The sequence below is a fragment of the Burkholderia stabilis genome (assembly GCF_001742165.1).
In the GTDB taxonomy this organism is placed as follows: domain Bacteria; phylum Pseudomonadota; class Gammaproteobacteria; order Burkholderiales; family Burkholderiaceae; genus Burkholderia; species Burkholderia stabilis.
Genome location: NZ_CP016442.1, coordinates 1,523,200 through 1,578,388, shown reverse-complemented (window position 1 = coordinate 1,578,388; position 55,189 = coordinate 1,523,200). Strand labels below are relative to the sequence as shown.

53 protein-coding genes and 6 tRNA genes (2 of these 59 running past the window's edge) are annotated in these 55,189 nt (G+C 66.4%); 29 read left to right on the top strand and 30 right to left on the bottom strand.

Going from position 1 to position 55,189, the window contains the following annotated elements:
- From BBJ41_RS07365 to BBJ41_RS07350, 4 genes are all read left to right on the top strand, one after another.
- Window positions 1-669 carry the 3' portion of an ABC transporter substrate-binding protein gene (locus BBJ41_RS07365; protein ID WP_069745955.1) on the top strand. Its footprint begins 579 nt before the window's first position, so the window shows 669 of its 1,248 coding nt (coding positions 580-1,248); the start codon falls outside the window, past its left edge; its stop codon occupies window positions 667-669.
- 138 nt (window positions 670-807) lie between these two features.
- On the top strand, window positions 808-1,746 hold the full coding sequence (locus BBJ41_RS07360) for a carbohydrate ABC transporter permease (protein ID WP_069745954.1): 939 nt from the start codon (window positions 808-810) through the stop codon (window positions 1,744-1,746).
- On the top strand, window positions 1,736-2,593 hold the full coding sequence (locus BBJ41_RS07355; protein WP_059685608.1) for a carbohydrate ABC transporter permease: 858 nt from the start codon (window positions 1,736-1,738) through the stop codon (window positions 2,591-2,593). The genes BBJ41_RS07360 and BBJ41_RS07355 overlap by 11 nt, the downstream gene beginning before the upstream one ends.
- A gap of 105 nt (window positions 2,594-2,698) precedes the next feature.
- Window positions 2,699-3,817 (top strand): ABC transporter ATP-binding protein, encoded by a 1,119-nt coding sequence (locus tag BBJ41_RS07350; protein ID WP_069745953.1) that lies wholly within the window; start codon window positions 2,699-2,701, stop codon window positions 3,815-3,817.
- 99 nt (window positions 3,818-3,916) lie between these two features.
- Here BBJ41_RS07350 and BBJ41_RS07345 read toward each other — a convergent pair whose 3' ends face one another.
- The 3 genes from BBJ41_RS07345 to trxB form a co-directional block, all read right to left on the bottom strand.
- Window positions 3,917-4,540, bottom strand: coding sequence for a trimeric intracellular cation channel family protein (locus tag BBJ41_RS07345; RefSeq protein ID WP_069745952.1), 624 nt, complete (start codon window positions 4,538-4,540; stop codon window positions 3,917-3,919).
- Window positions 4,527-5,306, bottom strand: coding sequence for a Smr/MutS family protein (locus BBJ41_RS07340; protein WP_069745951.1), 780 nt, complete (start codon window positions 5,304-5,306; stop codon window positions 4,527-4,529). The genes BBJ41_RS07345 and BBJ41_RS07340 overlap by 14 nt, the downstream gene beginning before the upstream one ends.
- A 128-nt stretch (window positions 5,307-5,434) precedes the next feature.
- Window positions 5,435-6,397 carry a thioredoxin-disulfide reductase gene (gene trxB / locus BBJ41_RS07335; RefSeq protein ID WP_069745950.1) on the bottom strand — a complete coding sequence of 321 codons (963 nt, stop codon included), beginning with the start codon at window positions 6,395-6,397 and terminating at the stop codon, window positions 5,435-5,437.
- 394 nt (window positions 6,398-6,791) lie between these two features.
- Between trxB and BBJ41_RS07330 the strand changes: the two genes are divergently transcribed.
- The 3 genes from BBJ41_RS07330 (at window position 6,792) to BBJ41_RS07320 (ending at window position 11,315) form a co-directional block, all read left to right on the top strand.
- On the top strand, window positions 6,792-9,101 hold the full coding sequence (locus BBJ41_RS07330) for a DNA translocase FtsK (RefSeq protein ID WP_069745949.1): 2,310 nt from the start codon (window positions 6,792-6,794) through the stop codon (window positions 9,099-9,101).
- A gap of 46 nt (window positions 9,102-9,147) precedes the next feature.
- On the top strand, window positions 9,148-9,837 hold the full coding sequence (lolA, locus tag BBJ41_RS07325; RefSeq protein WP_069745948.1) for an outer membrane lipoprotein chaperone LolA: 690 nt from the start codon (window positions 9,148-9,150) through the stop codon (window positions 9,835-9,837).
- Window positions 9,838-10,004: 167 nt separating this feature from the next.
- Window positions 10,005-11,315, top strand: coding sequence for a replication-associated recombination protein A (locus tag BBJ41_RS07320; protein ID WP_069745947.1), 1,311 nt, complete (start codon window positions 10,005-10,007; stop codon window positions 11,313-11,315).
- A 40-nt stretch (window positions 11,316-11,355) separates the two neighbouring features.
- Here BBJ41_RS07320 and BBJ41_RS07315 read toward each other — a convergent pair whose 3' ends face one another.
- Entirely contained in the window at window positions 11,356-11,622 is a 267-nt protein-coding gene (locus tag BBJ41_RS07315) for a DUF2164 domain-containing protein (protein WP_069745946.1), read from the bottom strand.
- 247 nt (window positions 11,623-11,869) lie between these two features.
- Here BBJ41_RS07315 and serS point away from each other — a divergent pair, with 247 nt between their 5' ends.
- From serS to BBJ41_RS07295, 4 genes are all read left to right on the top strand, one after another.
- Window positions 11,870-13,171 carry a serine--tRNA ligase gene (serS, locus tag BBJ41_RS07310; protein ID WP_069745945.1) on the top strand — a complete coding sequence of 434 codons (1,302 nt, stop codon included), beginning with the start codon at window positions 11,870-11,872 and terminating at the stop codon, window positions 13,169-13,171.
- Between the two features lie 116 nt (window positions 13,172-13,287).
- Window positions 13,288-13,378, top strand: a tRNA-Ser gene (locus BBJ41_RS07305).
- Window positions 13,379-13,569: 191 nt separating this feature from the next.
- The gene (locus tag BBJ41_RS07300; protein ID WP_083281820.1) at window positions 13,570-14,526 is read left to right on the top strand and encodes a phosphatase PAP2 family protein; all 957 of its coding nucleotides are present in this window, start codon (window positions 13,570-13,572) and stop codon (window positions 14,524-14,526) included.
- 129 nt (window positions 14,527-14,655) lie between these two features.
- Entirely contained in the window at window positions 14,656-16,191 is a 1,536-nt protein-coding gene (locus BBJ41_RS07295) for a methyl-accepting chemotaxis protein (RefSeq protein WP_069745943.1), read from the top strand.
- 166 nt (window positions 16,192-16,357) lie between these two features.
- Here BBJ41_RS07295 and BBJ41_RS07290 read toward each other — a convergent pair whose 3' ends face one another.
- Window positions 16,358-17,518, bottom strand: a complete 1,161-nt coding sequence (locus tag BBJ41_RS07290) for an alkane 1-monooxygenase (protein WP_069745942.1) — start codon at window positions 17,516-17,518, stop codon at window positions 16,358-16,360.
- Between the two features lie 511 nt (window positions 17,519-18,029).
- On the opposite strand from BBJ41_RS07290, the gene BBJ41_RS07285 reads away from it, so the two are divergent.
- From BBJ41_RS07285 to BBJ41_RS07265, 5 genes are all read left to right on the top strand, one after another.
- Window positions 18,030-18,692 (top strand): GNAT family N-acetyltransferase, encoded by a 663-nt coding sequence (locus BBJ41_RS07285; RefSeq protein ID WP_236872061.1) that lies wholly within the window; start codon window positions 18,030-18,032, stop codon window positions 18,690-18,692.
- 169 nt (window positions 18,693-18,861) lie between these two features.
- Window positions 18,862-19,641 carry a septum site-determining protein MinC gene (minC, locus tag BBJ41_RS07280; protein ID WP_069745940.1) on the top strand — a complete coding sequence of 260 codons (780 nt, stop codon included), beginning with the start codon at window positions 18,862-18,864 and terminating at the stop codon, window positions 19,639-19,641.
- Between the two features lie 59 nt (window positions 19,642-19,700).
- The gene (gene minD / locus BBJ41_RS07275; RefSeq protein ID WP_069745939.1) at window positions 19,701-20,516 is read left to right on the top strand and encodes a septum site-determining protein MinD; all 816 of its coding nucleotides are present in this window, start codon (window positions 19,701-19,703) and stop codon (window positions 20,514-20,516) included.
- A gap of 12 nt (window positions 20,517-20,528) precedes the next feature.
- Window positions 20,529-20,783, top strand: a complete 255-nt coding sequence (minE, locus tag BBJ41_RS07270) for a cell division topological specificity factor MinE (protein WP_006486661.1) — start codon at window positions 20,529-20,531, stop codon at window positions 20,781-20,783.
- 159 nt (window positions 20,784-20,942) lie between these two features.
- Window positions 20,943-21,344, top strand: a complete 402-nt coding sequence (locus BBJ41_RS07265) for a YXWGXW repeat-containing protein (RefSeq protein ID WP_069747618.1) — start codon at window positions 20,943-20,945, stop codon at window positions 21,342-21,344.
- A 116-nt stretch (window positions 21,345-21,460) separates the two neighbouring features.
- Here BBJ41_RS07265 and BBJ41_RS07260 read toward each other — a convergent pair whose 3' ends face one another.
- On the bottom strand, window positions 21,461-22,984 hold the full coding sequence (locus BBJ41_RS07260; protein ID WP_069745938.1) for a chloride channel protein: 1,524 nt from the start codon (window positions 22,982-22,984) through the stop codon (window positions 21,461-21,463).
- A 170-nt stretch (window positions 22,985-23,154) separates the two neighbouring features.
- Here BBJ41_RS07260 and waaC point away from each other — a divergent pair, with 170 nt between their 5' ends.
- The gene (gene waaC / locus BBJ41_RS07255; RefSeq protein ID WP_069745937.1) at window positions 23,155-24,153 is read left to right on the top strand and encodes a lipopolysaccharide heptosyltransferase I; all 999 of its coding nucleotides are present in this window, start codon (window positions 23,155-23,157) and stop codon (window positions 24,151-24,153) included.
- Between the two features lie 19 nt (window positions 24,154-24,172).
- On the opposite strand, the gene BBJ41_RS07250 is transcribed toward waaC, so the two are convergent.
- From BBJ41_RS07250 to rph, 9 genes are all read right to left on the bottom strand, one after another.
- Window positions 24,173-24,352 (bottom strand): hypothetical protein, encoded by a 180-nt coding sequence (locus tag BBJ41_RS07250; protein ID WP_069745936.1) that lies wholly within the window; start codon window positions 24,350-24,352, stop codon window positions 24,173-24,175.
- A 104-nt stretch (window positions 24,353-24,456) separates the two neighbouring features.
- Entirely contained in the window at window positions 24,457-25,758 is a 1,302-nt protein-coding gene (locus BBJ41_RS07245; RefSeq protein ID WP_069747617.1) for an MFS transporter, read from the bottom strand.
- A gap of 302 nt (window positions 25,759-26,060) precedes the next feature.
- Window positions 26,061-26,552: an energy transducer TonB family protein gene (locus BBJ41_RS07240; protein WP_175972550.1), complete on the bottom strand. Its 492-nt coding sequence runs from the start codon at window positions 26,550-26,552 to the stop codon at window positions 26,061-26,063.
- Between the two features lie 334 nt (window positions 26,553-26,886).
- Entirely contained in the window at window positions 26,887-27,180 is a 294-nt protein-coding gene (locus BBJ41_RS07235) for a hypothetical protein (RefSeq protein WP_069745934.1), read from the bottom strand.
- A 212-nt stretch (window positions 27,181-27,392) separates the two neighbouring features.
- Window positions 27,393-27,785, bottom strand: coding sequence for a hypothetical protein (locus BBJ41_RS07230; RefSeq protein ID WP_069745933.1), 393 nt, complete (start codon window positions 27,783-27,785; stop codon window positions 27,393-27,395).
- A gap of 141 nt (window positions 27,786-27,926) precedes the next feature.
- Window positions 27,927-28,014 (bottom strand) — tRNA-Ser (locus BBJ41_RS07225).
- A gap of 155 nt (window positions 28,015-28,169) precedes the next feature.
- Window positions 28,170-29,384 (bottom strand): radical SAM family heme chaperone HemW, encoded by a 1,215-nt coding sequence (gene hemW / locus BBJ41_RS07220; protein ID WP_069745932.1) that lies wholly within the window; start codon window positions 29,382-29,384, stop codon window positions 28,170-28,172.
- A 34-nt stretch (window positions 29,385-29,418) separates the two neighbouring features.
- A complete protein-coding gene (gene rdgB, locus BBJ41_RS07215) occupies window positions 29,419-30,045 on the bottom strand; it encodes an RdgB/HAM1 family non-canonical purine NTP pyrophosphatase (RefSeq protein WP_069745931.1) in 627 nt (208 codons plus the stop codon).
- The gene (rph, locus tag BBJ41_RS07210; protein WP_069745930.1) at window positions 30,038-30,778 is read right to left on the bottom strand and encodes a ribonuclease PH; all 741 of its coding nucleotides are present in this window, start codon (window positions 30,776-30,778) and stop codon (window positions 30,038-30,040) included. Before rph ends, rdgB begins: the two co-directional genes overlap by 8 nt.
- A 173-nt stretch (window positions 30,779-30,951) precedes the next feature.
- Here rph and BBJ41_RS07205 point away from each other — a divergent pair, with 173 nt between their 5' ends.
- From BBJ41_RS07205 to BBJ41_RS07190, 4 genes are all read left to right on the top strand, one after another.
- A complete protein-coding gene (locus BBJ41_RS07205) occupies window positions 30,952-31,875 on the top strand; it encodes a YicC/YloC family endoribonuclease (protein ID WP_069745929.1) in 924 nt (307 codons plus the stop codon).
- 6 nt (window positions 31,876-31,881) lie between these two features.
- Window positions 31,882-32,556 carry a guanylate kinase gene (gene gmk, locus BBJ41_RS07200; RefSeq protein ID WP_069745928.1) on the top strand — a complete coding sequence of 225 codons (675 nt, stop codon included), beginning with the start codon at window positions 31,882-31,884 and terminating at the stop codon, window positions 32,554-32,556.
- Between the two features lie 58 nt (window positions 32,557-32,614).
- The gene (gene rpoZ / locus BBJ41_RS07195; protein ID WP_006025620.1) at window positions 32,615-32,818 is read left to right on the top strand and encodes a DNA-directed RNA polymerase subunit omega; all 204 of its coding nucleotides are present in this window, start codon (window positions 32,615-32,617) and stop codon (window positions 32,816-32,818) included.
- A 63-nt stretch (window positions 32,819-32,881) separates the two neighbouring features.
- Window positions 32,882-35,248: a RelA/SpoT family protein gene (locus BBJ41_RS07190; RefSeq protein WP_069745927.1), complete on the top strand. Its 2,367-nt coding sequence runs from the start codon at window positions 32,882-32,884 to the stop codon at window positions 35,246-35,248.
- Between the two features lie 194 nt (window positions 35,249-35,442).
- Here BBJ41_RS07190 and BBJ41_RS07185 read toward each other — a convergent pair.
- The 3 genes from BBJ41_RS07185 to BBJ41_RS07175 all read right to left on the bottom strand — a co-directional run bounded on the left by BBJ41_RS07185 (window position 35,443) and on the right by BBJ41_RS07175 (window position 35,802).
- Window positions 35,443-35,519: transfer RNA gene (locus BBJ41_RS07185), tRNA-Arg, on the bottom strand.
- A gap of 61 nt (window positions 35,520-35,580) precedes the next feature.
- Window positions 35,581-35,657: transfer RNA gene (locus BBJ41_RS07180), tRNA-Arg, on the bottom strand.
- Window positions 35,658-35,725: 68 nt separating this feature from the next.
- A tRNA-Arg gene (locus tag BBJ41_RS07175) sits at window positions 35,726-35,802 on the bottom strand.
- A 131-nt stretch (window positions 35,803-35,933) separates the two neighbouring features.
- Here BBJ41_RS07175 and greB point away from each other — a divergent pair.
- On the top strand, window positions 35,934-36,497 hold the full coding sequence (gene greB, locus BBJ41_RS07170; protein WP_069745926.1) for a transcription elongation factor GreB: 564 nt from the start codon (window positions 35,934-35,936) through the stop codon (window positions 36,495-36,497).
- Window positions 36,498-36,580: 83 nt separating this feature from the next.
- Here the strand turns inward: greB and BBJ41_RS07165 are convergent, their stop codons facing one another.
- Both BBJ41_RS07165 and BBJ41_RS07160 read right to left on the bottom strand, forming a co-directional pair.
- Window positions 36,581-37,726 carry a porin gene (locus BBJ41_RS07165; RefSeq protein WP_069745925.1) on the bottom strand — a complete coding sequence of 382 codons (1,146 nt, stop codon included), beginning with the start codon at window positions 37,724-37,726 and terminating at the stop codon, window positions 36,581-36,583.
- A gap of 501 nt (window positions 37,727-38,227) precedes the next feature.
- Window positions 38,228-38,494 carry a hypothetical protein gene (locus BBJ41_RS07160; protein WP_069745924.1) on the bottom strand — a complete coding sequence of 89 codons (267 nt, stop codon included), beginning with the start codon at window positions 38,492-38,494 and terminating at the stop codon, window positions 38,228-38,230.
- Between the two features lie 393 nt (window positions 38,495-38,887).
- Here BBJ41_RS07160 and BBJ41_RS07155 point away from each other — a divergent pair, with 393 nt between their 5' ends.
- A complete protein-coding gene (locus BBJ41_RS07155) occupies window positions 38,888-39,091 on the top strand; it encodes a cold-shock protein (RefSeq protein ID WP_011351289.1) in 204 nt (67 codons plus the stop codon).
- Window positions 39,092-39,230: 139 nt separating this feature from the next.
- Window positions 39,231-40,355 (top strand): exonuclease domain-containing protein, encoded by a 1,125-nt coding sequence (locus BBJ41_RS07150; RefSeq protein WP_069745923.1) that lies wholly within the window; start codon window positions 39,231-39,233, stop codon window positions 40,353-40,355.
- Window positions 40,356-40,382: 27 nt separating this feature from the next.
- Here the strand turns inward: BBJ41_RS07150 and BBJ41_RS07145 are convergent, their stop codons facing one another.
- Both BBJ41_RS07145 and BBJ41_RS41115 read right to left on the bottom strand, forming a co-directional pair.
- Window positions 40,383-40,976 carry a chorismate mutase gene (locus BBJ41_RS07145; protein ID WP_069745922.1) on the bottom strand — a complete coding sequence of 198 codons (594 nt, stop codon included), beginning with the start codon at window positions 40,974-40,976 and terminating at the stop codon, window positions 40,383-40,385.
- 223 nt (window positions 40,977-41,199) lie between these two features.
- Window positions 41,200-41,304 (bottom strand): chorismate mutase, encoded by a 105-nt coding sequence (locus BBJ41_RS41115; RefSeq protein WP_162484450.1) that lies wholly within the window; start codon window positions 41,302-41,304, stop codon window positions 41,200-41,202.
- Between the two features lie 239 nt (window positions 41,305-41,543).
- On the opposite strand from BBJ41_RS41115, the gene BBJ41_RS07140 reads away from it, so the two are divergent.
- The 4 genes from BBJ41_RS07140 (at window position 41,544) to BBJ41_RS07125 (ending at window position 46,147) form a co-directional block, all read left to right on the top strand.
- Entirely contained in the window at window positions 41,544-41,933 is a 390-nt protein-coding gene (locus BBJ41_RS07140) for a DUF2946 domain-containing protein (RefSeq protein WP_069745921.1), read from the top strand.
- 124 nt (window positions 41,934-42,057) lie between these two features.
- Entirely contained in the window at window positions 42,058-44,421 is a 2,364-nt protein-coding gene (locus BBJ41_RS07135) for a TonB-dependent receptor (protein WP_069745920.1), read from the top strand.
- Window positions 44,409-45,668, top strand: coding sequence for a sialidase family protein (locus BBJ41_RS07130; RefSeq protein WP_069745919.1), 1,260 nt, complete (start codon window positions 44,409-44,411; stop codon window positions 45,666-45,668). Before BBJ41_RS07135 ends, BBJ41_RS07130 begins: the two co-directional genes overlap by 13 nt.
- Window positions 45,665-46,147, top strand: coding sequence for a thioredoxin domain-containing protein (locus BBJ41_RS07125; RefSeq protein WP_069745918.1), 483 nt, complete (start codon window positions 45,665-45,667; stop codon window positions 46,145-46,147). The genes BBJ41_RS07130 and BBJ41_RS07125 overlap by 4 nt, the downstream gene beginning before the upstream one ends.
- Window positions 46,148-46,226: 79 nt before the next feature.
- Here BBJ41_RS07125 and BBJ41_RS07120 read toward each other — a convergent pair whose 3' ends face one another.
- The 7 genes from BBJ41_RS07120 to pepN form a co-directional block, all read right to left on the bottom strand.
- Window positions 46,227-46,481: a GlsB/YeaQ/YmgE family stress response membrane protein gene (locus BBJ41_RS07120; protein WP_027788093.1), complete on the bottom strand. Its 255-nt coding sequence runs from the start codon at window positions 46,479-46,481 to the stop codon at window positions 46,227-46,229.
- Between the two features lie 264 nt (window positions 46,482-46,745).
- Window positions 46,746-46,958 carry a hypothetical protein gene (locus BBJ41_RS07115; protein WP_069745917.1) on the bottom strand — a complete coding sequence of 71 codons (213 nt, stop codon included), beginning with the start codon at window positions 46,956-46,958 and terminating at the stop codon, window positions 46,746-46,748.
- Window positions 46,955-48,688 (bottom strand): FAD-dependent oxidoreductase, encoded by a 1,734-nt coding sequence (locus tag BBJ41_RS07110; RefSeq protein ID WP_069745916.1) that lies wholly within the window; start codon window positions 48,686-48,688, stop codon window positions 46,955-46,957. The genes BBJ41_RS07115 and BBJ41_RS07110 overlap by 4 nt, the downstream gene beginning before the upstream one ends.
- Before the next feature lie 165 nt (window positions 48,689-48,853).
- Window positions 48,854-49,663, bottom strand: a complete 810-nt coding sequence (locus tag BBJ41_RS07105) for a helix-turn-helix transcriptional regulator (RefSeq protein ID WP_069745915.1) — start codon at window positions 49,661-49,663, stop codon at window positions 48,854-48,856.
- 167 nt (window positions 49,664-49,830) lie between these two features.
- Window positions 49,831-49,906, bottom strand: a tRNA-Thr gene (locus tag BBJ41_RS07100).
- Window positions 49,907-50,116: 210 nt separating this feature from the next.
- On the bottom strand, window positions 50,117-51,130 hold the full coding sequence (locus BBJ41_RS07095) for a class 1 fructose-bisphosphatase (protein WP_069745914.1): 1,014 nt from the start codon (window positions 51,128-51,130) through the stop codon (window positions 50,117-50,119).
- A gap of 281 nt (window positions 51,131-51,411) precedes the next feature.
- Window positions 51,412-54,105 (bottom strand): aminopeptidase N, encoded by a 2,694-nt coding sequence (gene pepN, locus BBJ41_RS07090; protein ID WP_069745913.1) that lies wholly within the window; start codon window positions 54,103-54,105, stop codon window positions 51,412-51,414.
- A gap of 186 nt (window positions 54,106-54,291) precedes the next feature.
- Between pepN and BBJ41_RS07085 the strand changes: the two genes are divergently transcribed.
- Window positions 54,292-54,990 carry a DUF4136 domain-containing protein gene (locus BBJ41_RS07085; protein WP_069745912.1) on the top strand — a complete coding sequence of 233 codons (699 nt, stop codon included), beginning with the start codon at window positions 54,292-54,294 and terminating at the stop codon, window positions 54,988-54,990.
- A 52-nt stretch (window positions 54,991-55,042) separates the two neighbouring features.
- Here BBJ41_RS07085 and BBJ41_RS07080 read toward each other — a convergent pair whose 3' ends face one another.
- Window positions 55,043-55,189: the end of a TMEM165/GDT1 family protein gene (locus tag BBJ41_RS07080; protein ID WP_047900090.1), read on the bottom strand. 426 nt of this gene lie beyond the right edge of the window; only the last 147 of its 573 coding nucleotides appear in the window; the start codon falls outside the window, past its right edge; its stop codon occupies window positions 55,043-55,045.

Genomic DNA, 55,189 nt, shown 5'->3' with positions numbered 1-55,189 from the left:
GAAGACGTCGTGCTGTCGCAGGGCCCGGCGTTCTACCGGAAGGCGCTGGTCGACCTCGACCAGGCGACGCTCACGTCGCCGCAGATGCTGTCCGTGTTCGACACGGTGCGCAAGATCCAGGGCTACTTCGATACCGGCCGCAACGGCCGCGACTGGAACCTCGCGACCGCGATGGTGATCAACGGCAAGGCCGGCATGCAGTTCATGGGCGACTGGGCGAAGGGCGAGTTCGAGAACGCGGGCAAGAAGGCGGGCAAGGACTACATCTGCGCGGCGGTGCCGGGTACGGCGAATGCGTACACGTTCAACGTCGATTCGTTCGTGTTCTTCCAGCAGAAGGGCGAGAAGGCCGCGACGCCGGGCCAGCTCGCGCTCGCGAAGACCATCATGACGCCGGACTTCCAGGAGCAGTTCAGCCTGCTGAAGGGCTCGGTGCCGGTGCGCCTCGGCGTGAAGATGGACAAGTTCGACGACTGCGCGAAGAAGTCGTACGCCGACGAGCAGACCGCAATCAAGTCGGGCGGCTTCGTGCCGTCGCTCGCGCACGGGATGGCGCAAAGCGATGCGACCGCCGGCGCGATCACGGACGTCGTGACGAAGTTCATGAACTCGCAGCAGGATTCGAAGAGCGCGGTCGCCGCGCTCGCGAAGGCCGCGAAGGTCAAGTAACGCGCGACAGGCGCCCGGCCGGAAACGCTTCATCGGCCGGGCGTTTTTGCATGTGCAGCAAACGGGCTCGCCCGCGGGCCCGTGCCGTACCCGGCGCCGGCCCGGCCTGCGTCGCCCTCGTTCCAGGAGTCGAATCAAGTGGCTGCCCCTCTTAGCGGAAACGGATCCGGCGCTGCCGATGCACGGCGCACGTCGCCGATGTCGGCCTTCGCCGATCGCTGGATTCCGAAGCTCGTGCTTGCGCCGAGCGTCGCGATCGCCGTGGTGTTCATCTACGGCTTCATCCTGATTACCGGCTATCTGTCGCTGACCAACTCGCGGCTGTTGCCGAACTACGAATTCGACGGCTTCGGCCGTTACTCGGACCTGTTCCAGAACGACGTGTGGTGGACCTCCGCCGCGAACCTCGGCTGGTTCGGGATCCCGTTCATCGTGATCTGCGTCGCGCTCGGGCTGTTCCTCGCGATCCTGCTCGACCAGCGGATCCGCAACGAAGGCGCGCTGCGCGCGATCTTCCTGTACCCGATGGCGCTATCGTTCATCGTCACGGGCACCGCGTGGCAGTGGATCCTGAACCCGGGCCTCGGCCTCGAGAAGGTGATGCACGACTGGGGCTGGACGAGCTTCTCGTTCGGCTGGCTCGACGATCCGGACAAGGCGATCTTCTGCGTGGTGATCGCGGCCGTGTGGCAATCGACCGGCTTCGTGATGGCGCTGTTCCTCGCGGGGCTGCGCGGCGTCGACGCCGAGATCTTCAAGGCTGCGCAGGTGGACGGCGCGACGCTGCCGACCATCTACCGCAAGATCGTGATCCCGAGCATGCGTCCGGTGTTCTTCTCGGTGCTGCTGATTCTCTGCCACATCACGATCAAGACCTTCGACCTCGTCGTCGCGCTGACGGCGGGCGGCCCGGGCACGTCGTCGTCGCTGCCGGCGATGTTCATGTATACGTTTTCGTTCAACCGCGGCCAGCTGGGGCTCGGCGCGGCGTCGTCGGTGATGATGCTCGCGACCGTGGTCGCGGTGCTGGTGCCGCTGATGTATATGGAATCGAGGAGCACCCGCAATGCAGCCTAAGATGACGATCAGCCGGGCAGTGATCTATGCGGCGCTGATCCTGTTCGCGCTGTATTTCCTGTTCCCGATCTACGTGATGCTGTCGACGTCGTTCAAGGATCTCGACCAGCTGCGCACCGGCAACCTGCTGACGCCGCCGACGAGCTGGACCATCGATCCGTGGGTGAAGGCGTGGAGCGGGGCGTGTACCGGCGTGCGCTGCGACGGCATGAAGCCGTTCTTCCTGAACTCGCTGGAGATGGTGATCCCGGCCGTGCTGATCTCGTCGCTGATCGGCGCGTTCAACGGCTACGTGCTCACGCACTGGCGCTTTCGCGGCGCGGATGCGCTGTTCACGATGATGCTGGTCGGCTGCTTCATCCCGTTCCAGGTGATCCTGCTGCCGATGGCGCGCCTGCAGGGGATGCTCGGCCTCGCCAATACGATACCCGGCCTCGTGTTCGTGCACGTCGTCTACGGGATCGCGTTCACGACGATGTTCTTCCGCAACTTCTACGTGAGCGTGCCGGCCGAACTCGTGAAGGCCGCGCGCATCGACGGCGCGGGTTTCTTCACGATCTTCACGAAGATCCTGCTGCCGGTGTCGCTGCCGATCTTCATGGTGTGCCTGATCTGGCAATTCACGCAGATCTGGAACGACTTCCTGTTCGGGATCGTGTTCTCCGGCGTCGATTCGATGCCGATCACGGTGGCGCTGAACAACCTCGTCAACACGTCGACGGGCGTGAAGGAATACAACGTCGACATGGCCGGCGCGATCATCGCCGCGCTGCCGACGCTGCTCGTCTACATCGTCGCCGGCCGCTACTTCGTGCGCGGGCTGACGGCAGGCGCGGTGAAGGGGTAAGCGCGGCAACGCGAAACACGACGAACCGGCCGCGCGACGCGCGGCGCATCGAAACGAACCCGACGCGGCGCCTGTGCGCGCTGCGCGAGACTGAGGATTCACAGCATGGCAAGCCTTTCCATCCGTGACGTGTACAAGACCTACCCGAACGGGGTGCCGGTCCTGAAGGGTGTCGACATCGAGATCGAGGACGGACAGTTCCTGATCCTGGTCGGCGGTTCGGGCTGCGGGAAATCGACGCTGCTCAACATGATCGCCGGGCTCGAGACCGTGACGAGCGGCGAGATCAGCATCGACGGCAAGGTCGTCAACGACCTGTCGCCGAAGGATCGCGACATCGCGATGGTGTTCCAGTCGTACGCGCTGTATCCGTCGATGACGGTGCGCGAGAACATCTCGTTCGGCCTGAACATCCGCAAGGTGCCGAAGCAGGAGCAGAAGCAGATCGTCGAGCGCGTGTCGTCGATGCTGCAGATCGAGCACCTGCTCGACCGCAAGCCGGGCCAGCTGTCGGGCGGCCAGCGCCAGCGCGTCGCGATGGGCCGCGCGCTCGCGCGCGATCCCGCGCTGTTCCTGTTCGACGAGCCGCTGTCGAACCTCGACGCGAAGCTGCGCATCGAAATGCGCGCCGAAATCAAGCTGCTGCACCAGCGCCTCGGCACGACGATCGTCTACGTGACGCACGACCAGATCGAGGCGATGACGCTCGGCGACCGGATCGCGGTGATGAAGGACGGCGTCGTCCAGCAGTTCGGCGCGCCGCAGGACATCTACGATTCGCCGTCGAACCTGTTCGTTGCGGGCTTCATCGGCGCGCCGCCGATGAACTTCATCAACGGCCGGCTGGTCGGGCAGGGCAGCGGCGTCGGCATCGAGATCGACACCGGCGCGACGCGCGGCGTGCTGAACCTGCCGTTCGACGCGACGCGGATGAACGGCCACGTCGGCCGCGAGGTGATTCTCGGCCTGCGTCCGGAGCGCATCACCGATGCGCGCAGCGCGCACAACGGCGAGACGTCGCAGCTGCAGCCGGTCGACGTGCGCGTCGACGTGACCGAGCCGACCGGGCCCGACACGCACGTGTTCGCGCAGGTGAACGGCAAGCGCATCGTGAGCCGCGTGCATCCGGCCGCGAATCCGCAGCCGGGGCAGACGCAGTCGCTGCTGTTCGACGTGTCGAAGGCCGTGCTGTTCGATCCGGCGTCGGAAGAGCGGATCGCGTGATGCGGCGGATGCGCTGAACGAAAGAAAAAGGGGCCGTCTCGAACGGCCCCTTTTGTTTCTGGCGAGTTTCTGGCGATGCAGTGAGTGGTGCGGCGGCGCTCAGTGCGGCAGCCGCACGTCGAACTTGAACGTCGCCAGCCGCGCGACGAGGATGAAGCCGGTCGCGAGCAGCACGCTGTACACCGAGTCGAACTGCAGCCACACGAGCAGCAAGTAGAACCAGCAGCCGACGAACGCGCAGGTCGCGTAAGGCCGCGAATCGCGCAGGATCAGCGGGATGTCGTTGCACAGCACGTCGCGCACGATCCCGCCGACCACGCCGGTGATCACGCCCATCATCACCGCGATGAAGCGCGGCATCTCGGCATCGAGCGCGATCGCCGTGCCCGAGATGCTGAAGATCCCGAGCCCGATCGCGTCGGCCACCAGTAGCAGCCGCTCGGCCGATATCCGCGACAGCATCCGCAGCACGAACGGCGCGAACAACGCGAGCACGAAGATCGCGATCACGTAGTCGTCGTGCACGACCCAGTAGAACGGCCGGCGTTCGAGCAGGATGTCGCGCAGCGTGCCCCCGCCGAATGCGGTGGCGAGCGCGACGACGAACGTGCCGACCGAGTCGAGGCGGTTCTTGCGCGCCTCGATGAAGCCGGAGATCGCGAAGGCCAGCGTGGCGATCGCCTCGAGGATGGCGATCGCGAGCGTCAGCCTAGGATGCGGCACGCGTCCCCCGGTCGCCGGGCGCCGCGGGCGGCTGCAGCAGCACGAGCACCGCGCCCGCGCCGCCGTCGTTGCCGCGGGCCTCGCAGAACGCGATCACTTCTTCCTTCTGCACGAGCCATGCGCGCACCTTGCCTTTGAGCACGGGCTCCTTGCCGATCGAGCCGAGCCCCTTGCCGTGGATCACGCGCAGGCAGCGCAGCCCCTTCTTGCCGGCTTCGCGGATGAATTCGGCGAGCGCGTCGCGCGCTTCGTCGCGGCGCATCCCGTGCAGGTCGATCTGCGCCTGCACGATCCACGCGCCGCTTCTCAGCTTGCGCACGACGTCGCGGCTGATGCCGGGGCGGTGGTAGTACAGCGACTCGTCGGTGTCGAGCAGCGTCTCGGGATCGAATTCGTCGGACAGCGTCGCGTTCAACACCGCTTCCTCGTCGCGCTGCGTCTGCTTCGGCACCGGGTCGGGCGGGGTCCGGCCGGCTGCCGCGCGCGGCGGCGCGTTCAGCGGCTGGATCGCGCCGATTTCGTTGCGGAACAGGTTCGCGTCGGCTTCGGCCTTGCGCTCGGCCTTCGCGGTTTCGATGCGTGTGCGCTCGCGGCGTTCGGCTTCGCCCTTCAGGTTCGCGCGCAACGCGCCGAGGCCGGCGAGGCCCTGGCCGCGCAAGGCGGCCGGATCGGGCGCGGGCGGCGGCGTGGCGGGCGTTGGGTTCGCGGGGCGGGCGGCGATCTGACGCTTCGCGGGATCGCTCGGATGGGGCTGGTTCTTTGCCATGATTCGGTAGCAGGGCAGGCGCGTTCGGGCGCGCGGGCACAAAAAAAGCCGCTGCGCGACGGCAGCGGCTTTCCGGCCAGCTTCGCGGCAGCGGACGCCATTGTAGCGCCCGGCGCGGGAAGGCTTGCTTACTTCTTGTCGTGCAGGCTTTCGAGATAGCGCTGCGCGTCGAGCGCGGCCATGCAGCCCGTGCCCGCGCTGGTGATGGCCTGGCGGTACACGTTGTCCTGCACGTCGCCCGCGGCGAACACGCCTGCGACGCTCGTCGACGTCGCGTTGCCGTGCAGGCCGCTCTTCGTCAGGATGTAGCCGTCCTTCATCTCGAGCTGGCCCTGGAACAGGTCGGTGTTCGGCTTGTGGCCGATCGCGACGAACACGCCCTGCACGGCGAGGTCTTCCGTCGCGCCGGTCTTCACGTTCTTGATGCGCAGGCCCGTGACGCCCGAATCCTCGCCCGTCACTTCGTCGAGCACGTGATCCCACTTGATCTCGACGACGCCTTCCTTTTCCTTCTCCAGCAGGCGGTCGATCAGGATCGGTTCCGCACGGAACTTGTCGCGGCGGTGGATCACCGTGACTTTCTTCGCGATGCCCGTCAGGTAGAGGGCTTCCTCGACGGCCGTGTTGCCGCCGCCGATCACCGCAACTTCCTGGCCGCGATAGAAGAAGCCGTCGCAGGTCGCGCAGGCCGACACGCCCTTGCCCATGAAGTGTTCTTCGGACGGCAGGCCGAGGTACTGCGCGGACGCGCCGGTCGCGATGATCAGCGAGTCGCACGTGTACTCGCCCGAGTCGCCGATCAGGCGGATCGGCTGTTCGTGCAGTTTCGCGGTGTGGATGTGGTCGAATACGATTTCGGTGTTGAAGCGCTCGGCGTGCTCGAGGAAGCGCGCCATCAGCTCCGGACCCTGCACGCCTTTCGCGTCGGCCGGCCAGTTTTCGACGTCGGTCGTGGTCATCAGCTGGCCGCCCTGCGCGATGCCGGTGATCAGCACCGGGGACAGATTGGCGCGGGCTGCGTAGACGGCGGCCGTGTAGCCGGCGGGGCCGGAACCGAGAATCAGGACTTTGGCGTGTTTGGGCGTGGACATGTGCGAATCCGTAAAAGGCGGCCGCGGCGGGCGGGGTAAGGCCCGCCGTACGATCCGGGTTGACCGGGATGCCGTCATAGATGGGTATCAGACGCGCATTATAAAGGCCCCGTTGCTGCGTTGCCGAACGAGAGTTTCAATCGCGGCGATAGCGTTTCGCGGCGGGCTTCGCGTGCCGGCGCGGCAGGCAGCGCGTCCGGCCGGCATGCGGCGGCGCGTTGCCGCACGGTCGGGCCACGGCGCGGTCGGCCGTTTTGGTCGCTTGCGGCGCCCGGTTCGGCACCCCGGCCCTGTTATGTAACCGTCATTTACACTTGGCGGCCCGGTGCAGCGTTTACAATAAGCGGGATCGAACGACAGGCGGGCGCGCGGCCCGTCCTCTTTATACGGATTCATGGCAAAAGCTCCTTATTCCGCCCAGGCACAGGCGTTGCCGCACCGGATGTCGAAGCTCCTCACGGAGATCCGCTGGATTCTCCAGGTCGCGCTCTGCGCATTTCTGGTGATGGCCCTGCTGAGCTACAGCCGGCGCGACCCGAGCTGGACACACGCCGCGCAGGTGGACCACATCTCGAACTGGGCCGGCCGTGTCGGCGCGTGGACAGCCGACATCATCCTGCTGCTGTTCGGCCTGTCGGCCTACTGGCTGATCGTGCCGCTCGCACGGCGCATCGCCGTCAACTACCGCCGCATCACGCGCCACGAGGCGATTCCCGACGAACCCGAGCGGCCGATCGGCTGGCTCACGGAAATCTTCGCGTTCGTACTCGTCGTGCTCGCGTGCGACGGCATCGAGGCGCTGCGCATGTGGTCGCTGAAGGTGCAGTTGCCGCGTGCGCCGGGCGGCGTCGTCGGCGAAGCGGTCGCGGGCGCGATGTCGCATGCGTTCGGCTTCACGGGCGGCACGCTGCTGCTGCTGATCGCGCTCTCGATCGGCCTGTCGCTGTATTTCCGCTTCTCGTGGCTGTCGGTCGCCGAGCGCGTCGGCGGCGCGATCCTGTCCGCCGTCAACGTCGCGAAGCTGCGCCGCGAGGCCGAGCGCGACCGCAAGCTCGGCGAGGCCGCGGCCGTGCGCCGCGAAGGCAAGGTGGAAGAGGAGCGCGTGCGCATCGAGGATCACGAGCCCGTGACGATCGTGCCGCCGGTCGTCACGCCGGCGAAGTCCGAGCGCGTCGAGCGCGAGCGCCAGGTGCCGCTCTTCACCGACCTGCCGGGCGATTCGACGCTGCCGCCGGTGTCGCTGCTCGATCCCGCGCCGAAAACCCAGGAAGCGATTTCCGCCGATACGCTCGAATTCACGTCGCGCCTGATCGAGAAGAAGCTGAAGGACTTCGGCGTCGAGGCGAGCGTCGTCGCCGCGTATCCGGGCCCGGTCGTCACGCGCTACGAGATCGAGCCGGCCACCGGCGTGAAGGGCAGCCAGATCGTCAACCTCGCGAAGGATCTCGCGCGCTCGCTGTCGCTCGTGTCGATCCGCGTGGTCGAGACGATCCCCGGCAAGAACTACATGGCGCTCGAGTTGCCGAACCAGCGCCGCCAGACGGTCCACCTGTCCGAGATCATCGGCTCCGAGGTGTATGCGGCCGCGTCGTCGGCGCTCACATTGAGCCTCGGCAAGGACATCGGCGGCAAGCCCGTGTGCGCGGATCTCGCGAAGATGCCTCACCTGCTCGTCGCCGGCACGACCGGTTCGGGCAAGTCGGTCGGGATCAACGCGATGATCCTGTCGCTGCTGTACAAGGCGACCGCCGAGCAGGTGCGCCTGATCCTGATCGATCCGAAGATGCTCGAAATGAGCGTCTACGAAGGCATTCCGCACCTGCTGTGCCCGGTCGTCACCGACATGCGCCAGGCCGGCCACGCGCTGAACTGGACGGTCGCGGAGATGGAGCGCCGCTACAAGCTGATGAGCAAGCTCGGCGTGCGCAACCTCGCGGGCTACAACAACAAGATCGACGATGCGGCCAAGCGAGAGGAGAAGCTCCCGAACCCGTTCAGTCTGACGCCGGACGATCCGGAGCCGCTCGGCCGCCTGCCCAACATCGTCGTCGTGATCGACGAACTGGCCGACCTGATGATGGTCGTCGGCAAGAAGGTGGAAGAGCTGATCGCGCGGATCGCGCAGAAGGCGCGTGCGGCCGGCATCCACCTGATCCTCGCGACCCAGCGTCCGTCCGTCGACGTGATTACGGGCCTGATCAAGGCGAACGTGCCGACGCGGATCGCGTTCCAGGTGTCGTCGAAGATCGATTCGCGCACGATTCTCGACCAGATGGGCGCCGAATCGCTGCTCGGCATGGGTGACATGCTGTACCTGCCGCCCGGCAGCGGGCTGCCGGTGCGCGTGCACGGCGCGTTCGTCGGCGACGACGAAGTGCATCGCGTCGTCGAGAAGCTCAAGGAGCAGGGCGAGCCGAACTACGTCGAAGGCCTGCTCGAAGGCGGCACCGCCGACGGCGACGAGGGCTCGGCCGGTGCGGGAACCGGTGAAGGCGGCGGCGAGTCTGATCCGCTGTACGACCAGGCGGTCGAGATCGTCATCAAGAATCGCCGCGCGTCGATCTCGCTCGTGCAGCGCCATCTGCGGATCGGCTACAACCGCGCGGCGCGGCTGCTCGAACAGATGGAACAGTCGGGGCTCGTGTCGGCGATGTCGTCGAGCGGCAACCGCGAAATTCTTGTGCCGGCGCGCGACGCGGAATGAGTCCGCGGCGCCCGCAGCGCCGGCCACCCAGGGAGAAAACCGCAATATGCAGCAACATTCGTTCGCAATGTCCCTTCGTTCGACGCGACGCTGGCTCGGCGCGGCGCTCGCCGGCGCATCGCTGATGCTCGCGGCGACGCACGCGTTCGCGGGCGGCACCGAGCAGCTGAAGGCCTTCGTGGCGCAGGTGCGTTCGGCGAAGGGCGAATTCACGCAGCAGATCGTCAAGGCGCCGGCGAAGGGTGCGAGCGCCGTGCAGGCGATGCCGAAGCCCACCGACAATTCGAGCGGCACGTTCGTGTTCGCGCGTCCGGGCAAGTTCATCTGGACGTACCAGAAGCCGTACCAGCAGGTGCTGCAGGCCGACGGTGAAAAGCTCTACGTGTACGACCGCGACCTGAACCAGGTCACCGAGCGCAAGCTGAACGGCGCGCTGGGCGCGAGCCCGGCCGCGATCCTGTTCGGCAGCAACGATCTCGACAAGAACTACACGCTGCGCGACGCCGGCGAGAAGGGCGGTATCGAATGGCTCGAGATGCTGCCGAAGGCGCAGGACACGCAGTTCCAGCGCATCGGCATCGGCTTCCGGAACGGCACGCTCGCCGCGATGGAACTGCACGACGTGTTCGGCAACGTCACGCTGCTGACGTTTACGAACATCCAGACGAATCCGCCGCTGAAGGGCGATACGTTCAAATTCGTCGTGCCGAAGGGTGCCGACGTGATTACCGGCTGACCGGCGCCGCGCGCCGCTCTCCCGACACGGGCCTGCCGGCGACGGCAGGCCCGTGTCGTTTACGGGCGCCGGGCGCGCGCACCGGGCACGGCGGCGTCGCGCGGCTGTCATAATGTCGGCTCCGGCGGCCGGTTCGGCCGCTACCGTTTGATGTGGAGCGAGGGTTCATGTCCGACCTGTTTCAAGTCGAGCCGCGCCGGCCGCTCGCCGAGGCGCTGCGGCCGAAGACACTCGCCGAGGTGATCGGCCAGACGCATTTGCTGGGCGAAGGCAAGCCGCTGCGGCTCGCGTTCGAATCGGGCAAGCCGCATTCGATGATCCTGTGGGGGCCGCCCGGCGTCGGCAAGACGACGCTCGCGCGGCTCACCGCACTTGCGTTCGACTGCGAATTCATTGCACTGTCCGCGGTGCTCGGCGGCGTGAAGGACATCCGCGAGTCGATGGAGCAGGCGAAGGACACGCTGAACCGTACCGGCCGCCACACGATCCTGTTCGTCGACGAGATCCACCGTTTCAACAAGGGGCAGCAGGATGCGCTGCTGCCGTTCGTCGAGTCGGGGCTCGTGACCTTCATCGGCGCGACGACCGAGAACCCGAGTTTCGAAGTCAACTCGGCATTGCTGTCGCGTGCGCAGGTGTACGTGCTGAAGTCGCTGGACGACGACGAGATGCGCCAGTTGCTGAAGCGCGCGCAGGAAATCGCGCTCGACGGCCTCGCGTTCGACGACAAGGCGATCGATACGTTGGTCGGCTATGCGGACGGCGATGCGCGGCGCTTCCTGAACCTGCTCGAGCAGGCGCAAACGGCGGCCTCGTCGGCCGGCATCGCGACGATCGACGCCGAGTTCGTCAGCAGCGCGATGACGCTGAACGCGCGGCGCTTCGACAAGGGTGGCGACAACTTCTACGACCAGATCTCGGCGCTGCACAAGTCGGTGCGCGGCTCGAGCCCCGATGGCGCGCTGTACTGGTTCTGCCGAATGATCGACGGCGGCGCGGACCCGAAGTATCTCGCGCGGCGGATCGTGCGGATGGCGTGGGAAGACATCGGTCTCGCCGATCCGCGCGCGCTGCAGATGGCGAACGACGCGGCCGAAACCTACGAGCGGCTCGGTTCGCCGGAGGGCGAGCTCGCGCTCGGGCAGGCGGTGATCTATCTCGCGTGCGCGGCGAAGAGCAACGCGGGTTACAACGCGTTCAACCAGGCGATGGCGTTCGTGAAGCAGGACAAGTCGCGCGAAGTGCCCGTGCACCTTCGCAACGCACCGACCAAGCTGATGAAGGAACTCGGCTACGGCCACGCGTACCGTTACGCGCACGACGAGCCGAATGCATACGCGGCCGGTGAGACGTACCTGCCGGACGGGATGCGCGAGCCGCACTGGTACAAGCCGGTGCCGCGCAGGCTCGAATCGAAGATCGCCGACAAGCTCGCATGGTTGCGCGAGCTCGATCGCGAGGCCGGCAAGAAGGACTGACGGCGAGCGCGCCGGCTGGCCGGCGCGCTCGCCGATCGCGTCAGCGCTTGCGCGCCGGCTGCTTCTTCCAGTAGTCGAACGGCTCCTGATGGCATTCGATATCGAGTTCGGCGACGCGCGTGTGCAGGCTCGACTGCGCGTCGGCGATCGCGAGGTTGTAGATCGCGGGGCCGATCTCCTCGACGAAGAAATGCAGCAGTGCGCCGGCCTGGATATTGCCGATCGGCTCTTCCATGTTTTCCGTGAAATAGCGTTGCAGCGACGCGATTGCGCGGTCGCGTACATCCTTGTCCAGTTCGATGGCCATCGGGTTCCTTGAATTCGGTGGTGCGAAGGCGGGGCATCGCCCCGCGCGTTGCGCCCGGCCGGCGCAGGCGTTTTTGCCGCCTGCAACGATTCGGCGCAATGCGATTTGCCGGCCGCCGGGGTGCGCGCCGACAATGCGATACTGCCAGCTGTCGCGCAATTGCGGCATTGTCCGTTCGGACGGTGCCGTGGCGGCCGCGCGGTGCGTTAGAATTCCCGTCTTATACAACGATTTTCCAAGTCCTCCCATGCTCGACATCCAGTTGCTGCGCAAAGACCTCGACGGCGTCGCCAAGCGCCTCGCCGATCGCGGCTACACCCTCGACGTCGCCGCGTTCTCCGCACTCGAAGCAGAACGCCGCGCGATCCAGACCCGTACCGAAGAGCTCCAGGCCCGCCGCAACAGCCTGTCGAAGCAGATTGGCGCGATGAAGGGCAAGGGCGAGGACACGTCGGCCGTGATGGCCGAGGTCGGCGGGATCGGCGACGAGATGACGGCGGGAGAAGCCAAGCTCGGCGACATCCAGGCGCGCCTGTCCGACCTGATGCTGGGCATGCCGAACGTCGCGCACGAAAGCGTGCCGGTCGGCAAGGACGAAGCCGACAACGTCGAGGCGCGCCGCTGGGGCACGCCGCGCCAGTTCGACTTCGAGGTGAAGGATCACGTCGACGTCGGTACGCCGCTCGGCCTCGATTTCGAGACGGGCGCGAAGCTCGCCGGCGCGCGCTTCACGATGCTGCGCGGCCCGATCGCACGCCTGCACCGCGCACTCGCGCAGTTCATGATCGACACGCACACGCAGCAGCACGGCTATACCGAAACGTACACGCCGTACATCGTGAATCCGGAAATCCTTTACGGCACGGGCCAGCTGCCGAAGTTCGCGGACGACATGTTCCGCGTCGAGAAGGGCGGCGCGGAGAACACGATCACGCAATACCTGATCTCCACGTCCGAAATCTCGCTGACGAACACCGTGCGCGAGTCGATCGTCGAAAGCGCCGCGCTGCCGATCAAGCTGACTGCCCATTCGCCGTGCTTCCGTTCGGAAGCCGGTTCGTACGGCCGCGACACGCGCGGGATGATCCGTCAGCACCAGTTCGACAAGGTCGAGATGGTGCAGGTCGTTGCGCCGGAAACGTCGTACGCGGCGCTCGACGAGATGGTCGGCCATGCGGAAGCGATCCTGCAGAAGCTCGGCCTGCCGTACCGCGTGATCACGCTGTGCACGGGCGACATGGGCTTCTCGGCCGCGAAGACGTTCGACCTCGAAGTGTGGCTGCCCGCGCAGAACACGTATCGCGAGATCTCGAGCTGCTCGAACACCGAGGCGTTCCAGGCGCGCCGCATGCAGGCGCGTTTCCGCAACGCGCAGGGCAAGCCGGAACTCGTGCACACGCTGAACGGCTCGGGGCTCGCGGTCGGCCGCACGCTCGTCGCGGTGCTGGAGAACTACCAGAATGCGGACGGCTCGGTCACGGTGCCGGAAGTGCTGCGTCCGTACATGGGTGGCATCGAGCGCATCGACGCGCCTGCACAGGCGTCGTAAAACCGGCTCTCGAAGCCCTCGCAAAAAATTTGCAAAAAGGGCTTGTCAGCTTAGAAAAGATCGTCTTATAATCTTTTCTTTCCCGGAAACGACCAACCGGGAAATGCAGTAAAAACGGAGAGGTGGCAGAGTGGTCGAATGTACCTGACTCGAAATCAGGCGTACGGTTTCCCCGTACCGTGGGTTCGAATCCCACCCTCTCCGCCAGAATGCGAAACCCCTTGATTCGGAAGAATCAAGGGGTTTTTCGTTTTGGGTTTGCGAAGCGCGCGTCGATGTTCGATGGAGCAGCAACAGCTCGGCGCGTCGGGTCCTGCTGATACGATGGCGGCGAACTGCGCGCACGATCGTGTCGCGCCTTCGGTGCAGCCGCGCTGCATTGCGAACACGACGACCCAATGACGAACCGACTGCCGAAAGTCCTGACAGGCATTGCGCTGCTGACTACCGTCATCGCAGCCGTGGACATCCGCGGCGCGCATCGCGCCGGCATTGCGTTGACGCTCGGCAAGGCTGCATCTGTCGCGGGTCTGGCGGCAAGCGCCGCGATTGGCTTGGCGATGATATTGATTGCGCTGTCGCATGCACGGCGACACCGCGACCGCGCACATGTGTGGCGATTGCGCGAATCGGCGCTGGCCCTGCTGTGTATCGCGGCGATTGCCGCGTTCAGTCAGTCCGTCGTCGTGCTCGACTATCTGTGCGTCGCGCTCGCGCCACCGTCGATCGAAGCCCATCTCGTCCGGTTCGATGCGTTGTTCGGTTTTCACTGGCCCGGCCTGTATCGCTGGGTGAGCGCACATACCGAACTACATCGCACGTTCGAACTCGCGTATCGCAGCAGCATCGTTCAGCTCGTGGCCGTGCCGTTCATCCTTGCGACCACGCGGCGCCTTGACGATCTCGCCGAATTCATCGCGTTGTTCGCCTTCGCGCTGCTCGTCGTCGTCGCCATCTCGACACTGTTTCCCGCGCAAAGCGCATTCGTCCATTTCGGCATCACCGATCCGGGCACGGCGTCGACCGTGTCTCACTACGACTTGCTGCGCAGCGGGCAGCTTCGGCAATTCAGCCTGTCCGAATCGCAGGGGCTCGTGTCGCTGCCGTCGTTCCACGTGATGCTGGCGCTGCTGCTCGCGCATGCGGTGCGGCACGTGCGTTACGTGTTTCCCGCCGCGATCGTGCTGAATGTCGCGATGATCGTGTCGACGCCGACGCAGGGCGGCCACTACCTGGCCGACGTGGTCGCCGGGGTCGTATTCGGCGTGTTGTCGATCGTCGTTGTGCGCCGCTGGATGGCACGCTCGCGCACGACCGCGGCAGACGGGCCGCGCGCCACGCATCCGACGACCTGACCAGCCCGCGCGCCGCGCCGGCCTTCGCCGCTTTCCTCAGCTTTAAGCCCGCGCTTTCCGCGCCGTTAACACGGTGCGGCGGCCGGCGCCCGTGCCGAGCCGTGTCGTTCCCCGTCGATTCAAGGTCCCATGAAGCTGAGCTACAAGATTCCCCTCGCATTCGCCGTCGCGTTGCTGCTGATGTTCTGTGGCGCGCTGTACGGTATCCACATCCTCAACCGGTCGATCGACACGTTCGCCGAAGACGTGCAGACGAACGTCGGCGAAGAACGCCTCGTGTCGGCCACGCTCGTGCAGTTCAAGCTGCAGGTGCAGGAATGGAAGGACACGCTGCTGCGCGGCAAACAGCCCGACAAGCTCGACCAGTACTGGCAGGCGTTTCAGACGCGCGAGCGTACGGTCGATACGCTCGCCGCGCAGCTCGTTCGCCAATTGCCGCCCGGCGAGAGCCGCGCGCTCGTCGAACAGTTCATGCGTGCGCACACGACGATGGGCGACGGCTACCGGCGCGGCTTCGATGCATTCAAGGCGGCCGGTTTCGAGCCGGCGGCCGGCGATGCGGCAGTGGCTGGCGTCGACCGCGAACCCGCGGCGCTGCTCGAGCGGGCCGCGAAATCGATCGCCGACGAAAGTGCCGCCGTATCGGCGCAGGCGAGCCGCGACGCGCAGCGCGCGACCGTCGCGAGCCTCGTGCTGATGCTGGTCGTGCTCGGCGTCGCGATGGTCGGCGCATTCCTGTTCAGCCGCGCCATTCTTCGGCCACTCGATCGTGCGGTCGCGTGCGCGCAGGCCGTCGCCGGCGGCGACCTGACGCGCGACGTCGACACGGCTGGCCGCGACGAGATCGCCGATCTGCTGCGTGCACTGCAGACGATGCAGATGAGCCTGTCGGGCGTCGTGCTCGAAGTGCGCACGCATGCCGAAGCCGTCGCGACGGCGAGTGCGCAGATCGCATCGGGCAATCACGATCTGTCGTCGCGTACCGAGGCGCAGGCCGCGTCGCTCGAGGAAACCGCCGCCAGCATGACCGAACTGACGGGCATCGTGCGCCAGTCGGCCGAACACGCGCAGCACGCGGCGCAGCTTGCGCGCGACGCGTCGGCCATCGCGTCAGCGGGCGGCGGCGTGATGACGGACGCCGTCGACACGATGAACGGCATCGCCGACAGCGCGGCGAAGGTCGGCGAAATCATCGCGGTGATCGACGGCATCGCGTTCCAGACCAACATCCTCGCGCTGAACGCGGCAGTCGAGGCGGCTCGCGCGGGCGAGCAGGGGCGCGGCTTCGCGGTCGTCGCGGCGGAAGTGCGCACGCTCGCGCAGCGCAGCGCGGCCGCCGCGAAGGAGATCAAGAGGCTGATCGAGCAGTCGACGAAGCGGGTCGACGAGGGCGCCGTGCTGATCGGCCGCGCGGGCGAATCGATTCACGAGATCGTGGGCGCGGTGCAGCGGGTCACGACGATCGTCGGCGAAATCTCGTCCGCGTCGCAGGAGCAGAGCGGCGGCATCCAGCAGGTGAACATCGCGGTCACGCAGATGGACGAAGCGACCCAGCGCAACGCGGCGCTCGTCGAACAGGCGTCGGCCGCGACGCAGGCGCTGGCCGAGCAGGCGAGCGCGCTGCGGCACGCGGTGGCAGTGTTCAGGCTGCCGGAAATGGCGTGATCGCGCGGCCGGCGCGCTGGATTCCGGCGGAGTCGCGGGGTGCCGGCGCGTCGATGGTTTTCAACGGCGCGCCTCGCGGCGCGCGAACGTCGAATCACGCCGGTCCGCCATCCGCCATCCGCTACCCGCTACCCGCTACCCGCTACCCGCTACCCGCTACCCGCGATCACGCTGCAGCCGGATATTGCGCGAGCACCCGGGCGCGGATCGACGGCTTGATGTTCGATTGCGCCATGTCGCCGTGATAGTGCGCGACGACGCGCGGGTTCATCACGTGATACCAGAGCGGCGGCACGTACGCGAACAGGATCATCGTCGCGTAGCCGGCCGGCAGTTGCGGCGAATCGTCGAAGTGACGCAGTGCCTGGTACGAGCGTGTCGGGTTCGCGTGATGGTCGGCGTGCCGCTGCAGTTGATACAGGAACAGGTTGGTCACGACGTGATTGCTGTTCCATGAATGCTGCGGCGTGCAGCGCTCGTAGCGGCCGCTGGGCAGCTTGCGGCGGCCGAGCCCGTAGTGCTCGACGTAGTTCACGACTTCGAGCAGCGACGCGCCGTACACCGCCTGAATTACGAGGAACGGGATCACGACCTTGCCGGCCATCGCGATCGCGATGCCCCACACGACGACGGTCATTGCCCAGGCATGCAGCACCTCGTTGCGCCAGGTCCACGGCGAATGCCCGAGCCGTTCGAGGCGCGTTTTCTCGAGCCGCCACGCCGAGCGGATGCTGCCGATGACGGTGCGCGGCAGGAATGCCCAGAACGACTCGCCATAGCGCGCGCTGGCCGGATCGTCGGCCGTCGCGACGCGCACGTGGTGGCCGCGGTTGTGCTCGACGTAGAAATGACCGTACGCGACCGGCGCGAGCGTGATCTTCGCGAGCCAGCGCTCGAAGCGGTTCGTCTTGTGCCCGAGTTCGTGCGCGGTGTTGATCGAGATGCCGGTGGCCGCGCCGAGCGACAGCGCGAAGCCGACATAGTCGTACCACGCGAGCGCGTGCGTGCCGACGATCCATACGCACGCGAAGAACGCGACGTATTCGACGAGCGTCGCGAGGTAGACGATGAACCGGTAATAGCGCTCCCGTTCGAGATGCGGCACGACGGCGTCCGGCGGATTGTCGCGATCGTCGCCGATCAGCGTGTCGAGGATCGGGATCACGCCGAACGCGAACAGCGGGCCGAACCACCAGAACACGTGAAGGCCCGTCGACAGCGCGAGCTGGGCGGCGAGGATCGGCAGCGTGATCGTCAGCGCGCCGAGCAGCCACAGGTAACGCTTGCCATCCGACCAGCTCGAAGCCGATTCGTCGTTCATTGCCATTGTCTCCCTCCTGGGGGCCGGGACGGCCGCATGCAGGTTGTTCGAATCCTCGTGGGTCCGCGACGCACGCGCGGTGGCACTGGATCGTGGTCCGGTTCTGCCTGTTATACGACCCGCGCGCGCGCTTGCCAAACCCCGGCGCTAGGCGCGGCGCTCCAAACGGCGGGCGGCGTGCCACGCATGCGCGGAAGGGGCGGCGCGCGCCGATTGAAACATGCGGCCGAGGCCGGATCGACCGATGCGATCCGGTCGTTTGTCGGACGAATGGCGCGATGTGACGCGCGCGGACATCGATCTTGCCGGCCCACAACAAATGTTGCGGTGCAATAAGCGCTGCGAAACGGATGTCGGCCGGGCGCTTTTTGGGTTACCTATATTACGTACCATTACGGTTTGCGCGATGAAATGCGCGCGGCCCGAAACGCGACTGCCGCGCATCGCAAGGCGCGTGGCGCGATGCGCCGAACGACGTGGCCAAGGCAGTCGCCCGACGGCACGCATCGATGCGCCGATGCTGCACCTGCACACCGGCTGGCGCGGGCCGCTGCCGGCGGCGTCTGCCGCCTTTCGGTTCGCGCCGCCATTTGAAAATAACGATTTGACTCATGCCCCGCTTTCGGTTGAAGCTAATAGCTTGCTGTCCGAAGGGGGCTGTGCCTGCATGAGTTCGACCTTGACCGTTCGTCGTATCGTTGCCAACCAGGGCGGCGTGTATCGCGAACTCCGCGCCGCATCGCTGCGTGAGCCCTACGCGCCCGGCGAAGCGCCGGAGGCCGAATTGCTGAACGTCGAGACGGACGCAGCGTCGGCGATTGCCGCGCAGCGCGCCGTGTCCGACGAGTCGACGACTTTCCTGCTGTACACCGAAGGCCATCCGGCCGGCATGATCGGCGCGTATTTCGACAACACGGCCGAGCGGCGTGCGTTCGTCAGCGAGCTGTGGGTCGCGCACGCGGTGCGTCATCTGCGCGGCGGCGTGCTGCTGCTGGAGACGGCCACCGCATGGCTCGCCGAGCGCGGCGCGCAGGACGTCTATGCATGGATCGCCGATGCGAACCGCAACGCGATCCGTTTCTACGAACGTGCCGGTTTCGGCAACACCGGCGAACACGCGCCGATCGCGCGGATGCCCGGCGCGATGAAATCGCTGTTCGTGTCGCAGGTGAAGCACTGACGCGACGTCAGAACGCGGGCCGCGCGGCGCGATGAAGGTCCGGTCGCCCGCTTGCCTGTCCGCCTGCCGGTTGCGCGCCCGCCCGGGTCGTCGCAACCCGGTTTCCCAAAAATAATGGCCGCACGCGTGGACGCCTGTAAAATACGCAAAAAATTTTTGCAGAGTGTCCATGTCGCTTAAAAAATCGCCATTCTTCGAGCTGCGCAGCGGATCGGTCGATACGTTGCTGTTCACCGTGAAGACGACCGATCTCGATGCGTTGCGTGCCGAACTGGTCAAGCGCTTCGAAGCGACTCCCGAGTTTTTCGCCGACGATGTCGTCGCGATCGACGTCCGCCGCCTGGCTGACGGCGAACGTGTCGCGCTCGCCGACATCCGACAGATGCTGAACGACGTGCGGATGCGCCCGGTCGGCGTCGTCGCATTGGCAACGCAGGGCTGGGCGGGGGAAGCCGGCCTGCCGTTGCTCGAGGCGCGCGATCGCCGCGCGCCGGCGGCGAAACCGGCCGAGGGGTCGGAGCCGTCGGCCATTGCAGAGGCGGTCGTCGCTGCGGCAGCCGCCGTGGCGCCCGAGCAGGCATCCGAGCCGGCGCCGGCATCGATCCAGGCCGGCAACCAGACGCTGGTGATCGACCGGCCGTTGCGTTCGGGGCAGCAGATTTACGCGAAAGGAGACCTCGTGGTGCTCGCGCCGGTCAGTCACGGCGCGGAAATCATCGCGGAAGGCAATATCCACATCTACGCGCCGTTGCGCGGCCGCGCACTCGCGGGCGTGCACGGCAATCACGACGCGCGCATTTTCTGCACGTGTCTCGAACCGGAACTGATTTCGATCGCGGGTATCTATCGAACAACCGAGAACCCGCTGCCCGCCGACGTACTGGGCAAATCGGTGCAGATCCGGCTCGAAGAGGAAAAACTGATGATCGAACCGCTGCGCCTGACGTGAAGCACGCGGCGCACGCCGGATCGATCGGCTCTCATTGACGAACACAGGGTATTGGGTAAATGGCAAAAATCATCGTGGTGACCTCGGGCAAGGGCGGCGTGGGCAAGACGACGACGAGCGCGAGCTTCGCGTCGGGTATCGCGCTGCGCGGCCACAAGACGGCCGTGATCGACTTCGACGTCGGCCTGCGCAACCTCGATCTCATCATGGGCTGCGAGCGGCGCGTGGTGTACGACCTCGTGAACGTGATCCAGGGCGAAGCGAACCTGAACCAGGCGCTGATCAAGGACAAGAAGTGCGAGAACCTGTTCATCCTGCCGGCGTCGCAGACGCGCGACAAGGATGCGCTGACCCGCGACGGCGTCGAGAAGGTGCTGAACGACCTCGCGGCGATGGACTTCGAATACATCGTCTGCGATTCGCCGGCCGGTATCGAAGCCGGTGCGCTGCACGCGATGTACTTCGCGGATGAAGCGCTGATCGTCACGAACCCGGAAGTGTCGTCGGTGCGCGACTCGGACCGCATTCTCGGCATCCTGTCGTCGAAGACGAAGCGCGCGACCGAAGGCAAGGACCCGATCAAGGAACACCTGCTGATCACGCGCTACAGCCCGAAGCGCGTGAGCGAGGGCGAGATGCTGTCGCTGGAAGACATCAGCGAAATCCTGCGCATCAAGCTGATCGGCGTGGTGCCGGAGTCGGAAGCCGTGCTGCACGCATCGAACCAGGGCCTGCCCGCCGTGCACATCGACGGCACCGACGTCGCGGAAGCGTACAAGGACGTCGTTGCGCGCTTTCTCGGCGAAGACAAGCCGCTGCGCTTCACCGATTACCAGAAGCCGGGCCTGCTGCAGCGCCTCTTCGGCAGCAAGTAACGGAGGCCGCCCATGTCCATCCTTTCGTTTCTCCTCGGCGAGAAGAAAAAGTCCGCATCGGTCGCGAAGGAGCGCCTGCAGCTCATCATCGCGCACGAGCGGGTCGGCGGCCGGCCGCCGGCCGATTACCTGCCGGCGCTGCAGAAGGAGCTGGTCGCGGTCATCTCGAAGTACGTCCATATTTCGAACGATGACATCCGCGTCAGCCTCGAGCGCCAGGACGATCTCGAAGTCCTCGAAGTGAAGATCGAGATCCCGCAAGCCTGACCCTTGCCGGTGTCCCCCGCACGGCGGCGCCCGCCGCCGTGCGCGTCTTACGCCCTGTTGCACTTTCGGGCACGCCGTAACACGGCGTCTGTCGGCCGTTATCGGTCCTCCCGCATTGAACGAATACGCTCGCGTAACTTGTTCAACCAGGAGGTTGTGATGGCTGTCTCTATTGTTCAACGTCGTATCGTTTCGCTCGCGCTGTTTGCCGCGGGCCTGTCAGCCGTCGTCGCGCCGTTTGCCGCACATGCGGACGAGATTCTCGTCGGTACGCCCGTGATCGCGCCGCAGGGCCGCGTGATCGTCGCCGAGCCGGTCGCCGTGCGTACCGAGGAAGTCGTCATCGTCGCGCCGAACGCGCCGCCGCCCGTGCGCTACGAGGTCGTGCCGACTGCGCGAGTGGGCTACGTGTGGGAGCGCGGCCACTGGCACTGGGACCATGGCCGCTACGTGTGGATCGGCGGTCACTGGGAAGCCGAGCGCGTCGGCATGCAATGGGTGCCGGGCCACTGGGACCAGCGCGGTCCGAACTGGTTCTGGACGCGTGGCCACTGGGCCTGATGGAGGTGCGTGATGAAAAGAACCGCCATCGCCATCGCGCTCGTCGCCATCACGCTGGCCGGGTGCATCGTCGTGCCGGCGCGGCCGGTCTACTACCGGCCGGCACCGGTCGTGATCTACTGAGCGTCGCGCGGGCCGGGCGCAGCCGGCTCGTCGTCGTGCGATGCCGCCGGCGCGTGCGCTGCGGGTTCGTCCGGCGCTGCGGTGTCCGGCTCGCCGCTGCCTTCGTCACGCAGCGTGTCGAGCGGATCGGCGGGCGCGGCGGCCGCATCCTGCGGCTCGGTGACGCCGGTCGTAGCCGCAGCCGTGCCTGCAGCCGGTTCCGTCGCGGCCGCGACCGGCGGCGCGAGATAGCGCTGCGCAAGCGTTTCGTACAGCGGCGGCGCGAAAAAGCGCGACACACGGCTCGATACCAGGGCGGTGGCCATCAGCGAAATCACCAGCGCATGACCGTTGATCATCTCCATCACGATCACGAACGACGTGATCGGCGACTGCGTGACGGCCGCCAGATAGCCGACCATCGCGAGCGCGATCAGCATCGGCAGGCTCATGTTGCCGAACACGACGTGCAGCAGGTTGCCGAACCCGGCGCCGATCGACAGCGACGGCGCGAAGATCCCGCCAGGGATGCCCGGCAGGTACGACGCGACCATCGACACCATTTTCAGGAACGGATAGAACACCGACAGGTGCTCGCGGCCGTCGAGCAGGCCGCGCGCCTCCGCGTAGCCGCTGCCGAACGTCGTGCCGCCGGACACGAGGCCGACGACGGCGATCACGAAGCCGCACAGCGCGGCGAACGCGATCGGCCGCTCGCGGTACAGGCCCAGCAGTCGCGCGGGCAGCCAGCGTCCGGTGTTGAGCAGCAGCCAGCAGAACAGGCCGCCCGCGATGCCCGTCACGATCGCGGTGACCAGTACCGCGAGCGCCAGCAGCTTCGGGAAATGGGGGCCGGCATCGATCGTGCCGAAATACGTGTAGTTGCCGTTCAGGCCGAGCGCGACGACGCCGGCGAGAATGATCGCGGTGATCAGCACGCCGCTTGCGCGTGCGGAGAAGCTGCGGGTCAGCTCCTCGATCGCGAACACGATCCCGGCGAGCGGCGTATTGAACGCGGCCGACAGCCCGGCCGCCGCGCCGGCCAGCACGAGTTGGCGTTCGATCTGCGCATTCGAGCGCGGGTAGAAGCGCCGCAGGTTGAACATCAGCGCCGCGCCGACCTGCACGGTCGGCCCTTCGCGGCCGATCGTGAAGCCGCCCAGGATGCCGAGGAACGACACCAGCACCTTGCCGAACAGGATGCGCAGCGTCAGCAGCCGCGCGCCGAACGCGCTCGGGCTCGCATGCAGCGTCGCGATCACCTGCGGGATGCCGCTGCCCTCGGCGCCGCGGAAGAACCGGCGCGTGATCCACACGGACAAGGCGGAGATCGCGGGCGTCAGCAGCAGCGGCAGCCACGCGGCGTGATCGCGCATCGTACGGAAGGTGTCGTAGCCCCAGTCGATCAGCCGCGCATAAAGCACGGCCGCGAGGCCGACGACGATCGCACCGAGCCAGAAAACGCCGTATTGGCGCCAGATGCGCAACGAACGACGGGTGAGGGCGGGAAACAGGGCGGGAAGGGCTGGGCGTGGCATCGACGCGGGCCGGGAGGCAAAGAGCGCATTATAAAAAGAACCGGATGCCAGCGGGGGGTGACACATTTTCACAAAAACGACGCATTCTGTTACAAAAGTAATCTTGAGGTAATGCTAACGACGACATCCGTCATTAGCATGCCGAAATGGCAGGCCAACCCCCACACATCGTGAAACGCATCCTCATCGTGAAAGTGACGTCGCTCGGCGACGTCGTCCAGACGCTGCCTGTCGTTGCGGATCTGCATCGCGCCTTTCCCGGCGTGACGGTCGACTGGGCCGTGGACGAATCGTGCGCGGAGGTCGTGCGCTGGCATCCGGGCGTGAGCAGCGTCCTGTGCGCGCCGCTGCGCCGTTTCAAGAAACTCCGGAATGCCGGCGACCTGAAGGCGATCTCGGCGTCGATCGGCGCGTTGCGTGCGCACCGCTACGACGCGGTGATCGACCTGCACGGGGTCTACAAAAGCGCGATCATTTCGGCGCTGGCGCGTGCCGCGCGCCGCGTCGGCTACCAGACGCAGGATCTCGGCGAAACGGGCGCGCGCTTCGCGTATTCGCATCGCTTCGGCCCGCGGCCGGACTGCGACGCATGGCACGGGATGCGCGTGAGCGCGGGCGAGGCGCTCGGCTACGTGCCCGAAGGCGTTGCCACGTACGGGGTCGTCCCGCCGCAGGACGCGAACCTGCCGGCCGCCGTGACCGACGGCGCACCGTTCATGCTGTTGTTCCACGCGACGTCCAATCCCGACAAGAAATGGCCGGCCGACCACTGGGCCGCGCTCGCCACGCAGATGATGGCGCGCGGCGTGCGTGTGCTGCTGCCGTGGGGATCGGCTGCCGAACACGACGACGCGCAGGACATCGCCGCGCGCGCACCGGGGGCGGTCGTGCTGCCCGCGATGACGGTGCGCGAACTCGGCGCGGCGCTTGGCCGGGCCGCGCTCGTGGTGGGCGTCGATACGGGGTTCGTGCACATGGCGCACGCGCTGCAGCGCCCGACCGTGATGATTTTCGTCGCGACGTCGCGCCACCACTGCGGCATCGGCGGTACGCCGAATGCGCTGTCGATCGGGGAGCCGGGTGCGATGCCGTCCGTCCGGCAGGCGCTGGACGCGATCGACGCCGTCGTCCCGGCCTACGGCGCGCTGCGCGCGCGGCTGTCCGCCTGACGGAACGGGGCGGGGCGGCTCAGGCGAGCAGCGCCTCGACCGTGATGACGGCGGCGATGGCCGCCAGATTCGCCAGCAGCGCCTCGAACACGAGGCCGCGCCACGTCTTCGGCCGGAAGCGCAGCGCGAGCAGCAACGCGCCGCCCAGCGCGAGCGCGAGGGTCAGAACGAGGTCGGCATTACCAAGGCGGATATTCATGGCGGCGGCTCCTTCGGGGAGGGATCCCGGGGGCGCGCGGCCGCGCGCCCAGGATCGAGTATAGGCAGCGCCGGCCGCCGCACAACCCGGGTCGCCCCGGAGGCTCAGACGAGCGACGAGTCGCGCGTTTCGCGCATCAGCAGCACGCCGATCAGGCTGATCGCCGCCGCGACCGACACGTACCCGCCGACCCACGACAGCCCGCCGCGCGCAGCCAGCAGTTGCGCGATATACGGCGCGATCGACGCGCCGAGGATCCCGCCGAGGTTGTACGCGACGCCCGCGCCCGTATAGCGGACGTTGGTCGGGAACAGTTCGGGCAGCAGCGCGCCCATCGGCGCGAACGTCACGCCCATCAGGAACAGCTCGATCGTCAGGAATAGTGCGACGAGCGGCATCGAGCCGCTGCCGAGCAGCGGTTCCATCGCGAAACCCGACAGCAGCGCGGCGATCGCGCCGACGACGAGCACCGGCTTGCGGCCGAAACGGTCCGATGCCCACGCGGAAAGCGGCGTCGCGAGCCCCATGAATACCACTGCGAAACACAGCAGCCCGAGGAAGCTCTGGCGCGGAATATGCAGCGCCGACACGCCGTACGACAGCGAGAACACCGTCGAGATGTAGAACAGCGTGTAGCAGACGACCATCGCGAGCGCGCCGAGCAGCGTCGGCTGCCAGTGTTGCGTGACGAGCGTCGCGACCGGCACGCGCACGCGCTCGTTGCGGTCGAGCGCGGCCTGGAACGCCGGCGTTTCGGTGATCTTGAGCCGCACGTACAGGCCGAGCGCGACGAGCACCGCGCTGACCAGGAACGGGATGCGCCAGCCCCAGCTTCGGAACTGCTCGTCGGACAGCGACAGCGCAAGCGCGAAGAACAGGCCGTTCGACATCAGGAAGCCGACCGAGGGCCCGAGCTGCGGGAACATCCCGAACCAGCCGCGCTTGCCCTGCGGCGCGTGTTCGGTCGCGAGCAGCGCCGCGCCGCCCCATTCGCCGCCGAGGCCGATCCCCTGGCCGAAGCGCAGCACGCACAGCAGCACCGGCGCGAGCGCGCCGATCGCGTCGTAGCCTGGCACGAAGCCGATCGCGGTGGTGGACACGCCCATCACGAGCAGCGATGCGACGAGCGTCGATTTGCGGCCGATGCGGTCGCCGAAGTGCCCGAACAGGAACGAGCCGATCGGGCGTGCGATGAACGCGATGCCGAACGTGACGAACGCGGACAGCGCCTGCGCGGTCGCGGAGCCGTGCGGGAAGAATACGGGGCCGATGACGAGCGCGGCGGCCGTTGCGTACACGTAGAAATCGTAGAACTCGATCGCGGTGCCGATGAAGCTCGCGAACACGATGCGCCGGTGGCTGACGGCGCCGGCCGAACCGGTTGCGTGTGCAACGGTCGGGGGGATGCGGACATGGATGTCTCCGTTTTGTCGTTGGGGCGGTCGGCTGTGCGTGCGGTCAGGCAGGCGGATGCCTGCCGGAGGGCGGCCGAGCGGATGATGCGGTGGCGGCGTGGACGCGCGCCGTGGCGCGGACGTCACCCGCCGGTCGACGATGGAGACGGGTATGTCGCCGCCGCCCGGTGCCGGCGTGGTCGGCTCGCATGCCGGGTGGGGCGCGCGAGCGCGCGCGTGGCGTGATGGCCGCGCGATTGCGGAAAATTATAGCCAGCGCCGCCGCACACCGGCAATCGCGGCACGGCGGGCGGTCAGTCGAGCGATTGCGCTTGTGCGGACGCGGTGCTTTGCAACTGGAAATGGCCGTCGTCGTTGAAGAGCCAGCCTTCCATCATTTCGATCTGGCCGTTGCCGTCGAGCAGTCGCGACGGCGGCGCCGGCAGCGGCGCCGAGCGTCGCAGCGACGCGAGCGCGAGCGCTTCCGCTTCGCTGTCACCGTTGCTGCGATAGATGGAAGCGTTGACGAGGCGGCCGTTGCGATCGACGGTGAATGCGACGACGACGAGCGAACGGAGCATCGCCTGCGGGGTGCCGCGCAGCAGGCCGGACGGGTTGCGCTCGGCCACGCGTTGCGCGATCTCGACGCGATACTGGTCGCGGCTCGCGCTGCGCGTGATCGACGGAATCGTCAGGACCGAATGCATGGACGACGGCGGTGTGATCGTGCACGCGGCAAGCATGGCGACGACGGCCAGCGCAGCAACAGGCAACCGGTCGACGTGCGGACGGAGAACGGGGCGCATGGGAGATAGCCAGAAGTGACTATAAAAAAATGATAGGCGTCCGCGCGCAAGCCGATATCGGGAGAAACGCATAACGCGCGATGCCGGGCGTTGCGATCGCTGATGATGGTGGCGCGGTCCGGCGCCCGCGCATCGCGATGTGACGCGACATGTGACAGTGTGCGCGACGGGCTCGCGTTGCGGCAGCGCATGCCGACGCAACTGTTGCAGGATTGAAAGGCGCGGCGAGCGACGCGCATGCAGGCTCGCGACGATCGTGCGACCGCGCAGCGGTCACCGCAAGCAGCGCCGCGACCTGCGTCCACGCCATCGCAGGCGATGTCGTCTGCCCGGTTCAGAAACCGTGCGTGACGAGCGACAGCACCGACAGGTCGGGGTGCGTGCCGTCGATGATGCTCTTGCCGATATGCACGGCTTCGTGGACCGCTTCGTCGACGCTCGCGAAGCTTTCCTCGCCGTCCGCGTGGAACGGCACCGCGTGGTCGGGCAGCGCGGGATTCGCGCCCGGATGGCACACGTAGCCGGTGTAGGTGTAGCGCGTGTCGCTGCCGGGTACGGCGGCCGGCACGACATGGATCTCGAAGCCTTCGTAATCGACGTGTTCCGTCGGTGTCGACTGTTCGGTCATGGCGATCTCCGTGTGCCGCGCGCAGGGGTGGCGCGTGCGGCATCGAGTACGCGGCGGCGGTCGTGTCGCCGTGTTGAACGAATTCTAGGTGATGGCGCGGCCGGCAGGGAGGCTTCCGGCGCGGGGCGGCGGCGATTGCTGCACGGATTCGGTGGTGCGCTGCCGCGAGCGTGCGCGCCGTCTTGACCCGCGGCACGCGCGGAGCCGCGTCATTACTTGCAGCGGGCGTCCTTGCGTTGCACGACGACGATCACGGGGTACTTCTGCCCGTGGTCGAGTTCCACGCGCGCCACGACGGTCAGCGTCGCCGGATCGGAGTCGTCGTACACGCTGACCTGTTCGTTCCGCAGGTAGGTCACGCCGGTGCAGTTCGACGTGCGACCGTCGTCGGACACCTTGCACTGGAGATCGTTGTCCTTCAGGTAGTTGTAGGGCGACGGGCTCGCGAGGTATTCGCTCAGGCCGCGCGGCGAGCCGCCGACGCCGGTCACGTACGCGATCGCGCACGACGCCGGCGCGTCGCTGCCGGAGGCGGTGTCGGCCGTCGCATGCGTGCTGACGACGGCCAGCGCGGCGACGAGCGACGAGACGATGAAGGGCTTCATGACGTGGATTTCCCGTTTCGCGAATCGGAGCGCGGGATTGTAACGGCATCCGGCGCGACGCGTCGGAACGTTGGGGAGGGCGGCGTGAAGGCAAACAAAAACCCCGTCATTCTGCGAATGAACGGGGTTTGGCGAATTTCCTGGCGGAAGCGGTGAGATTCGAACTCACGGACAGTTTCCCGTCGCTGGTTTTCAAGACCAGTGCCTTAAACCGCTCGGCCACGCTTCCACGCGAGGCGGCATTGTAACCGAAATGCAGTGTCTGTCGACCGGAGTTGGCGCTTCAGCGCCTACTCCGGTCCCATGCTTCGCGGTCCCATGCTTCGCGGTCGACCGGAGTGGGTGCTTTAGCGCTTGCTCCGCTCCCGGGCATCGCACTCATCCTCAATCGTCGCGCAGGAACAGTTCCTGCAGGTCGTTGAGGAAACGCTGGCCGAGCGGCGTCGGCGCGATCTGCGTGAAATCGCGCGTGATCAGCCCGCGCCGTTCCGCTTCCTTCAGCGCCGGCTCGATCGTGCTCATCGGCAGGCCCGTGCGTTCGACGAAGCTGTGCACCGGGAAGCCCTCGACGAGCCGCAGCGTGTTCAGCATGAATTCGAACGGCAGGTCGCGCGCGCCGACTTCTCGCTCTTCCTGCACGGCCGTGCCGGCCATCGCCTGCTCGATGAAGGTCGCCGGGTGCTTGTAGCGCGCCTGCCGCACGATCCGGTTCGGGAACGACAGCTTCGTGTGCGCGCCGGCACCGATCCCGAGATAATCGCCGAAGCGCCAGTAATTCAGGTTGTGCTTGCACTGGTGATTCGGCTTCGCGTAAGCGGACACTTCGTAACGCCCGTAACCGGCCTCGGCCGTGCGCGCGTGAATCCATTCCTGCATGTCGGCCGACGCGTCGTCGTCGGGCACGACGGGCGGGAACTTCGCGAACAGCGTATTCGGCTCGAGCGTCAGGTGATACAGCGACAGATGCGGCGGCGCGAACGACAGTGCGGTCTCGATATCGGTGCGGCACTCGTCGAGCGTCTGGTTCGGCAGCGCGAACATCAGGTCGAGATTGAAGTTGTCGAAGTTCTTCGCGGCGATCTCGACCGCCGCGCGCGCCTGCGCGGTGTCGTGAATACGGCCGAGCGCCTTCAGGTGCGCTTCATTGAAGCTCTGGATCCCGACCGACAGCCGGTTCACGCCGCTCGCGCGGAACTGCGCGAACTTCGCGGCTTCGAACGTGCCCGGGTTCGCCTCGAGCGTGATCTCGGCATCGGCGTCGAGCGGCAGCAGCGCGCGCACGTCGGACAGCAACCGGTCGAGGCCGGCGGCCGACAACAGGCTCGGCGTGCCGCCGCCGATGAACACGGTATGCACCTGCCGTCCCCACACGAGCGGCAGCGCCTGCTCGAGGTCGGCGCGCAGTGCGTCGAGGTACTCGGTTTCCGGAAACCGTTCGCCTTTCCACTCGTGCGAGTTGAAATCGCAGTACGGGCACTTGCGCACGCACCACGGAAAATGCACGTACAGCGCGAGCGGCGGCAGCGACGTGAGTCGCACTTGCCCGGGCGACGTGAACGTCGCGACGACGCGCGCGCCGGTTTCCGCAGCCTGGCTCATGCAGCCTCCCGCAGCGAATGGGTGTCGGACGCGATCATGCTTCCTCCGCGAGCCGTGCAAGCAGCGCCTTCAGCGCCAGTGCACGATGGCTGTGCGTGTTCTTCACGGCCGGCTCGAGTTCGGCGGCCGTTGCGCCGAGCGCCGGCAGGTAGAAATACGGGTCGTAGCCGAATCCGTGCTCGCCGCGCGGCGCGTCGACGATCTCGCCCGCCCAGCGCCCTTCGGCGAACAGCGGCTCGGGATCGTCCGCGTGGCGCACGAGCGCGAGCACGCAGCAATAGTATGCGCGCCGGTCGTCGACGCCGTGCAGCTGCTCGACGAGATACGCGTTGTTCGCCGCGTCGCCCTTGTCGCGGCCGGCACGCTGCGCATAGCGCGCCGAATAGACGCCCGGCGCGCCGCGCAGCACGCGCACGCACAGGCCCGAATCGTCGGCGATCGCGGGCAGCCCGGTGAGCCGCGACGCGTGCCGCGCCTTGGTCAGCGCGTTCTCGATGAACGTGCCGAACGGCTCTTCCGCCTCGGGCACCGCCAGGTCGCCCTGCGGGACGATTTCGATGCCGACCGTCGAGAACAGCGCGGTGAACTCGCGCAGCTTGCCCGGGTTGTTCGACGCGAGAACGATGCGCGACAGCGGCGCGAGGGTGCGATCGTCAGGCATTGCCGGCGCCCAGGACGTCCTTCTGCAACTGCACGAGCTCGGCGATCCCGCCCTGGGCGAGGTCGAGCAGCGCGTTCATCTCGGCGCGCGAGAACGGCACGCCTTCGGCCGTGCCCTGGACTTCGACGAAACCGCCGGCGCCCGTCATCACGACGTTCATGTCGGTGTCGCAGCGCGAATCTTCCGCGTAATCGAGATCGAGCACCGGTGCGCCTTCGTACACGCCGACCGAGATCGCGGCGACGTGGTCGGTGATCGGCGAGCGCGTGAGCTTGCCGGCCGCGATCAGCTTCGACACGGCGTCGTGCGCGGCGACGAACGCGCCGGTGATGCTCGCCGTGCGCGTGCCGCCGTCGGCCTGGATCACGTCGCAGTCGATGTGGATCGTGCGCGGGCCGAGCGCCTCGAGATCGAATACGGCGCGCAGCGCGCGGCCGATCAGGCGCTGAATTTCCTGCGTGCGGCCCGTCTGCTTGCCGCGCGCGGCTTCGCGGTCGCTGCGCGTATGCGTCGCACGCGGCAGCATCCCGTACTCGGCGGTCAGCCAGCCTTGCCCGCGCTCGCGCAGGAATTCGGGCACGCGTTCGGCGACGCTCGCGGTGCAGAGCACCTTGGTATCGCCGAATTCGACCAGCACGGAGCCTTCGGCATGTTTCGTGTAGTGGCGCGTGAGGGCGACCTTGCGCAGTTCGTCGGCGCGGCGGCCGCTCGGGCGGGACAGGGAGGACGTCATGTGGGAATCGTGGGAGGAGAGGAAACCCCGATTTTAGCGCCGAACGGCGGGCTTGCCCGGCGGGGTGGGTCGCAAAAATGGGATAATGCGCGCTTCCCGCCCCGCGCTTTCCGATGCGCCGGGCGCCTCGACATATCCCCGCCCGCGAGGGCAACCAGACGGCGAGACGAACCATGATCTACAGCATGACGGGCTACGCGAGCGCGACGCGCGAACTCGCGACGGCCACCGGCAACGGCGGCACCAGCGTGTCGGTCGAACTGCGCACCGTGAACTCGCGCTTCCTCGACCTGAATTTCCGGATGCCGGACGACGTGCGCGCGTGTGAGCCCGCGCTGCGCGAAATGCTGATGAACAAGCTGTCGCGCGGCAAGGTCGACGTGCGCATCAACCTGCAGCGCGGCGAACAGAGCATCGGCGCGGGCGCGCTGAACCAGTCGGCGCTCGGCCAGCTCGCCGATCTCGAGCGCGCGGTGCTCGACTCGTTCCCGGGCGTCGGCCGCCTGCGCGCGGGCGAGATCCTGCGCTGGCCCGGCGTGATCGCCGAGAGCGGCGTGTCGGCCGACGCGATCCGCGACGCGGTGCTCGCATGCGGCAAGGAAGCGATCGGCGAACTCGTCGTCGTGCGTTCGCGCGAAGGCGCGCAACTCGCGACGATGCTGCTGTCGAACGTCGCCGAGATGGAAGCGATCGTCGCGCGCATTACGCCGCTCGTGCCGGAGCTGATCGCGAAGCATCAGCAGAAGATCGTCGAGCGGCTGCAGGAAGCGCTCGGCATCGCGGCACCCGAAGGCAGCGCACCGATCGTGACGCGCGAGGAAGCCGCGGAACGCATTCGCCAGGAGGTGACGATGTACGGCATCCGGATCGACATCGCGGAAGAGCTGTCGCGGCTCACCGCGCACCTGAACGAAACGCGCCATGTGATCGAGAAGGGCGGCCGCGTCGGCAAGCGTCTCGACTTCATGATGCAGGAACTGAATCGCGAAGCGAACACGCTCGGCTCGAAGGCGGCGGCGAAGGAACTGGCCGACGCGTCGATGGCGCTCAAGCTGTTGATCGAGCAGCTGCGAGAGCAAGTGCAAAACCTGGAGTAAAGCAACATGATCCACCCCACTCACGACGCACATACGCTTCATGCGGGCGTCTACCCCGGCAACCTGTTCATGGTCATTGCGCCGTCGGGCGCCGGCAAGTCGACGCTCGTGAATGCGCTGCTGTCGAAGGACAGCGACATCTGTCTGTCGATTTCGTACACGACGCGCAAGCCGCGCCCGGGCGAACAGGACGGCCGGCACTACCACTTCACGACCGTCGAGGATTTCCGTGCGCGTCACACGGCGCACGAATTCCTCGAGAGCGCGGAAGTGCACGGCAACTACTACGGCACGTCGCGCGTCTGGATCGAAGAGCAGATGAAGAACGGCCACGACGTGCTGCTCGAGATCGACTGGCAGGGTGCGTTGCAGGTGAAGAAGCAGTTCCGCAACGCGGTCGGCATCTTCATCCTGCCGCCGTCGCTCGATGCGCTCGAGGAGCGCCTGAAGAAGCGCGGCCAGGACGAGCCGAACGTGATCACGCGGCGCCTGCTTGCCGCCGGCAGCGAGATCGCGCACGCGTCGGAAGCGGAATACGTGGTGATCAACGAGAATTTCGAGCGTGCGCTCGCGGAGCTCGAATGCATCGTCGCGGCGACGCGCCTGCGCTTTGCGTCGCAGTACGCGCGACACACGGAGCTGTTCATCGAGCTCGGCATCCATCTGCCCCACGCGGAATGACGCGGGGGACGAGGGACATAAGGTAGAATAAGCACTATATTCAGAAGGAATTACCAACATGGCTCGCATTACCGTCGAAGACTGCCTGAAGCAAATCCCGAACCGCTTCGAACTGGCGCTCGCCGCCACTTACCGCGCGCGGCAGCTCGCGCAAGGCCATACGCCGAAGATCGAGAGCCGCGACAAGCCGACCGTCGTCGCGCTGCGCGAAATCGCCGCCGGCCAGGTCGGCGTCGAGATGCTGAAGAAGGTGCCGGTGTAACGCGCATCCGGCCCGTTCCAGCCATGTAATCCACGCGCGCAACGACTCGACCTGGAGGCGAATATGAGCACCACCCCATCGTCCGCCTCCGCGGATTCGACCACCGAAGCCACGGCCCAGTCGCCTGCGCGCCAGTACATCGACGCGGTCCTCGAACAGTCCTTCCGGCATCTGTTCGGGCCGACCGCCACTCCGGAGCAGCCTCGCAAGCATGGCGTCGTTTCGATCGCGAAACTGACCGCCGTGCTTGCCGAGTATCTCGCCCCGGACGAAATCAAAGAGGTCAAGGCGGCGTTCCACTTCAGCGACGAAGCCCACCTCGGTCAATATCGCCAGAGCGGCGAACCCTACATCACCCATCCCGTCGCCGTCGCGGAAATCTGCGCCGGCTGGAAGCTCGACGCGCAGGCCGTCATGGCTGCGCTGCTGCACGACGTGATGGAAGACCAGGGTGTGACCAAGAACGAGCTGGCCGAGCGGTTCGGCCCGAAGGTCGCCGAACTGGTCGACGGCCTGTCGAAGCTCGACAAGATGGAGTTCCGCAGCCGCGAGGAAGCGCAGGCGGAAAACTTCCGCAAGATGCTGCTCGCGATGGCGCGCGACGTGCGGGTCATTCTCGTCAAGCTCGCCGACCGCCTGCACAACATGCGCACGCTCGGCGCGGTGCCGATGGAGAAGCGCCGCCGCGTCGCGCGCGAAACGCTCGACATCTACGCGCCGATCGCGCACCGGCTCGGGTTGAACAACACGTATCGCGAGCTGCAGGACATGAGCTTCGCGAACTTCAACCCGCATCGCTACGCGACGCTCGAGAAGGCCGTGAAGGCCGCGCGCGGCAACCGCCGCGAAGTGATCAGCAAGATCCTCGAAGCCGCGCAGCGTGCGATGGCCGACGCGAAGATCGACGCCGAAATCACCGGCCGCGAAAAGACCATCTACAGCGTCTACCGGAAGATGCGCGACAAGCAGCTGTCGTTCTCGCAGGTGCTCGACGTGTACGGCTTTCGCGTCGTCGTCGAGAGCGCGCTCGACTGCTACACGTGCATCGGTGCGCTGCATGCGCTGTACAAGCCGGTGCCCGGCAAGTTCAAGGACTACATCGCGATCCCGAAGATCAACGGCTATCAGTCGCTGCACACGACGCTCGTCGGCCCGTTCGGCGCGCCGATCGAGTTTCAGGTGCGCACGCGCAAGATGCACGAGATCGCCGAGGCCGGCGTTGCCGCACACTGGCTGTACAAGAACGGCAGTGCCGATCTGAGCGACGTGCAGAAGCGCGCGCACCAGTGGCTGAAGTCGTTGCTCGACATCCAGAGCGAAGCGGGCGATTCGAGCGAATTCCTCGAGCACGTGAAGATCGACCTGTTCCCGGATGCGGTCTACGTGTTCACGCCGAAGTCGAAGATCATGGCGCTGCCGCGCGGCGCGACGGCGCTCGATTTCGCGTATTCGATCCACAGCGATCTCGGCAACCAGTGCGTGGCCGTGAAGATCAACAACGAGCTGCTGCCGCTGCGCACCGAGCTGAAGAGCGGCGACATCGTCGAAGTGATCACGGCGCCGTATTCGAAACCGAACCCCGCATGGCTCGGTTTCGTGCGTACCGGCAAGGCGCGCTCGGCGATTCGTCACTACCTGAAGACGATGCGCCTGAACGAGTCCGTGCAGCTTGGCGAGCGGCTCGTCGACCAGAGCCTGAAGGGTTATGGTCTCGCGCTGGCCGACGTCGGGCCGGAAGTGTGGGAGAAGCTCGTGCAGTGGACGGGCAACAAGAGCCGCCAGGAAATTTTCGCGGACATCGGCCTCGGCCGCCGCGTCGCCGCGGTGATGGCCAAGCGCATCGAGGTGCTGATGAGCGGCCGCGACGCGGACGACGACCTGCCGAAGTCCGAGCGGCATCCCGCGCATCATGCGCCGCCGGTCGTGATTACCGGCACCGAAGGGATGTCCGTGCAGTTGTCGGCCTGCTGCCGGCCGATTCCGGGCGATGCGATCATGGGTTATATCGGCATCGGCCTGGGCATGGCGATTCATACGACCGATTGCCGCGTGGCGCAGCGTATCCATCGCCGCGATCCGGGCCGCTGGATCGACGTCGAGTGGGCGCCGCAGCCGGGCCGCCTGTTCGATGTCGCGGTGAAGGCGCTCGTGAAGAACACGAAGGGCATCTTTGCTCGCGTCGCGGCGGACATCACGTCGGCCGACGCAAACATCGTCCATATCGCGATGGACGAGGATCTGACGCACGAATCGACGGTGCTGCGCTTCGTGATCCAGGTCAGCGACCGTGTGCATCTCGCGAACGTGATGCGGCGCGTGCGGACCAATCCGGACGTGATGCGGATCATGCGCGAGCGCTCGACCGACGACGGCGCGCATGCGCGCCACGACGGCGGCATGCGTATCGAGCGTGAGCGGCAGGATTATTGACGTGGGCCCTTGCGGGCGATCGTTCAGCGGCGGCTAATGGCCGCCGTTTTCATTTGTGCTGCGGCAGGGGGATTGCGGCTTTGCCGGCATCTTTTCGAAGCCGGTCGGGCGCGAGCATGTCGAGGCGAGGGTGAAAGGGCGGGAGGGACGCAGAAAAGAAAAAAGGGCTTTCCCGGAGGAAAGCCCTTTTAAGGTGGCGCGGCTGGCAGGATTCGAACCCACGACCCCTTGGTTCGTAGCCAAGTACTCTATCCAACTGAGCTACAGCCGCACGCAAAACGGTACTGCTTCAACTGTCGGAACCTTCTGCGATGGGAAGGCCCCCAAAAAGATGGCGCGGCTGGCAGGATTCGAACCCACGACCCCTTGGTTCGTAGCCAAGTACTCTATCCAACTGAGCTACAGCCGCACGCAAAAACAAAAATACTACTGCTTCGAACTGAAAGGGCCTTCGGTTGGGAAGGCCCTCGAAAAAAGTGGCGCGGCTGGCAGGATTCGAACCCACGACCCCTTGGTTCGTAGCCAAGTACTCTATCCAACTGAGCTACAGCCGCACGCAGAAGCGAAATTATAGCAGGGTTGTATAAAAAGGGAAGCCTTATTCGCGAATTACGTTGCGCGGCCTTGCCGGGGCGCCCTTCGTGTACCCTTGGAGCATCAGTCATCCACGTGTTGAATCTGCATCATGAACAAGGCGTTTGTCAAAGAGTCGGACGGTGACGACGACGATCTCGACCAGGCTCAGCCCGCGATTCCGGCGGGGGCGAAGAACTACATCACGCCGGCCGGCCACAAGCGGCTGAGGGACGAGCTGTTGAGCCTGATCGATGTCGAGCGTCCCGAGGTGGTGAAGCTCGTGTCGTGGGCTGCGTCGAACGGCGACCGGTCGGAGAACGGCGACTACATCTACGGCAAGCGGCGGCTTCGCGAGATCGATCGCCGCATCCGCTTCCTGACGAAGCGGCTCGATCTTGCGGAAGTCGTCGACGCGAGCCGGCAGGAAAATGTCGACCAGGTGTTCTTTGGCGCGACGGTCGATTACGAGACGCCGGACGGCGAGGATCACACGATCACGATCGTCGGGATCGACGAGGTCGATCTGGATCGCGGCTGTGTCAGCTGGATTTCGCCGGTCGCGCGTGCGCTGATCAAGTCGAAGATCGGCGATACCGTCACGCTGATGACGCCGGCCGGCCCGCAGCCTATCGACGTGCTCGACGTCCGTTATCCGGCGCCGGGCAACGCCTGAGCCGCGACCGCCGCATTCCCGCAAAGAAAAAGCGCCCCGGCGGGGCGCTTCGTCATCCGGCGCGCAGCAACGGCGCCGGTCGCTCAGAAGCGATGGCGCAGGCCGGCCGTGACCGCGATCTGCTTGTTGGTCGATGACGCGGCGCCCAACCCGTTGATGTTGGCGCCGAGGTCGAGGCCGTCGTTGTTGACCTTCTGGAATTCGCCCTGCAGGTACACGTCGGTGCGCTTCGACAGCGCATAGTCGGCTTGCAGGTTGAACTGGTGCCAGGTCGGCTTGTCACCGGCGAGACGGCCCTGCGTGTACGTATAAGAGCCGGCGAGCGACAGTGCCGGCGTCAGTGCATAGCGACCGTTGAGTTCATAGTTGCTGAAGCGGGCGGTGCCGCCGAGGCCCGTGATGCCGCCGGATACGCCGGACTGGCCTGCGCTGATCGCGCGGATGCCGGTCAGGCGCGTCTGCGTGAACACGAAGCCGACGGTGGCGGGGCCGAACCCGTAATTCAGGCCGGCGCCCCAGGTGCGTTGCACGCGCGATGCGAAGGTCCAGTCGCCGGTTACGGCGCCTGGATCGGTCGCGGCCTGCGCGAGCGCGTTCACGTCGCTGTTCAGTTGCAAGTAGGCCGCGGCGAAGTTGAAGCCCATGTAGCTGTACGACACGCCGCCGCTATACGCGCGGTTGTTCGCGAACGCCGTCGAGTTCGAGAACCCGTACAACGCGCCGAACTTGAGGCCGCCGTAGTTCGCGCTCTGATACTTGACCGAGTTGTTGATCCGGAACGAGTTGTTCAGGTTGTCGTTGTCGAACGGGTGGGCGAACTGGGTGCCGCCGTATTGCGTACCGGTCAGCGACAGCGGCCCAAGATAGTCGACGACGCTGTCGTACTGACGGCCGAGAGTCAGCGAACCGTAGCTGTCGTGCGCGAGCCCGACGAACGCCTGGCGGCCGAATTCGCGGCCGTTCTGCTTCAGCGCGCCGTTGTTGATGCCGAAACCATTTTCCAGCGTGAAGATCGCTTTCAGGCCGCCGCCGAGATCTTCGGTGCCGCGCAAGCCCCAACGGCTGCCGTTGACCGAGCCGCTCGTTTCCTGCCAGGCGCTGTGGCCGCCCTGATTGTTCGTGTAGGTGATGCCGGCGTCGATCAAGCCGTATAGCGTAACGCTGCTTTGTGCATGTGCTGCCGTAACGAATACACCCGACAACGCGGTGACGATCAGGGTTTTTTTCATGGATCTGTCTCCAAACAGGATGATGTCGATCGAACCTGCTGCGGAACCGGCATGCTTGCGTGATGTTGTGACCGGCCCGGCAGAGCGGCGGTGCGCTTATCAGAAAGCCATTTGCAGTGTGCGGAGTGCGCGGAGCGGGGGAGACTTACGCTTTAAGCAATAATGTATTTTGGAATCCGCAAAGATCAAAAGGCACGCGGAAATCGTTGTGCATCAAGGGTTTGCGGCGGTGCAGCGAGGGAAAATACTGGTCAGGACTACGGAATTGGCGTTGCGCGATCGCGACAGGCGATCAACTGCGGGGCGTGGCAGCCATAGCGCGATTATTGACACATCGGCAATAGAGGTTTGTGTGGAGCATGGATAATGAAAGGTAGTTCTCTCGCTATACTGCGATCTCTGCTTTCCGAAGCAGACTTTTTCGTTGACGGAAAAGATCTCCAAACCTTTGTCGGCGCGACTTCCCAGTCGCGCTTTTTTTTTGCCCCGCTTCCCCGTGCGCTATTGCGCGTACGAGCGCCGCTTGCGCTTGGCCGCAGGCGCGGCTTCCTCGGTTTCGGTCGGTGGCGGGGTATAGGTCCAGTCTTCCATCACGTAGTGACGGGCATCCAGCGGCGATGCGAGCAGGTTCTGCCAGTGATCGCCGTGCCAGGTCGTATCGAACTCGGTGTCGCACGGCGCTTCGTGAGCGGCCTCGGCCAGGGCGCGGGACTTGCGGCGTACGCGCCCGAGCCGGCTCGCGAAGCGCTTGATTCCGTCCAGCCACATGACCGTCTCCTTCCTTTCGGCGTTGCATCAGCATCGCAATCTCCCCGGATTTCCGCAACCCGGAAAAAACCCGAGGATTTTACCGGGTCGATTTGTCCCCGGTAGGAATTTCGTTGTCGAGATTATCGGTGATCCGATCCCGGTAATATTGACAGGTTTTTGATGCGAATCAATTAATCGAAGGCGTTGGTGTACCGATTCCAATGGTATTAGCGATTTTTTGATAAAGAAGTCGTGAAAAATTTTCTTGACGCACCCGGATTGTCCAATTTATAAAGTCAGCACTCCGTCCTCGGGCGGCGTGCTGGTAAAGGTGCTGGCGCAATGTTTCGGGATTTCGGGAAACGGCTATAAAAATAGCTTTTTTGATCTAATCGAGTGGGGAACGAAGACATGGATACCGGTATCGTGAAATGGTTTAACGATGCTAAAGGTTTCGGCTTTATTACGTCGGACAATGGCGGTGAAGATTTGTTTGCGCACTTTTCCGAAATCAAGATGGACGGCTTCAAGACGCTGAAGGAAAACCAGCGCGTTTCCTTCGACGTGAAAGTCGGGCCGAAAGGCAAGCAGGCAGCGAATATCCAGGCGGTCTGACGCGCCACGCATTGCCGATCACGTCCGGCCCCCGCATTGCGGGGGCTTTTTGTTTTCCGGGGGCGAACATAACGGTCCGGGCTGGCCGCGAACACGCTTGCCGGGCATACTCACGGGAGCACCGATTCCCTGTCTTTTCATGTCCGATTCCCGCCCGTCCGATCCCGCCTGCGAACAGCCACTCGTCTTCGTCGACCTTGAAACCACCGGCGGTTCGTCTGCCGAGCACCGCATCACCGAGATCGGCGTGGTCGAAATCGGCCCGCTCGGGGTGTCGACGTGGACGACGCTCGTCAATCCCGGCCAGTCGATTCCGCCGTTCATCCAGCAACTGACCGGTATTTCGGACGCGATGGTGCGCGACGCGCCGTCGTTCGCGTCGCTCGCGCCGGCGCTGTTCGAGCGACTCGACGGCAAGTTGTTCGTTGCGCACAACGCGAGCTTCGACCGCGGTTTCCTCCGTGCCGAATTCGAGCGCGCCGGCTTTGCGTTCAATCCCGATGTGCTGTGTACGGTGCGGCTGTCACGCGCGCTGTTCCCGCGCGAACCGCGGCACGGGCTCGACGCATTGATCGAGCGGCATGGCCTCGTTCCGGCTGCGCGCCACCGGGCGCTGGCGGATGCCGACCTGCTCTGGCAGTTCTGGCGTCAGCTGCACGACATCGTGCCGCTCGAGCGGTTGCGTGACCAGATCGCGCGTACGACACGCCACTTCCGTTTGGCCGGCGATCTGACCGAAGCGTGGCTCGACACCGCGCCGGCAGGGTGCGGCGCGTATGCGCTGTTCGGGGAAGGTGACGAGGCGCTTTACGTCGGCCGCAGCGTGCGTGTGCGGCAGCGGCTGCGTGCGCTGTTGACCGGCGAGCGTCGATCGTCGAAGGAAATGAGGCTCGCGCAGCAGGTGCGGCGCGTCGAATGGCGCGAGACCGGCAACGAACTGGGCGCGATGCTCGCGGAAGCGCAATGGATCGCGCGGCTGCGCCCGTCGTACAACCGGCGTCCCGCGGCCGCCACCCGTGCGGGTGACGCGCCCTGGCCGTTCGACGGTGCCGTGGCGTTCGAGGCGAACGGCGAGCGCCGGCTGTTCCACGTGATCGACGGCTGGCGCTACCTCGGCTCGGCGGAGTCGCTCGACGCGGCCGCGCGGCTCGTGGCCGACGGCGCGGATGGTGCGTTCGAACCCTTCACCCATCGCCTGCTGCAGACGCATCTCGCACGCGGGCTGCAGCTGATCCCGATCGCTGCGCTCACGCCCGCCGGCTGAGCGCAGCGGCAGGCCGGGCCTGCCGCGTCAGCCGATCGCGCTTGCGCCGCCGGCCGAGCAGACGTGCGACAGCGCGATGTCGAGTGCCCGCGTCTGCGTCGAGTCATAGCGCGTGAGCGTTTTCCAGTTCGCGATGCTGCGCGCGAGCCGCGCCTGGCAATGGGGCGCGTCGCGTAGCGGCGCGACCTGTACAAGGCCCGCGAGCATCTTCTGCGTCAGCCGGTCGAGCGCCGGGCGCGTGCTGGTCGCGAGGTCGGGCGGTGCGCCTTCAGGCGGCCGCGTCGCACGCCAGGTCGCGAACAGCGTGTTCTGCACGTCCTTGCTCGCGGCGATCTGATCTTCGAAGAACGCTCGTGCGAACACCGGGTCGACGCCGGCCTGGGCTGCGCGTTTTTCCACCGATGCGAGCAACTCCGCTTCGCGCGGCCGGTCTTCGATCGCCTTGTGATTTGCCCATTTCCAGCGCGCGACCGGCTCGGCGAGCGCGAGACGCTGCGATGCGAGCGCGACGACATTGGTGAGGGCGGTATCGTTGCCGTCTGCGCTGGCGAGACGTGGAGACGAGAAGAGGGCGGCGCCGAGCACGGCGACAGCGAGGCTGGCACGAATGGCTTGCTTCATCGGAACGATCGGGAGAGCCGGGTGGCCCGGACGTGGAAAACCAGAAGAATAGACGAAGACAGTCGCGCGGCGTAGCGACGCGACAGAAGAATCAGCAGGCGACCTGATCCGGCACCGTCAGGCTATTGCGGCCCGGGTGCGAGGCGAATTGCGCGCGATGCGCAAGGATGAACCGCACGATAGCGATGATCGACACGTGGCGGTTACAGAACCGGACAGTCGTTCACTTCGGCGAGTACAGCTTGTGCTGCTCGTCGAAGAATGCCCGAACATGCTCGGGCAATTCGGCGAGGAATTCCACGCCGACGGGTTCCGGATCCGGGCTCATCACTTGCTCGGGCGGTGGCATGCGAGTTGGTCTTTCGTCCATGGTCGTTTCTCCAGCAGGTTCGATGATTATCAACCTCGTGGTTGGATTTATGCCAGAGACGAATCGTTAGATTTTGTCTCTGTTGTATTAACGGCACATGCGCTGTGACGCGACTGCGATGCTGACTATTGCATCCTGGGCAATCGGCAACAATCGAGCCGCTTGTTATACTTCCGCGCACTTTTTCCTGGGCCGCAATGAAACGAACGACGCGATGGATCAGCCTCGTATGGCTGGCGCTGGTACTGAATGTACTGTCGCCCGTCATCGGCTACGCGCGTCTTGCGTCGAGCGCCTCCGGCGAGCTCACGCTCGAATTGTGCAGTGCAGCGGGCGCACGCCAGGTCGTGCTCGCGCAAGCGGGTGGCGACCACGACACGTCGTCGTTCGACCATGCCGGCATGGCGCACTGCGTGTACTGCCCCGGCTTCGCGGCGAACGTGGCGCTCGGTACGAGCCTGCCTGCGATGCCAGGCTTCGTGCGGACGTTTGCCTACCGCGTGGCCGCTCCGGCCGTTCCCGATTTTCCCCGCAAGGGCATCCGTCTCGCGCAGCCGCGCGCCCCGCCTGAAAACACCCCGATCTGATTGATGTCGTTCGCGCGCCCCGTTGGCGCGCGTGCCGCCCGCGGCCGGGTCCGCGTGCCGCGCGTCCGTGCGCGGCGCGTGCTCGCGTCCGGCGGCGTCCGATCACGTTTTCAGGAATCCACCCATGTCGTACACCTTTGTCGCGCGCCCGTCGCGCGGCCGGCTCGCGCTCGCATGCGCGGCCGTTTTCGCGTGGCCCGCCGCCCACGCGGCATCGACGGACAATGCACGCGTCGATGCGCCCCGCGATGGCGTCGAGCGTCCCGCCGGCGCTGCCGCACCGGCTTCCGCGGCCGCCGCCGTGCCGCTCCCGCCGACCGGTGACACGCTGACCGCCGTCAGCGTGACCGCGCAGCGGCAACCCGTCGATCCGGATACGCCGGCCGTCGTCGAATCGATCACGCGCGAGCGGATCGAGACGCATACCAACGTCACCACCGAGGATGCGCTGAAGTACGCACCGAACCTGATGGTTCGCAAGCGCTACATCGGCGACCGCAACAGCGTGTTCGCGGGGCGTGACTTCAACGAACTGCAGAGCGCGCGCGGGCTCGTCTACGCCGACGGCGTGCTGCTGTCGAACCTGCTCGGCTCGAGCTATGCGTACCCGCCGCGCTGGTCGCTGATTCCGCCCGACGACATCGCGCGCGTCGACGTGCTCTATGGCCCCTTTTCCGCGCTGTACCCCGGCAACTCGATCGGCTCGACCGTGCTGCTGACGACGCGCCGCCCGGAAAAACTTGAAGCGTCGCTGTCGACGCAGTTCTTTACGCAGCGCTACCACGACGGCTACGGATTCGCGGACAGCTTCGGCGGCAATCACCAGACCGCGCGGATCGCGAATCGCGTCGGCCGGTTCTGGTTCTCGCTGTCGCTCGACCGGCTGGAGAACAACGGTCAGCCGATGCAGTATGCGAGCCCCAATTCCGCATACAACCCGAAGCTCGGGCGCGCCGTACCCGTGACGGGCGCCGCGACCGACATCGGGCCGAACGGCAAGCCGCGGACGATCGTCGGCGCGCAGACGATCGAGCGGACCGAGCAGCTCAACGAGACGGTCCGGATGGGCTACGCGTTTACCGACCACGTCGACGCGACGCTCACGCTCGGGCATTGGGAGAACCATTACCGGCAGCACGGCGAAACCTTCCTGCGCGACGCGGCCGGCAATCCGGTCTACGGCGGCAACGTGTCGATCGGCGGCCAGAACATGACCGTCGCGCCGAACGCGTTCGCGCCGCAGCGCGGCGACCAGGAGAACTGGCTGTACGCGCTCGGCCTGAACGGCCGGCTCGATTCCGGCTGGCGGCTGTCGGGCGTCGTGTCCGCGTACGACGTGTCGCGCGACGTGCTGCGCGCGGCGTCGACCGTGCAAGGCGGCGCGGGCACGCTGTTCCAGGGCGACGGCACCGGCTGGCGCACGCTCGACCTGAAGGCCGAGGCGCCGGAAGTGAAGCGCCACACGTTCACGTTCGGCTATCACTACGACAACTACTTCCTGCGCAACGTCACGTACAACACGGCCGACTGGCTGGCCGGGCCGACCACGTCGCTCGCGAGCGTCTATCAGGGCGACACGCGCACGCAGGCGCTGTTCGCGCAGGACGCGTGGCGCTTCGCGCCGGGCTGGCTCGCGACGCTGGGGCTGCGCTACGAGCGCTGGGATGCCTACGGCGGCGCGCTCGGCAACGCGGCCGGCACGCTCGGCTATGCGGATCGCAGCGCGAACGCGCTGTCGCCGAAAGTCGCGCTGCAATGGGATGCGACGGAGGTCTGGCGCTTCCGGCTGTCGTTCGCGACCGGCACGCGGTTTCCGACGGTCGGCGAACTGTTCCAGGGCACGATCTCGAACAACGCGATCGTCAACAACAACCCGAACCTGCGGCCCGAAAAGGCGATCGACTGGGACTTCACGGCGGAACGTGACGTCGGTGTCGGCGTCGTGCGCGCGAGCGTGTTCCAGAGCGACCTGCGCGATTCGATCTACAGCCAGACGACCGTGTCGGGCGCATCGACCGTCACCAACGTCTCGAACGTGGATCGCGTGCGCGTGCGCGGCGTCGAGCTCGCGTTCAGCGGCGAGAACGTCGGGCTGAAGGGGCTGGCCATCGACGCGAACGTATCGGCGAGCAACGCGCAGATTCTGGCCGACGCCGCGAATCCCGCGTATGTCGGCTCGCGTTTCCCGCGCATTCCGCGCATGCGTGCAAACCTGCTCGCGTCGTATCGCTTCGACGAGCACTGGCTCGCGAGCGTCGGCGTGCGTTACTCGGGCCGCCAGTTCAACACGCTCGACAACAGCGACGTGAATCCCGATGTCTACGGCGGCACGAGCTCGTTTACGGTCGTCGACCTGAAGGCGCGCTACCGCTTCGACCGTCACTGGACCGCATCGCTCGGCATCGACAACCTGACGGACCGCCGTTACTACGTGTTCCATCCGTATCCGGGCCGCACTTTCTATGGAGAACTGAAATGGTCGCTGTGAAATCGTTCGCGGCGGGCTGCGCGCTGTGGCTCGCGGCGCTGTCGCCCGCCGGTGCGCACGACGCACCGAAGGCCGCCGATCCGCATGCTGCGCACATGGGCATGCAGGCCGCGCCCGCTCAGCAGAAACAGCCGCTCGCGACGGGGGCCGCGTTCGACGCGCGTCACCGGCTGTGGGTCGCGTGGGTCGAGGGCGCGCACGTCGTCGTCGCGCATTCCGACGATGCGGGCCGCACGCTGTCCGCGCCGGTCACCGTCAACGCGATGCCGGAACCGGTCTACACGAGCGCCGAGAATCGCCCGAAGATCGCGACGAGCCCGGACGGGCGCGCGGTGTACGTGTCGTGGTCGACGCCGCTCGATGCGCCGTACACGGGCATGGTGCGTTTCTCGCGATCGCTCGACGGCGGCGCGACGTGGAGCGTGCCCGTCACCGTGCATCGCGACCGGCAGGCGATCACGCATCGCTTCGACATGATGGCCGTCGATCCGGCCGGCAACATCGCGATCGCGTGGATCGACAAGCGCGATCTCGTCGCCGCGAAGACGGCGGGGCAGGCGTACGAAGGCGCGGCCGTCTATTACGCGGTGTCGCATGACGGCGGCGCGTCGTTCGAACCCGAGCGAAAGGTGACGGACCACACGTGCGAATGCTGCCGGATCGCGATGGCGATCGACCCTGCCGGGCATATCGAGGCGGCCTGGCGCAACGTGTTCCCGGGGCAGATCCGCGATCATGCGCTCGCCGTGCTGCCCGTATCGGCGTCGGAGCCGATCGTGCCGGTGCGGGCGACGTTCTCGAACTGGCACGTCGAGGCGTGCCCCGAGCATGGGCCGGCGCTGGCGATCACGCCGGACGGCACGCGTCATCTTGCGTGGTTCGGCGTCGTCGACGGTCGTGCCGACGTGTTCTATTCGCGCATCGGCGCCGACGGTCAGCCGCGCGGCACGCCGTGGGCCTTCGGCGTGAACCCGGTCGTGCCTGGCGAGCAGGCGTCGCATGCGGCGCTTGTTGCGCGCGGCGATGTCGTGTGGCTCGCGTGGAAGGCGTTCGACGGCGATGCGATGCAGATCAAACTGCGCCGCTCGGACGATCGCGGCGAGCACTGGTCGGCGCCGCGCGTGATCGCGTCGACGTCGGGCGCGAGCGACAACCCGCAACTGCTCGACGATGCGGGCCGCCTCTACCTGTCGTGGCGCACGCGTAACGACGGTTATCGGCTGATCGCCGTGGAGGGCGCGCAATGAAATGGCTGATTGCATTGATCGGCGTCGTGCTCGCGAGCGTGCCGGCATGGGCCGGCGGCGAACTGCAGCCGCTGCGCGCGGCCGACGTCGCGCGGTTGTATGCGGCGGCGCACGAGCGGCCGCTGGCGGTCGAGATCTGGTCGCTCGATTGCGGATACTGCCGCGAGAACGCCGCGCATCTGGTCGCGTGGCAGCGCCGTCATCCGGACGTGCAACTCGCGATGGTCGCGATGGATGCGTACGACGACAACGGCGCGGCGATCTCGCAGGCGCTCGCGCAGATGAACCTGCCGCCGCAGGTCGCGCAGTACGCGAACGCGGAGCCGATGCCCGAGCGTCTGCGGGCGGCGCTCGACGCGGGGTGGCGAGGGGAAATGCCGCGCACCGTGTGGATCGGGCGCGATGGCGCACGCGAAGCGCGCAGCGGATTGCTGGCGGCCGACGTGCTCGATGGCTGGTTGCAGCGCGCGAAGCGCTGAAAGGGCCGGCGGCGCGCGGCGTACACGCCGCGCGCCGGCCTGATGCGAAAACGCGCCCGAAGGCGCGTGGAGAGAATCGTCAGGCCGCTCGCTTGAATAGCCGGATCACGAACAGCAGAATCACCGCGCCGACGACCGCGACGATCACCGAGCCGATGAAGCCGCTGCCGATGCTGATGCCGAGCAGCCCGGCCAGCCAGCCTCCGATCACCGCGCCGACGATCCCGACGATGATGTCGACGATCAGGCCGAAGCCGCCGCCCTTGACGAGCAGTCCTGCAAGCCAGCCGGCGATCGCGCCGATGATGAGCCACATAATCAAGCCATGAGTCATGGTGGTCCTCTCCTTGGGTTGAGTCGAAATGACCGGACGCCGGCTGTCGCGCCGCAAGCTGGGTGAAGGCGGCATTGCGACCCGCCGCGCCGCCCACGCAATGTAACGCGATAGACGGGTCAGAATCGTTAAGTAATGTTATGCACCCTTAAGCCGATTTTCCAGGAAATTTGTCTGCTCACAGCGCGGTGCGTGCGCGGACGATGCGCGTCGAAATGAGTTTGTAAGAAAGTGGCCGCCGGCGAAGCCGGCCGGCCAGACGCTTCATCGTGTGTGCGTCGTTGCCGGCTTGCACGTGTCGGGTAGTCCGTCGCTTGCGTCGGCGATCAACCGTGCGATGGTTGCGGCATCGCCGATCGCCTCGATCGACAGCAGTGCGAAGCGGGCGAGAAAGAGCGGTGCGTCGGCTTCGCCGATACGCGTCATCGTGTGGCACAGGGCGGTGTAGTGGGTATCGCGTTCGGCGTCGGTCATCATGCGGTCTCCTGAAGATGGGTTGACGCGACCGGATGGAGCGCGCGTTCGAGCGCGGCGGCTACATCGTCGGCGCGTGCGTCGTGCCAGCGGCCGAGTACGTGCCCGTCCGGGCGCACCAGATAGACGGTGCCGTCGCGCGCGCCGTACAGGTCGAACAGCCGGCCGTCTTCATCATGGCCGCGGCAGGCCGGGTGCTGCGACGCCGCATGCCGTGCGAGCGTGACGAGCGCGAAAGGTATAGGTGCGTCCTGCAGGCGCCGTTCGAGATCGACCAGCGACGGATCGGGTACGCCATCGGCCGTGAAGCAGAACGCGGTGAAGCGCGGGGCGACGAGGTCGGTCAGATGGCCGCGACGTGTGCCGCCCTCGAGCGCCGTGCAGAGCATCAGCGGGCATTCCGCGAGCACGGTGCCGGGCGCCGGGCCGGCCGCGAAGGCGTCGCGTTCGGCCGCGTTGAGCGGCGACGTTGCATACGCAATCGCCGATGTCTGGCGCGGGTTGATCAGCGAGCGCAGCGCCGGATGCCGAACCGCGAGTGTCAGCACGGCCTTGCGCATCAGTTCGAATGCGAATGACGGCGGTGCCATGAACTCGGTGCTCTTCGTGCCGTAGCGCAGGTTCTCGTGCGTCGCGAACACGCGCTCGTCCGAGTAGCTGTCGAGCAGCGCGTCCGACGCGAGGCCGCGGATCGCGTATGCGAGCTTCCATGCAACGTTGTCGGCGTCGTCGATGCCAGAATTCGCGCCGCGTACGCCGAAGATCGGCACGAGATGCGCGGCGTCGCCGCAGAACAGCACGCGGCCGTGCCGGTAGCGTTCGAGCGTCAGCGCATTCGCCTTGTAGATCGTGATCCAGATCGGCGACCAGTCGCCGCGCTCGCCCATCATGTCGAGCAGGTTCTGCACGCGCGGGATCACGTTCTCGGGTTTCACGGCCGCGTCGGCATCCTCGTCGTCGCGCAACTGGTAGTCGATCCGCCACACGTTGTCGGGCTGCTTGTGGACGAGCACGGTCGAGCCCGGGTTCGACGACGGATCGAAATAGGCGAGCCGTTCGGTCGGCCGGTCGCTGTCGAGCGCGATGTCGACGATCACGTAGCGGCCTTCGTAGCTTGTGCCCTGAAGCGACAGGCCGAGCGCGTCGCGCATCGTGCTGCGTCCGCCGTCGCATGCGACGACCCAGTCGGCGTCGAGCGCATAGCCGCCGAGCGGCGTGTCGATGTCGAGACGCACGCCGTCCGGCTGCTGCGTTACGTGAGCGACCTTCGACTGCCAGCGGATCTCGATCAGTTCGGGACGGCGCAGCGCGGCGTCGAGCAGGAACTGTTCGATGTGGTACTGCGCGAGATTCACCATTGGCGGCAGCTTTTGGTTCTCGTCCTGCGGCATCGTGAAATGCAGCACTTCATCGTGCCGGTAGAAGCTGCGTCCACCGGTCCACGGCAGCCCGACGCGCAGGAAATCGTCGAGCGCGCCGAGCCGTTCGATGATCTCGAGGCTGCGCCGCGAGATGCAGATCGCGCGGCTGCCGTGGCAGACCGAATCGTCGGCCTCGATCAGTACGCTGCGGATGCCGTGGTTCGCGAGACCGAGCGCGACGGCGAGGCCGACAGGGCCGCCGCCGACGATCGCGACGCGATGCCGGCGCGTATCGACGCCGTCGTCGCAGGCCGGCAGATGCGCGGGATGCCGCTCGGCGACGAACGGGTAGGGCTTGAATTCGATGTCCATCGTTGGTTTCCAGGGTGGTCTGGTTCGACGCGTACGCATCGACGCTGCGATGCGCGCAACAGGTCGATGCAGTATGGAAGCCGGCCGGGACTTCGTTGTCCCCATTCGGGGTACAGCGGGAGGAAGGATGGGTGGCCGCGATGGCTCAGTGCAGGCCGATACGGATCAGCGCTGCAGGCACAGCGCAAACAGCTCGCGCTGGCTCGTGATGCCGAGGCGCCGGTACGCGCGCTTCTGGTAGGTCACGACGCTCGATGCCTTCACGCCGATCGTCTCGCCGATCTCGTGTGCGGTTTGACCTTCGAGTACGCCGCGCAGCACGTCGAGTTCGCGTTTGGATAGCGCGGGGCACGCACTGCGCAGCCGGGCGAGCATCGACGACGGGATGCCGGTCTGCGTCGCGCCGGCTAGCGCGTAGTGATGTTTCGCAGCATGAGCGATCAGCGGCGCGAGCGTTTCGATCACCGTGATCTCGCGCGGCTGGAATGCGCCGCTGCGATCGGCGCGGTACAGGTTGATCGACAACCAGATCGCATCGTCGGGCTGCATCAGCAGCGCGAGCCGGTCGGACACGTCGGGTCCGCGATAGCAGGCCGCGCGATACGCTTCGTGGCCGATTTCGTTGCCGGCCTGGTGATGCAGCAGCAGATCGTGTTGGTGTGTGCCGCGAGGTGCGGTCGACACGATCTGCTGGTTGCCGTCGAGTGCGTAGAAGTGTCGTGCGTAGGTGTCGGCGATGTCGCGCAGGTAACGGCCGCCGCGATGATCGGCGACCGACATCGTGCGCGGACGGTTGCTGAATTCATACGCGAAGATCGTGCACTGCGTGACGGACAGCGCATCGTCGAACAGCTTCAGGACTTCGGTCGCGAATGCGTTCGGCTCGGTGTCGCCGATCGCGGCGACGAGGCCTGTCGCGCGGGACACATCCAGTTGCCCGGTGAGATTCGGTCGCTCGAGACGCCAGGTGCGCATGATGCGGGGGAAAGGGCGGAGTGGTCCGGCGATTGTAATCGGCGGCGTGCGATGCGGGAGTCGGGAGATGCCCGCAAGCAATGACGCGGGGAGAAGGCGGACGCACGATTTCGGCGCCGGAAAAGAGAAAAGGTCTGACAAGCGATGCTTGTCAGACCTTTATGTCTTGGTGCCGGAGATAGGAGTCGAACCTACGACCTTCGCATTACGAATGCGCTGCTCTACCAACTGAGCTACACCGGCAGCAGAGAAATGAAATTATATGGTGAAATCCGAGATCTTGGCAATAGGTTTTGCGAAATTTTTTTCAGCTTGTTGCTGCTGATGTTTCGCGAAACCATCGATCCGGCGGACTTCCCGCTTTCACTTCACGGCGATGCAACCGGTCAGGGCCACATCGCGAGGCGCGATTGTACTTGCGTGCCGTGCCTCCGTCCAGTGCTGCAGTGCAAATTATTTCGCGTCGTCGTGATAGCCGGTGACGCGCTCGACTTCGTTCTTCGAACCGAGGAACACGGGCACGCGCTGGTGCAGGCCCGTGGGCTGCACTTCCATGATGCGCTGCGTGCCGGTCGTCGCGGCGCCGCCCGCCTGTTCGACGATGAACGACATCGGGTTCGCTTCGTACATCAGGCGCAGCTTGCCCGGACGATCGGGCGTGCGCTTGTCGGCCGGGTACATGAAGATGCCGCCGCGATTCAGGATACGGTGCACGTCGGCGACCATCGATGCGATCCAGCGCATGTTGAAGTTGTCGCCGCGCGGGCCGTCCTTGCCGGCGTTCAACTCGTCGACGTAGCGCTTGACCGGCTCGTACCAGTGGCGCGCGTTCGATGCGTTGATCGCGTATTCGCGCGTGTCGACCGGGATCTGCATGTTGCTCTGCGTGAGCACCCACGAGCCGACTTCGCGGTCGAGCGTGAAGCAGTTCACGCCGTTGCCGGTCGTCAGCACGAACACCGTTTGCGGGCCGTAGACCGCGTAGCCGGCCGCGACCTGCTGCGTGCCCGGCTGCAGGAACGATTCCTCGGTTGCCTGCTTGCCGTCCGGGCACCGCAGCACCGAGAAGATCGTGCCGATCGACACGTTCACGTCGATGTTCGACGAGCCGTCGAGCGGGTCGAACACGAGCAGGTATTCGCCGCGCGGGTAGTTCGCGGGGATCGGGAAGAACGTTTCCATTTCTTCCGATGCCATCGCGGCGAGGTTGCCGCCCCATTCGTTCGCGTCGAGCAGGATTTCGTTCGACAGGATGTCGAGCTTCTTCTGCACTTCGCCCTGGACGTTCTCGCTGCCGGCGGTGCCGAGCGCTTCGCCGAGCGCGCCCTTCGACACGTTGTAGCTGATCGCCTTGCACGCGCGTGCGACGACTTCGATCAGCAGGCGCAGGTCGGCGGGGAGGTTGTTGGTCTCACGTTGCTGTTCGATCAGGAACTTCGACAGCGTGGTGCGGCGGGCAATGGACATGACAGACTCCGAAAGGCCAAAAGAATCCTTGAATGGCCGCAATTTTACCCGTCGCGCCTCCCGGGCCGCCGGCTTTTTTCGTCCGGTTACATGCCCGGACGGGCGGATCGGCTCGATGGCCGGGGCGGGCGACGGGCAGGGCGCGGGCGGTTGAGGCGGCAAACCGCGCGGTCAGACCCCGCGATTGCGCCCGGTTCCGGCGGCGCGCGCGCAATAAAAAAGCCGGCGCCGCAACAAGGCGGCGCCGGCTTGATCGCGCAAGCGCGATGCGGTCGATCGCGTCAGGCGAGCGCTTTCTCGACGATCTCGCGCACGTCGCGCGATTTCGCACCGGCGGCGACCTGCTCGAGCGCTTCGCGCATCCGGTCGCGCAGCGCGGGCGTGAAGCGGCGCCACAGTTCGAGCGAGCGCGCGAGGCGCGCGGCGACCTGCGGATTGATCGCGTCGAGCGCGAGCACCTGTTCGGCCCAGAACGCGTAACCCGAGCCGTCCGCCGCGTGGAATTGCGCGGGGTTGGCCGCGCAGAAGCTGAAGATCAGCGAGCGTGCGCGGTTCGGGTTCTTCAGGTTGAAGGCCGGGTGCGCGAGCAGCTTGCGAACCTTCGCGAGCGTCGGCTGCGCGGGCGTGCCGCGCTGGGCGGCCTGCATCGCGAACCACTTGTCGATCACGAGCGCTTCCTTGTCGAAGCGGCGGTAGAAGTCGTCGAGCGCATGCTCGGCCGGCTCGTTCGCGCCCGCGGCCGCGGCGGACAGCAGCGCGCCGAGCGCAGCCGCGCGATCGGTCATGTTGTTCGCCGCGTCGTACTGCGCGGTCGCGAGGCGCACGGCGTCGGCCGGATCGTCGAGCTCCGCGAGGTACGCGAGCGCGAGGTTCTTCAGCGCACGGCGGCCGGAAGCTTCCGGCGTCGGCTCGTATGCGCCGGGCGTCTGGTGCTGCTCGTACGCGGCGAGCCAGTCGGCGCGCAGCTCGGTTGCGAGCCGGCGGCGCACGAACAGGCGCGCGCGATGCACGGCGGCCGGGTCGGCTTCGGCCATCTGGTCGGCGAGATAGGTTTCCGACGGCAGCGTCAGCGCGAGTTCGCGGAACGCCGGCGACAGCGTCGCGTCGGTCAGCACGCGGCGGAACGCGGCGATGAAGTTCTCGCCGAGCGTGAGCGGCTCGTTCGCGCCAGCGCGTGCGGCGAGCGTCAGCAGTGCACGCGTCGCGAGGCGCTGGCCGGCCTCCCAGCGGTTGAACGGATCGCTGTCGTGCGCGAGCAGGAAGGCGAGGTCGTCGTCGCTGTAGTCGTACTCGACGATCACCGGCGACGAGAAGTTGCGCAGCAGCGATGGCAGCGGCGCTTCCGGCACGTCGACGAACGTGAAGGTCTGCTCGGTGTCGGTGAAGTCGAGCACGCGCGTCGTGCCCGATGCGGCGGCTTCGCCGTCCAGACGCAGCGGCAGGTCGCGGCCGTCGCGGCCGATCAGGCCGATCGCGAACGGAATCAGCAGCGGCCCCTGCTGCGTTTCGCGCGCGGCCGGCGACGCGTCGCCGTAACCCTGCGCGAGCGTGACCGTATAGCGGCGCGCGGCTGCGTCGTACGCGGTGCGCACCGACACGCGCGGCGTGCCGGCCTGGCTGTACCAGCGCTCGAACTGCGCGAGGTCGCGCCCGTTCGCGTCGGCCATGGCGTGACGGAAGTCGTCGCAGGTCACCGCGTGGCCGTCATGGCGCTTGAAATACAGGTCCATCCCCTTGCGGAAGCCGTCGCGGCCGAACAGCGTCTGGTACATCCGCACGACTTCCGAGCCTTTTTCGTAGACGGTCATCGTGTAGAAGTTGTTGATTTCGACGTAGCTCTCCGGGCGCACCGGATGCGCCATCGGGCCCGCGTCCTCGGCGAACTGCAGCTGGCGCAGCACGCGCACGTCCTCGATGCGCTTGACCGCGCGGGCCGCCGAGTCGATCTCGTCGCCCGCGGCCATGTCGGCCGAGAATTCCTGGTCGCGGAACACGGTCAGGCCTTCCTTCAGGCTCAGCTGGAACCAGTCGCGGCAGGTCACGCGGTTGCCGGTCCAGTTGTGGAAATACTCGTGGCCGACCACCGATTCGATGTTCGCGAAATCGGTGTCGGTCGCGGTTTCGGGGTTCGCCAGCACGTACTTCGTGTTGAAGATGTTGAGCCCCTTGTTTTCCATCGCGCCCATGTTGAAATCGCCGACCGCGACGATCATGAAGCGGTCGAGATCGAGCTCGAGGCCGAAGCGCTTTTCGTCCCAGCGGATCGAGTGGATCAGCGAATCCATCGCGTGACGCGTCTTGTCGAGATCGGCCGGTTCGACCCACACCTGCAGCAGCTTTTCCTTGCCGGAGCCGCTCGTGATCTTTTCCTCGATCGCGACGAGCTTGCCCGCGACGAGCGCGAACAGGTAGCTCGGCTTGCGGAACGGGTCTTCCCACTTCGCGAAGTGACGGCCGTCGGGCAGGTCGCCCGAATCGACGAGGTTGCCGTTCGACAGCAGCACCGGGTAAGCGGCCTTGTCGGCGCGCAGCGTGACCGTGTACGACGCCATCACGTCGGGACGGTCGAGGAAGTAGGTGATGCGGCGAAAGCCCTCGGCTTCGCACTGCGTGAAGAAGTTGCCGCTCGACACGTAGAGGCCCGACAGCGTCGTATTCTGGTCGGGCGCGCATGCGCTTTCGAGCGTCAGCTCGAACGCATCGGGGACGTTCTCGACGGTCAGCCCGTGCTCGTGCGCGCGCACGGCGCCGTGCGGCGCGCCGTCCAGCCGTGCGCCGAGGAATTCGAGCGCCTCGCCCAGCAGTTCCAGGTGCGGCGCCGGCGCGGCATCCGGATTGCGGCGCACGCGCATCGTATTCCTGACGATCGTGCGGGCCGGTGCGAGATCGAATTCGAGCGCGACGGAATCGATGAGGAAGGCCGGCGGCGTGTAGTCGGCGCGGCGGATCACGGTGGAGGAAGCGTTGTCGGACATGGTCGTCGAGATCGGTGGAGTGGGGGACGGGCCCGCGGCACGGGCCGGGCGAACCGGGCCATTGTACAAAGCCTTGCGGCTGCGTGCCGGGCGAACTTTTTACCGGTTCCGGCAGTCCGCGTATTATCGGCATCCCGTCCGGTTCGCGCGGTGCGACGGATGGGTGACGGATCGACGAGGATCAACATGAAACGCGAATGGATTCAACGCGGTGCGGGCTGGGCGGCGGTGCTGTGCGTGGCGCTGCTGACCGGCTGCACCAGCTACGTGACGACCCAGGTCACGGCCTTCTCCGACTGGAGCGGCAGCGACGCGACACGCACCTATGCGTTCACGCGCACCGATGCGCAGAAAAACAGTATCGAGCAATCGACCTACGAGCCGATCGTCGCGAGCGAGCTGTCCGCGTATGCGTTCCGGCAGGTGCCGCAGGCGCAGGCGCGGTATCTCGTCGGGCTGACCTACACGGTCGGCAGCGATCTCGTGACGGTGCCGCAGCCGGTCTACTACGATCCGTGGTTCGCGCCCGGGCCGTACTGGCGGCGCGGGCCGTGGGGTCCGTGGGGCCCCTGGGGGCCGATGCCGGCCGGCTACGTCGCGCAGACGTATCAGGTGTTCGACTACACGCTCGGCATCCGCATCACCGAGCGCGCAACGGGCAAGGAGGTCTACAACGTGTCCGCGCGTACGACCGGCGACAACGGCACGCTGCTGTATGCGATGCCGTTCCTCGCCCGCAGCGCGCTCGCCGATTTCCCGCTGTCGAACGGCTCGGTCCGTTCGGTCCGGTTGCCGGTCGACAAGCGCGGCGGGCCGGCGGCGCCGGCCGCCAACGAGCGCGCGGTGCCGGCTCCCCCGGCGTCGGGCGCGGCGGTCGCGAAGTAACGCAGCGCCCGCATCGGCGCGGCCGCCCGGCCGCGCCGGCTACATCCGTCCGTCAGACCCCGATACCGAGCAGCGCCAGCGCGCCGAGCACCACGAACAGCACGGCCGCGATCCCGTGCACGAGCTTCGTCGGCAGGCGGTGCGCGAAGCGGTCGCCGAGCAGGATCGCGGGCACGTTCGCGAGCATCATCCCGAACGT

Coding starts and splice junctions, on each gene's coding strand:
- BBJ41_RS07355 (WP_059685608.1), top strand. CDS start 1,736: ATGCAGCCTAAGATGACGATCAGCCGGGCAGTGATCTATGCGGCGCTG.
- BBJ41_RS07350 (WP_069745953.1), top strand. CDS start 2,699: ATGGCAAGCCTTTCCATCCGTGACGTGTACAAGACCTACCCGAACGGG.
- BBJ41_RS07340 (WP_069745951.1), bottom strand. CDS start 5,306: ATGGCAAAGAACCAGCCCCATCCGAGCGATCCCGCGAAGCGTCAGATC.
- trxB (WP_069745950.1), bottom strand. CDS start 6,397: ATGTCCACGCCCAAACACGCCAAAGTCCTGATTCTCGGTTCCGGCCCC.
- BBJ41_RS07330 (WP_069745949.1), top strand. CDS start 6,792: ATGGCAAAAGCTCCTTATTCCGCCCAGGCACAGGCGTTGCCGCACCGG.
- lolA (WP_069745948.1), top strand. CDS start 9,148: ATGCAGCAACATTCGTTCGCAATGTCCCTTCGTTCGACGCGACGCTGG.
- BBJ41_RS07320 (WP_069745947.1), top strand. CDS start 10,005: ATGTCCGACCTGTTTCAAGTCGAGCCGCGCCGGCCGCTCGCCGAGGCG.
- BBJ41_RS07315 (WP_069745946.1), bottom strand. CDS start 11,622: ATGGCCATCGAACTGGACAAGGATGTACGCGACCGCGCAATCGCGTCG.
- serS (WP_069745945.1), top strand. CDS start 11,870: ATGCTCGACATCCAGTTGCTGCGCAAAGACCTCGACGGCGTCGCCAAG.
- BBJ41_RS07300 (WP_083281820.1), top strand. CDS start 13,570: ATGACGAACCGACTGCCGAAAGTCCTGACAGGCATTGCGCTGCTGACT.
- BBJ41_RS07295 (WP_069745943.1), top strand. CDS start 14,656: ATGAAGCTGAGCTACAAGATTCCCCTCGCATTCGCCGTCGCGTTGCTG.
- BBJ41_RS07290 (WP_069745942.1), bottom strand. CDS start 17,518: ATGGCAATGAACGACGAATCGGCTTCGAGCTGGTCGGATGGCAAGCGT.
- BBJ41_RS07285 (WP_236872061.1), top strand. CDS start 18,030: ATGCTGCACCTGCACACCGGCTGGCGCGGGCCGCTGCCGGCGGCGTCT.
- minC (WP_069745940.1), top strand. CDS start 18,862: ATGTCGCTTAAAAAATCGCCATTCTTCGAGCTGCGCAGCGGATCGGTC.
- minD (WP_069745939.1), top strand. CDS start 19,701: ATGGCAAAAATCATCGTGGTGACCTCGGGCAAGGGCGGCGTGGGCAAG.
- minE (WP_006486661.1), top strand. CDS start 20,529: ATGTCCATCCTTTCGTTTCTCCTCGGCGAGAAGAAAAAGTCCGCATCG.
- BBJ41_RS07265 (WP_069747618.1), top strand. CDS start 20,943: ATGGCTGTCTCTATTGTTCAACGTCGTATCGTTTCGCTCGCGCTGTTT.
- BBJ41_RS07260 (WP_069745938.1), bottom strand. CDS start 22,984: ATGCCACGCCCAGCCCTTCCCGCCCTGTTTCCCGCCCTCACCCGTCGT.
- BBJ41_RS07250 (WP_069745936.1), bottom strand. CDS start 24,352: ATGAATATCCGCCTTGGTAATGCCGACCTCGTTCTGACCCTCGCGCTC.
- BBJ41_RS07240 (WP_175972550.1), bottom strand. CDS start 26,552: ATGCGCCCCGTTCTCCGTCCGCACGTCGACCGGTTGCCTGTTGCTGCG.
- BBJ41_RS07235 (WP_069745934.1), bottom strand. CDS start 27,180: ATGACCGAACAGTCGACACCGACGGAACACGTCGATTACGAAGGCTTC.
- BBJ41_RS07230 (WP_069745933.1), bottom strand. CDS start 27,785: ATGAAGCCCTTCATCGTCTCGTCGCTCGTCGCCGCGCTGGCCGTCGTC.
- hemW (WP_069745932.1), bottom strand. CDS start 29,384: ATGAGCCAGGCTGCGGAAACCGGCGCGCGCGTCGTCGCGACGTTCACG.
- rdgB (WP_069745931.1), bottom strand. CDS start 30,045: ATGCCTGACGATCGCACCCTCGCGCCGCTGTCGCGCATCGTTCTCGCG.
- rph (WP_069745930.1), bottom strand. CDS start 30,778: ATGACGTCCTCCCTGTCCCGCCCGAGCGGCCGCCGCGCCGACGAACTG.
- BBJ41_RS07205 (WP_069745929.1), top strand. CDS start 30,952: ATGATCTACAGCATGACGGGCTACGCGAGCGCGACGCGCGAACTCGCG.
- gmk (WP_069745928.1), top strand. CDS start 31,882: ATGATCCACCCCACTCACGACGCACATACGCTTCATGCGGGCGTCTAC.
- rpoZ (WP_006025620.1), top strand. CDS start 32,615: ATGGCTCGCATTACCGTCGAAGACTGCCTGAAGCAAATCCCGAACCGC.
- BBJ41_RS07190 (WP_069745927.1), top strand. CDS start 32,882: ATGAGCACCACCCCATCGTCCGCCTCCGCGGATTCGACCACCGAAGCC.
- greB (WP_069745926.1), top strand. CDS start 35,934: ATGAACAAGGCGTTTGTCAAAGAGTCGGACGGTGACGACGACGATCTC.
- BBJ41_RS07165 (WP_069745925.1), bottom strand. CDS start 37,726: ATGAAAAAAACCCTGATCGTCACCGCGTTGTCGGGTGTATTCGTTACG.
- BBJ41_RS07160 (WP_069745924.1), bottom strand. CDS start 38,494: ATGTGGCTGGACGGAATCAAGCGCTTCGCGAGCCGGCTCGGGCGCGTA.
- BBJ41_RS07155 (WP_011351289.1), top strand. CDS start 38,888: ATGGATACCGGTATCGTGAAATGGTTTAACGATGCTAAAGGTTTCGGC.
- BBJ41_RS07150 (WP_069745923.1), top strand. CDS start 39,231: ATGTCCGATTCCCGCCCGTCCGATCCCGCCTGCGAACAGCCACTCGTC.
- BBJ41_RS07145 (WP_069745922.1), bottom strand. CDS start 40,976: ATGAAGCAAGCCATTCGTGCCAGCCTCGCTGTCGCCGTGCTCGGCGCC.
- BBJ41_RS41115 (WP_162484450.1), bottom strand. CDS start 41,304: ATGAGCCCGGATCCGGAACCCGTCGGCGTGGAATTCCTCGCCGAATTG.
- BBJ41_RS07140 (WP_069745921.1), top strand. CDS start 41,544: ATGAAACGAACGACGCGATGGATCAGCCTCGTATGGCTGGCGCTGGTA.
- BBJ41_RS07135 (WP_069745920.1), top strand. CDS start 42,058: ATGTCGTACACCTTTGTCGCGCGCCCGTCGCGCGGCCGGCTCGCGCTC.
- BBJ41_RS07130 (WP_069745919.1), top strand. CDS start 44,409: ATGGTCGCTGTGAAATCGTTCGCGGCGGGCTGCGCGCTGTGGCTCGCG.
- BBJ41_RS07125 (WP_069745918.1), top strand. CDS start 45,665: ATGAAATGGCTGATTGCATTGATCGGCGTCGTGCTCGCGAGCGTGCCG.
- BBJ41_RS07120 (WP_027788093.1), bottom strand. CDS start 46,481: ATGACTCATGGCTTGATTATGTGGCTCATCATCGGCGCGATCGCCGGC.
- BBJ41_RS07115 (WP_069745917.1), bottom strand. CDS start 46,958: ATGATGACCGACGCCGAACGCGATACCCACTACACCGCCCTGTGCCAC.
- BBJ41_RS07110 (WP_069745916.1), bottom strand. CDS start 48,688: ATGGACATCGAATTCAAGCCCTACCCGTTCGTCGCCGAGCGGCATCCC.
- BBJ41_RS07105 (WP_069745915.1), bottom strand. CDS start 49,663: ATGCGCACCTGGCGTCTCGAGCGACCGAATCTCACCGGGCAACTGGAT.
- BBJ41_RS07095 (WP_069745914.1), bottom strand. CDS start 51,130: ATGTCCATTGCCCGCCGCACCACGCTGTCGAAGTTCCTGATCGAACAG.
- pepN (WP_069745913.1), bottom strand. CDS start 54,105: ATGTCCGACAACGCTTCCTCCACCGTGATCCGCCGCGCCGACTACACG.
- BBJ41_RS07085 (WP_069745912.1), top strand. CDS start 54,292: ATGAAACGCGAATGGATTCAACGCGGTGCGGGCTGGGCGGCGGTGCTG.